Annotated in this window: 57 protein-coding genes and 2 pseudogenes (2 of these 59 cut by a window edge); 26 read left to right on the top strand and 33 right to left on the bottom strand. The window is 64.1% G+C overall.

The features are described from left to right. The 6 genes from LJ655_RS15210 to LJ655_RS15185 all read left to right on the top strand — a co-directional run. Positions 1 to 1,015: the final stretch of a DUF3141 domain-containing protein gene (locus LJ655_RS15210; protein WP_230562075.1), read on the top strand. Its footprint begins 1,322 nt before the window's first position; only the last 1,015 of its 2,337 coding nucleotides appear in the window; the start codon falls outside the window, past its left edge; its stop codon occupies positions 1,013 to 1,015. A gap of 61 nt (positions 1,016 to 1,076) precedes the next feature. After that, positions 1,077 to 2,054: a phosphate acetyltransferase gene (locus LJ655_RS15205; protein WP_268991502.1), complete on the top strand. Its 978-nt coding sequence runs from the start codon at positions 1,077 to 1,079 to the stop codon at positions 2,052 to 2,054. Between the two features lie 4 nt (positions 2,055 to 2,058). After that, complete coding sequence (locus LJ655_RS15200; protein ID WP_230562073.1) at positions 2,059 to 3,231, top strand: acetate/propionate family kinase; 1,173 nt, start codon at positions 2,059 to 2,061, stop codon at positions 3,229 to 3,231. A gap of 63 nt (positions 3,232 to 3,294) precedes the next feature. Next, on the top strand, positions 3,295 to 4,077 hold the full coding sequence (fabI, locus tag LJ655_RS15195; RefSeq protein WP_230562072.1) for an enoyl-ACP reductase FabI: 783 nt from the start codon (positions 3,295 to 3,297) through the stop codon (positions 4,075 to 4,077). 66 nt (positions 4,078 to 4,143) lie between these two features. Beyond that, positions 4,144 to 4,401, top strand: a complete 258-nt coding sequence (locus tag LJ655_RS15190; protein WP_230562071.1) for an RNA-binding protein — start codon at positions 4,144 to 4,146, stop codon at positions 4,399 to 4,401. 19 nt (positions 4,402 to 4,420) lie between these two features. After that, complete coding sequence (locus LJ655_RS15185; RefSeq protein WP_230562070.1) at positions 4,421 to 5,440, top strand: hypothetical protein; 1,020 nt, start codon at positions 4,421 to 4,423, stop codon at positions 5,438 to 5,440. Between the two features lie 31 nt (positions 5,441 to 5,471). Here LJ655_RS15185 and LJ655_RS15180 read toward each other — a convergent pair whose 3' ends face one another. Beyond that, on the bottom strand, positions 5,472 to 6,059 hold the full coding sequence (locus LJ655_RS15180) for a hypothetical protein (RefSeq protein WP_230562069.1): 588 nt from the start codon (positions 6,057 to 6,059) through the stop codon (positions 5,472 to 5,474). A gap of 43 nt (positions 6,060 to 6,102) precedes the next feature. After that, positions 6,103 to 6,576, bottom strand: a complete 474-nt coding sequence (locus tag LJ655_RS15175; RefSeq protein ID WP_230562068.1) for a glycine zipper family protein — start codon at positions 6,574 to 6,576, stop codon at positions 6,103 to 6,105. A gap of 349 nt (positions 6,577 to 6,925) precedes the next feature. On the opposite strand from LJ655_RS15175, the gene LJ655_RS15170 reads away from it, so the two are divergent. From LJ655_RS15170 to LJ655_RS15135, 8 genes are all read left to right on the top strand, one after another. After that, a complete protein-coding gene (locus tag LJ655_RS15170; protein WP_230562067.1) occupies positions 6,926 to 8,470 on the top strand; it encodes a DUF3300 domain-containing protein in 1,545 nt (514 codons plus the stop codon). 9 nt (positions 8,471 to 8,479) lie between these two features. Continuing rightward, complete coding sequence (locus tag LJ655_RS15165; protein ID WP_230562066.1) at positions 8,480 to 9,442, top strand: DUF2950 domain-containing protein; 963 nt, start codon at positions 8,480 to 8,482, stop codon at positions 9,440 to 9,442. A gap of 83 nt (positions 9,443 to 9,525) precedes the next feature. Beyond that, positions 9,526 to 11,277, top strand: a complete 1,752-nt coding sequence (locus LJ655_RS15160) for a SulP family inorganic anion transporter (RefSeq protein ID WP_230562065.1) — start codon at positions 9,526 to 9,528, stop codon at positions 11,275 to 11,277. Between the two features lie 16 nt (positions 11,278 to 11,293). Then, positions 11,294 to 11,689, top strand: a complete 396-nt coding sequence (locus tag LJ655_RS15155; RefSeq protein WP_230562064.1) for an RT0821/Lpp0805 family surface protein — start codon at positions 11,294 to 11,296, stop codon at positions 11,687 to 11,689. Positions 11,690 to 11,808: 119 nt separating this feature from the next. After that, a complete protein-coding gene (locus LJ655_RS15150) occupies positions 11,809 to 12,681 on the top strand; it encodes a VOC family protein (RefSeq protein ID WP_230562063.1) in 873 nt (290 codons plus the stop codon). A 297-nt stretch (positions 12,682 to 12,978) separates the two neighbouring features. Further along, on the top strand, positions 12,979 to 14,712 hold the full coding sequence (locus LJ655_RS15145) for a pyrroloquinoline quinone-dependent dehydrogenase (RefSeq protein WP_230562062.1): 1,734 nt from the start codon (positions 12,979 to 12,981) through the stop codon (positions 14,710 to 14,712). Then, on the top strand, positions 14,709 to 15,329 hold the full coding sequence (locus tag LJ655_RS15140) for a c-type cytochrome (RefSeq protein WP_230562061.1): 621 nt from the start codon (positions 14,709 to 14,711) through the stop codon (positions 15,327 to 15,329). Before LJ655_RS15145 ends, LJ655_RS15140 begins: the two co-directional genes overlap by 4 nt. 15 nt (positions 15,330 to 15,344) lie before the next feature. Further along, entirely contained in the window at positions 15,345 to 16,007 is a 663-nt protein-coding gene (locus tag LJ655_RS15135; RefSeq protein ID WP_230562060.1) for an ankyrin repeat domain-containing protein, read from the top strand. A gap of 74 nt (positions 16,008 to 16,081) precedes the next feature. On the opposite strand, the gene LJ655_RS15130 is transcribed toward LJ655_RS15135, so the two are convergent. Genes LJ655_RS15130 through LJ655_RS15120 form a run of 3 tightly spaced genes read right to left on the bottom strand, consistent with a single transcriptional unit; the run spans position 16,082 to position 18,055 of the window. Beyond that, complete coding sequence (locus tag LJ655_RS15130) at positions 16,082 to 16,504, bottom strand: ExbD/TolR family protein (RefSeq protein WP_230562059.1); 423 nt, start codon at positions 16,502 to 16,504, stop codon at positions 16,082 to 16,084. Further along, positions 16,495 to 17,265: a MotA/TolQ/ExbB proton channel family protein gene (locus LJ655_RS15125; protein ID WP_230562058.1), complete on the bottom strand. Its 771-nt coding sequence runs from the start codon at positions 17,263 to 17,265 to the stop codon at positions 16,495 to 16,497. Before LJ655_RS15125 ends, LJ655_RS15130 begins: the two co-directional genes overlap by 10 nt. Positions 17,266 to 17,308: 43 nt before the next feature. Next, a complete protein-coding gene (locus LJ655_RS15120) occupies positions 17,309 to 18,055 on the bottom strand; it encodes an energy transducer TonB (protein ID WP_425605810.1) in 747 nt (248 codons plus the stop codon). A 182-nt stretch (positions 18,056 to 18,237) separates the two neighbouring features. Between LJ655_RS15120 and LJ655_RS15115 the strand changes: the two genes are divergently transcribed. Continuing rightward, positions 18,238 to 19,341: a YVTN family beta-propeller repeat protein gene (locus tag LJ655_RS15115; RefSeq protein WP_425605809.1), complete on the top strand. Its 1,104-nt coding sequence runs from the start codon at positions 18,238 to 18,240 to the stop codon at positions 19,339 to 19,341. A 485-nt stretch (positions 19,342 to 19,826) separates the two neighbouring features. Here the strand turns inward: LJ655_RS15115 and LJ655_RS15110 are convergent, their stop codons facing one another. From LJ655_RS15110 to LJ655_RS15090, 5 genes and pseudogenes are all read right to left on the bottom strand, one after another. Further along, positions 19,827 to 20,543, bottom strand: coding sequence for an ATP-binding protein (locus tag LJ655_RS15110; protein ID WP_230562055.1), 717 nt, complete (start codon positions 20,541 to 20,543; stop codon positions 19,827 to 19,829). Then, positions 20,540 to 21,154, bottom strand: coding sequence for a hypothetical protein (locus LJ655_RS15105; RefSeq protein WP_230562054.1), 615 nt, complete (start codon positions 21,152 to 21,154; stop codon positions 20,540 to 20,542). The genes LJ655_RS15110 and LJ655_RS15105 overlap by 4 nt, the downstream gene beginning before the upstream one ends. Then, a complete protein-coding gene (locus LJ655_RS15100) occupies positions 21,151 to 21,651 on the bottom strand; it encodes a hypothetical protein (RefSeq protein WP_230562053.1) in 501 nt (166 codons plus the stop codon). Before LJ655_RS15100 ends, LJ655_RS15105 begins: the two co-directional genes overlap by 4 nt. Positions 21,652 to 22,046: 395 nt before the next feature. Continuing rightward, a pseudogene (locus tag LJ655_RS15095) lies at positions 22,047 to 22,297 on the bottom strand (TonB-dependent receptor); the annotation flags it as partial. A gap of 57 nt (positions 22,298 to 22,354) precedes the next feature. Continuing rightward, positions 22,355 to 22,825, bottom strand: a complete 471-nt coding sequence (locus tag LJ655_RS15090; RefSeq protein WP_230562052.1) for an OmpA family protein — start codon at positions 22,823 to 22,825, stop codon at positions 22,355 to 22,357. Positions 22,826 to 24,128: 1,303 nt separating this feature from the next. Between LJ655_RS15090 and LJ655_RS15085 the strand changes: the two are divergent. Then, positions 24,129 to 24,395: pseudogene (locus tag LJ655_RS15085) on the top strand (hypothetical protein); the annotation flags it as partial. A 518-nt stretch (positions 24,396 to 24,913) separates the two neighbouring features. Here the strand turns inward: LJ655_RS15085 and LJ655_RS15080 are convergent. The 4 genes from LJ655_RS15080 to LJ655_RS15065 form a co-directional block, all read right to left on the bottom strand. Then, a complete protein-coding gene (locus LJ655_RS15080; protein ID WP_230562051.1) occupies positions 24,914 to 25,354 on the bottom strand; it encodes a hypothetical protein in 441 nt (146 codons plus the stop codon). Next, positions 25,351 to 25,785 (bottom strand): M35 family metalloendopeptidase, encoded by a 435-nt coding sequence (locus tag LJ655_RS15075; RefSeq protein ID WP_230562237.1) that lies wholly within the window; start codon positions 25,783 to 25,785, stop codon positions 25,351 to 25,353. Before LJ655_RS15075 ends, LJ655_RS15080 begins: the two co-directional genes overlap by 4 nt. After that, a complete protein-coding gene (locus LJ655_RS15070; RefSeq protein ID WP_230562050.1) occupies positions 25,785 to 26,093 on the bottom strand; it encodes a M35 family metalloendopeptidase in 309 nt (102 codons plus the stop codon). Before LJ655_RS15070 ends, LJ655_RS15075 begins: the two co-directional genes overlap by 1 nt. Before the next feature lie 175 nt (positions 26,094 to 26,268). Beyond that, positions 26,269 to 26,694, bottom strand: coding sequence for a hypothetical protein (locus tag LJ655_RS15065; RefSeq protein ID WP_230562049.1), 426 nt, complete (start codon positions 26,692 to 26,694; stop codon positions 26,269 to 26,271). 754 nt (positions 26,695 to 27,448) lie between these two features. Between LJ655_RS15065 and LJ655_RS15060 the strand changes: the two genes are divergently transcribed. Continuing rightward, on the top strand, positions 27,449 to 28,180 hold the full coding sequence (locus tag LJ655_RS15060) for a hypothetical protein (protein WP_230562048.1): 732 nt from the start codon (positions 27,449 to 27,451) through the stop codon (positions 28,178 to 28,180). 166 nt (positions 28,181 to 28,346) lie between these two features. Here the strand turns inward: LJ655_RS15060 and LJ655_RS15055 are convergent, their stop codons facing one another. Then, the gene (locus LJ655_RS15055; protein WP_230562047.1) at positions 28,347 to 30,722 is read right to left on the bottom strand and encodes a TonB-dependent receptor; all 2,376 of its coding nucleotides are present in this window, start codon (positions 30,720 to 30,722) and stop codon (positions 28,347 to 28,349) included. Positions 30,723 to 30,902: 180 nt separating this feature from the next. On the opposite strand from LJ655_RS15055, the gene LJ655_RS15050 reads away from it, so the two are divergent. Beyond that, positions 30,903 to 31,901, top strand: a complete 999-nt coding sequence (locus LJ655_RS15050; RefSeq protein ID WP_230562046.1) for a histidine kinase — start codon at positions 30,903 to 30,905, stop codon at positions 31,899 to 31,901. Here the strand turns inward: LJ655_RS15050 and LJ655_RS15045 are convergent. From LJ655_RS15045 to LJ655_RS14990, 12 genes are all read right to left on the bottom strand, one after another. Further along, positions 31,871 to 32,533: a response regulator gene (locus tag LJ655_RS15045; protein ID WP_230562045.1), complete on the bottom strand. Its 663-nt coding sequence runs from the start codon at positions 32,531 to 32,533 to the stop codon at positions 31,871 to 31,873. The genes LJ655_RS15050 and LJ655_RS15045 overlap by 31 nt on opposite strands. Further along, positions 32,530 to 33,771, bottom strand: a complete 1,242-nt coding sequence (gene pqqE, locus LJ655_RS15040) for a pyrroloquinoline quinone biosynthesis protein PqqE (protein WP_230562044.1) — start codon at positions 33,769 to 33,771, stop codon at positions 32,530 to 32,532. Before pqqE ends, LJ655_RS15045 begins: the two co-directional genes overlap by 4 nt. Positions 33,772 to 33,775: 4 nt before the next feature. Next, a complete protein-coding gene (gene pqqD, locus LJ655_RS15035; protein ID WP_230562043.1) occupies positions 33,776 to 34,054 on the bottom strand; it encodes a pyrroloquinoline quinone biosynthesis peptide chaperone PqqD in 279 nt (92 codons plus the stop codon). Next, positions 34,051 to 34,809, bottom strand: coding sequence for a pyrroloquinoline-quinone synthase PqqC (gene pqqC, locus LJ655_RS15030; RefSeq protein ID WP_230562042.1), 759 nt, complete (start codon positions 34,807 to 34,809; stop codon positions 34,051 to 34,053). Before pqqC ends, pqqD begins: the two co-directional genes overlap by 4 nt. 62 nt (positions 34,810 to 34,871) lie before the next feature. Beyond that, positions 34,872 to 35,786 carry a pyrroloquinoline quinone biosynthesis protein PqqB gene (gene pqqB, locus LJ655_RS15025; protein ID WP_230562041.1) on the bottom strand — a complete coding sequence of 305 codons (915 nt, stop codon included), beginning with the start codon at positions 35,784 to 35,786 and terminating at the stop codon, positions 34,872 to 34,874. Then, positions 35,783 to 36,817, bottom strand: a complete 1,035-nt coding sequence (locus LJ655_RS15020) for an alpha/beta fold hydrolase (RefSeq protein ID WP_230562040.1) — start codon at positions 36,815 to 36,817, stop codon at positions 35,783 to 35,785. Before LJ655_RS15020 ends, pqqB begins: the two co-directional genes overlap by 4 nt. Continuing rightward, positions 36,814 to 37,398: a cytochrome b gene (locus LJ655_RS15015; RefSeq protein WP_230562039.1), complete on the bottom strand. Its 585-nt coding sequence runs from the start codon at positions 37,396 to 37,398 to the stop codon at positions 36,814 to 36,816. The genes LJ655_RS15020 and LJ655_RS15015 overlap by 4 nt, the downstream gene beginning before the upstream one ends. Next, positions 37,395 to 38,255 carry a formylmethanofuran dehydrogenase subunit C gene (locus LJ655_RS15010; RefSeq protein ID WP_230562038.1) on the bottom strand — a complete coding sequence of 287 codons (861 nt, stop codon included), beginning with the start codon at positions 38,253 to 38,255 and terminating at the stop codon, positions 37,395 to 37,397. The genes LJ655_RS15015 and LJ655_RS15010 overlap by 4 nt, the downstream gene beginning before the upstream one ends. Then, complete coding sequence (fhcD, locus tag LJ655_RS15005; RefSeq protein ID WP_230562037.1) at positions 38,252 to 39,223, bottom strand: formylmethanofuran--tetrahydromethanopterin N-formyltransferase; 972 nt, start codon at positions 39,221 to 39,223, stop codon at positions 38,252 to 38,254. The genes LJ655_RS15010 and fhcD overlap by 4 nt, the downstream gene beginning before the upstream one ends. A 10-nt stretch (positions 39,224 to 39,233) precedes the next feature. Beyond that, positions 39,234 to 40,928, bottom strand: coding sequence for a formylmethanofuran dehydrogenase subunit A (locus tag LJ655_RS15000; RefSeq protein ID WP_230562036.1), 1,695 nt, complete (start codon positions 40,926 to 40,928; stop codon positions 39,234 to 39,236). Continuing rightward, positions 40,925 to 42,295, bottom strand: coding sequence for a molybdopterin-binding domain-containing protein (locus LJ655_RS14995; RefSeq protein WP_230562035.1), 1,371 nt, complete (start codon positions 42,293 to 42,295; stop codon positions 40,925 to 40,927). Before LJ655_RS14995 ends, LJ655_RS15000 begins: the two co-directional genes overlap by 4 nt. Positions 42,296 to 42,518: 223 nt before the next feature. Then, entirely contained in the window at positions 42,519 to 43,280 is a 762-nt protein-coding gene (locus LJ655_RS14990; RefSeq protein ID WP_230562034.1) for a HisA/HisF-related TIM barrel protein, read from the bottom strand. A 14-nt stretch (positions 43,281 to 43,294) separates the two neighbouring features. On the opposite strand from LJ655_RS14990, the gene LJ655_RS14985 reads away from it, so the two are divergent. From LJ655_RS14985 to LJ655_RS14975, 3 genes are all read left to right on the top strand, one after another. After that, positions 43,295 to 44,338, top strand: coding sequence for an ATP-grasp domain-containing protein (locus tag LJ655_RS14985; RefSeq protein ID WP_230562033.1), 1,044 nt, complete (start codon positions 43,295 to 43,297; stop codon positions 44,336 to 44,338). Then, on the top strand, positions 44,335 to 45,390 hold the full coding sequence (locus tag LJ655_RS14980) for a hydantoinase/oxoprolinase family protein (RefSeq protein ID WP_230562032.1): 1,056 nt from the start codon (positions 44,335 to 44,337) through the stop codon (positions 45,388 to 45,390). Before LJ655_RS14985 ends, LJ655_RS14980 begins: the two co-directional genes overlap by 4 nt. 140 nt (positions 45,391 to 45,530) lie before the next feature. Then, on the top strand, positions 45,531 to 46,121 hold the full coding sequence (locus LJ655_RS14975; RefSeq protein ID WP_230562031.1) for an amino acid kinase family protein: 591 nt from the start codon (positions 45,531 to 45,533) through the stop codon (positions 46,119 to 46,121). Positions 46,122 to 46,128: 7 nt separating this feature from the next. On the opposite strand, the gene LJ655_RS14970 is transcribed toward LJ655_RS14975, so the two are convergent. The 3 genes from LJ655_RS14970 to pqqA all read right to left on the bottom strand — a co-directional run bounded on the left by LJ655_RS14970 (position 46,129) and on the right by pqqA (position 47,676). Beyond that, positions 46,129 to 46,872 carry a (5-formylfuran-3-yl)methyl phosphate synthase gene (locus LJ655_RS14970; protein WP_230562030.1) on the bottom strand — a complete coding sequence of 248 codons (744 nt, stop codon included), beginning with the start codon at positions 46,870 to 46,872 and terminating at the stop codon, positions 46,129 to 46,131. A 24-nt stretch (positions 46,873 to 46,896) separates the two neighbouring features. Continuing rightward, entirely contained in the window at positions 46,897 to 47,496 is a 600-nt protein-coding gene (locus LJ655_RS14965) for a DUF447 domain-containing protein (protein ID WP_230562029.1), read from the bottom strand. Positions 47,497 to 47,601: 105 nt separating this feature from the next. After that, a complete protein-coding gene (pqqA, locus tag LJ655_RS14960) occupies positions 47,602 to 47,676 on the bottom strand; it encodes a pyrroloquinoline quinone precursor peptide PqqA (protein ID WP_113062024.1) in 75 nt (24 codons plus the stop codon). Between the two features lie 476 nt (positions 47,677 to 48,152). On the opposite strand from pqqA, the gene LJ655_RS14955 reads away from it, so the two are divergent. The 5 genes from LJ655_RS14955 to LJ655_RS14935 all read left to right on the top strand — a co-directional run bounded on the left by LJ655_RS14955 (position 48,153) and on the right by LJ655_RS14935 (position 53,275). After that, the gene (locus LJ655_RS14955; protein ID WP_230562028.1) at positions 48,153 to 49,652 is read left to right on the top strand and encodes a form I ribulose bisphosphate carboxylase large subunit; all 1,500 of its coding nucleotides are present in this window, start codon (positions 48,153 to 48,155) and stop codon (positions 49,650 to 49,652) included. A 120-nt stretch (positions 49,653 to 49,772) separates the two neighbouring features. Next, positions 49,773 to 50,201 carry a ribulose bisphosphate carboxylase small subunit gene (locus LJ655_RS14950; protein ID WP_230562027.1) on the top strand — a complete coding sequence of 143 codons (429 nt, stop codon included), beginning with the start codon at positions 49,773 to 49,775 and terminating at the stop codon, positions 50,199 to 50,201. 19 nt (positions 50,202 to 50,220) lie between these two features. Beyond that, entirely contained in the window at positions 50,221 to 51,216 is a 996-nt protein-coding gene (gene cbbX / locus LJ655_RS14945; RefSeq protein WP_230562026.1) for a CbbX protein, read from the top strand. 27 nt (positions 51,217 to 51,243) lie between these two features. Further along, a complete protein-coding gene (locus LJ655_RS14940; RefSeq protein ID WP_230562025.1) occupies positions 51,244 to 52,347 on the top strand; it encodes a class 1 fructose-bisphosphatase in 1,104 nt (367 codons plus the stop codon). A 55-nt stretch (positions 52,348 to 52,402) separates the two neighbouring features. Beyond that, positions 52,403 to 53,275, top strand: a complete 873-nt coding sequence (locus LJ655_RS14935) for a phosphoribulokinase (RefSeq protein ID WP_230562024.1) — start codon at positions 52,403 to 52,405, stop codon at positions 53,273 to 53,275. A 58-nt stretch (positions 53,276 to 53,333) separates the two neighbouring features. Here the strand turns inward: LJ655_RS14935 and LJ655_RS14930 are convergent, their stop codons facing one another. The 3 genes in view from LJ655_RS14930 to LJ655_RS14920 are tightly spaced (each overlapping or abutting the next) and all read right to left on the bottom strand, a layout consistent with a single transcriptional unit that may run on beyond the window. Further along, a complete protein-coding gene (locus LJ655_RS14930; protein WP_230562023.1) occupies positions 53,334 to 54,716 on the bottom strand; it encodes a DUF6513 domain-containing protein in 1,383 nt (460 codons plus the stop codon). Further along, on the bottom strand, positions 54,695 to 55,318 hold the full coding sequence (locus LJ655_RS14925) for a flavoprotein (protein ID WP_230562022.1): 624 nt from the start codon (positions 55,316 to 55,318) through the stop codon (positions 54,695 to 54,697). Before LJ655_RS14925 ends, LJ655_RS14930 begins: the two co-directional genes overlap by 22 nt. Beyond that, positions 55,315 to 55,432 carry the final stretch of a sigma-54-dependent Fis family transcriptional regulator gene (locus tag LJ655_RS14920; protein ID WP_230562021.1) on the bottom strand. Its footprint extends 1,937 nt past the window's final position, so only the last 118 of its 2,055 coding nucleotides appear in the window; its start codon lies beyond the right edge, outside the window; it ends in the stop codon at positions 55,315 to 55,317. Before LJ655_RS14920 ends, LJ655_RS14925 begins: the two co-directional genes overlap by 4 nt.

Raw genomic sequence — 55,432 nt, 5'->3', positions numbered from 1 at the left:
CATCGAAACGTTTCCGCCGGGGCTCTACGGCATGACCATCGACGAGGTGCGGAACTCGGCCGGGGAGGTCGAGTATGTCGTGGAATTTCATGAACGGCGGCTCGAAGAGATATCCGCGCGTATCAACCGCTTTGGCCGCATCGACGAAAAGCCGTTCGAAGCGGTCGCCGAAGTATCCGCGTTGAATCAGCGCTTGTATGAACTGTTCGCGCAGCCGTTCGTGCAGGCGATGGCGAACGAAACGGGCGCCCGCATGCTGCGCCAGTTTCATCCGCTGCGCTGGCAGCGCTGGGCCTGTTCCGCGATGAATCCGTGGCTTGGCTGGCTGCCGGTGGCCGCGCAGTGGGTTCGCGACAATCGCCAGCGTGCCAGCCCGGATAACCCGTGGAGCAAGCTCGAACACAGCGGCTCGCAAATGATCAGCGCGTCGCTCGATTATTTCCGCGAGATGCGCGACGCGGCGGCCGAGGCCAGCTTCTTCAGCGTGTACGCGAACATGTACGCAACCTTCCTCGGCAAGGGGATCCCCGACGGCGCGCCCGCGCAAGCCGGCGCGATCAATCCCCGCGAGTTGCCGTTCGTGCGTGCGGCGTTGCAGGCGATCGGCGACGGCGGCTACACGGAGGCGCTCGCGCGAGCAGCCTTCCTGCTGTCGCGCAAGGGTGAGTCGTTTCCGCTCGCACGCTTCGAGCTGCGCAGGGAGATCGCCGAAACTTATGCGGAGTACTTCCCCGACATCAGTTTCGATCACTGGCGGCGCATTCGAGGCGAGCAGGAAATCATCGTCAGCTTCGAACCGGACGAGGCAATTGCCACGCTGCCGAAGCTGCTCTCCGACAGCGAGGATCGCGAGCGCTTTCTGCAACTGCTCGACAAAGTGACGTCCGACGAGCGCGTGTTGAACGCCCCGCTCGACGCCGCGCTAAAAACGGCGGTCGAACGTATCCGTGCGGTGCTGGGTCCGCGCGTAAGCCGCAAGCGCTCGGCGCGTCTGCCGGAAGGGACGCGCACGTGAGCGACCTGCACGCTGCGCGGCTGGAGGTAAGCACGACGCAGCCGTATACCCGGCGCGTCGCATGGCGCGAACCCGACGCGCCGTACACATGAGGAATACGCCGATGGAAAAGCACGAAAAGTATCAGCGTCTGATCGAATACTGCCGCACGCTGCCGGCATTACCGACCGCGGTTGCGCATCCGTGCGACGAGAGTTCGCTCAGGGGCGCGGTCGAAGCGGCCGCAATGGGACTGATCACGCCGCTGCTCGTCGGGCCGCGCGCGCGCATCGAAGCGATTGCCGCCGAACACGGCATCGACATCTCGGAGTTCACGATCGTCGATGCGCCGCATAGCCACGCCGGCGCCGCGCTGGCCGTGCAATTGGTGCGCGAAGGCAAGGCGGAGGCCCTGATGAAAGGCAGCCTGCACACCGACGAGCTGATGGCCGAGGTGATTCGCCGCGACACTGGCCTGCGCAGCGCGCGGCGCGTCAGCCATTGCTTCGTGATGGACGTGCCCGCGTACGACCAGCCGCTGATCATCACGGACGCCGCGATCAACATCGCGCCTACGCTCGAAGAGAAGGTCGACATCCTGCAGAACGCGATCGACCTTGGGCACGCGCTGAAGCTGGAAGAAGTGCGCGTGGCGATCCTGTCCGCGACCGAGAGCGTCAATCCGAAAATTCCATCGACGGTCGAGGCGGCGGCGCTGTGCAAGATGGTGGACCGCAGGCAGATTACCGGCGCCCTCGTGGACGGTCCGCTTGCGCTCGACAACGCGATCAACATTGAAGCCATGCGCATCAAGCACATCGAGTCGCAGGTGGCCGGACGCGCCAATGTCCTGATGGTGCCGGACCTCGAAGCCGGCAACATGCTGGCGAAAAGCCTGTCGTTTCTCGCTGGCGCGGACGCCGCGGGCATCGTGCTCGGCGCGCGCGTGCCGATCATCCTGACGAGTCGCGCGGATTCGGTCACGACGCGTCTCGCGTCGTGCGCGGTCGCCGCGATGGTGGCGAAGGCGCGGCGCGAAGCCGGCAAAGTGATCGGGTGATGCCATGGGGGATGTGATTCTCGTTCTGAACGCGGGTTCGTCGAGCCTCAAGTTCAGCGTCTTCGACGTGCAACCCGCGCAACTCGAACTGATTCTGCGCGGCCAGATCGAAGCCCTCTATACGAGCCCGCGCTTTCGCGCGACAGATCGCGAGGGCAATGTCAGCTCGTTCGAGTGGGGCGATGATTATCGCCTCGGGCATGAGGGCGCGATCGAATATCTGGGCGGCTTTCTGCGCGAGCAAGGCGGCGGACATCGGCTGATGGCGGTCGGGCATCGCGTCGTGCACGGCGGCCAGCGCTTTACCGGCCCCGTTGCCGTGACCTCCGCCGTGCTTGACGAACTGGACAGCCTGACCCCGCTCGCGCCGCTGCACCAGCCGCATAACCTGAAGCCGATCCGCATCCTCGCGCAAGTGCGTCCCGACCTGACTCAGGTCGCGTGCTTCGACACCACCTTTCATCGTACCCAAACCGAGGTCGCGCAGGCCTATGCGCTGCCTGCGTCGATTACCGAGCGCGGCGTGCGGCGTTACGGTTTTCATGGGCTCTCGTACGAATACATCGCGAGCGTGCTGCCGGACATCGCGCCGGCTGCGGCGGCGGGGCGTACCGTCGTCGCGCATCTGGGCAACGGCGCGAGCATGTGCGCGATGGTCGCGGGCAAGAGCGTGGCGAGCACGATGGGCTTCACGGCAGTGGAAGGGCTGCCGATGGGCACGCGTTGCGGCAGCCTCGATCCTGGCGTGATGCTCTATCTGCTCGACGAGCTGAAGATGGATTCACAGGCGATCGCGGACCTGATCTACAAGGGCTCGGGGCTGCTCGGCATGTCGGGCATCTCGGGCGACATGCGCGTGCTGCTCGACAGCGACGCCGCGCGCGCCGCCTTTGCCATCGACGTCTACACCTACCGTATCGGCCGCGAACTCGGCAGTCTCGCCGCGGCGATGCAGGGTCTCGACGCGCTGGTGTTGACGGCCGGCATTGGCGAGCACGCCGTCGCGATTCGCGAGCGGATCGTGCGCGATGCGGCGTGGCTCGGGGCCGAACTCGACGAGGCGGCCAATCGGGCGGGCGGCCCGCTGATCAGTCGCGCTTCGAGCAAGGTCCCGGTCTGGGTCGTACCCACCAATGAGGAACTGATGATCGCCCGCCATACGCGTGCGATTGCTTAGGGTCCGTTTGCATATGGAACGCACGTGCGTTCCATATGCAAACAGCCCTGAAGGAGTGTCGCTATGCCAATCGAGCAACCGCGTTTGATTCTGAAAGGAGCGAAGGCCCTCGTGACCGGCATCGCCAACGAGGATTCGATTGCATACGGCTGCGCGAAGGCGTTTCACGAACTCGGCGCGAGCGTAGCGATCACCTATGCCAACGACAAGGCCCGTCCTTATGTGGAATCGATTGCCAAAGCACTCGATGCCGAAATCTTCATGCCGCTCGACGTCACGGTCGAGGACCAGATGGAAGCCGTCTTCGATCAGGTCGAGAAGACCTGGGGGCGGCTGGACATACTCGTTCACGCCATTGCCTGGGCGCCCAAAGCGGATTTGCATGGCGGACTGCTGCAATCGTCGCGCGAAGGCTATCTGACCGCCATGGACATTTCCTGCCATTCGTTCGTGCGGATGGCGCGCCTTGCCGCGCCGCTGATGAAAGACGGCGGCACCATGCTGACGATGAGCTACTACGGCGCAAACAAGGTCGTGCCGAACTACAACGTGATGGGTCCCGTCAAGGCGGCGCTCGAAGCCTGCGCGCGCTACCTGGCGTTCGAGCTGGGACCGAAGGACATTCGCGTGCACGCGATTTCCCCCGGGCCGCTGAAGACCCGCGCCGCCATGGGCCTGAAGGATTTCGAGCTGCTGCTCAACGAAGCGGTAGCGCGCGCGCCGCTCGGCGAAGTGGTCGACATCATGGATATCGGTTATACCTGTGCGTTTCTGGCCACGCCGTATGCGCGGCGGCTTTCCGGCTCCACGTTGTATATCGACGGCGGACTGAACATCGTGGCTTAGAGTCTGCTTATCATATGGAACGCGCGTGCGTTCCATAGGAAAACAAACTCTGGAGGAGTAAGCATCATGGCTGAACTCTTTCTTGGAAACGTCGAGGAAAGCGTCTCGGACGAAGAAATCGGCGAGTTCCTGATACGGTATGGCTTTCCACGTTTCAGCTCGATCCGGCGGCTGCCCGGCACGGGTTCACGCCCCGGCGCGGTGGTCATTTTCGACGATGTGCCCACGGACGGACTGCGCATTCTGCAAACGCGCGTCCATAACCTGTTCTGGAAAAACCACACGATCGTCGCGCAACTGCTGCCGGAGCGCGACGAATCGTGACGGGCGACGGGAGCCGGGCATGGGCCTGCTGTCGAGGTGGCTGACGAAGCGCGCCGCGCCCGCGGAGAGCGACGATCCGCAGGCGAAGGCGATCGTCGAGCGGATCGTCGGGCTGTGTCCGTCGTTGCGGCTCGCGCGCAATTACGCGTCGCGCCTGCTGCCGCCCGTGCGACACACCACCGCCTATCTCGGCCGCCTCGTCGATGAAGTGCCGCCCGCGCGCGAAGCGAGCGCGGCGGCCTGGGCGACGGACCCATATATCCACGCCTTTTTCGCGACGGCCGACGACGTGTGCCGGCCCTTTGGCCACTCGGAAGCTCTGCATGTATTTTTCAACGATCATCCCGGCGCTGACGAAGCCTTTGCCGTGCTCGGCATGGCGCTCGACGAGCGGCATATTCTCGGCGTCGGGCAATTCGGCGAGGCGACGCATACCGACACCGCGCAGACGATCATCAACTTCAGCGATCATCAGGTGCGCGTGTGCGGCGAATCCGAAGCCGCCTTGCGGCAGCAAATCGTGTTGCGGATCGTCGATCAACTGGTGCTCGAAGGCATCGGGAAAATCGAGGCCGACACCGCGCGGCAGGATGAATTGCAGCGCGAACGGGCGATCCTGAATACGCGTCTGATGATTCTGGAGCGGCAGGGGGCGGGCGTGCGCTCGTTGCTCGGCAGCGACGCGTCGTCGAACTATGCGGAAGTGGCGAAGCTACAGGCGCTGATCGAGGAGAACGATCAGGCGATGGCGCAGTTGGGCCTGAAGACCGAAGCGCTGGAGCGGCATCTCGATGTGATTTGCGGCGTACTGGCGGCGCCGGATGCGCATTTCTACGTGATGAAGAGCACGTTCCGGCTCGACCGGATGAACGTGGTCGTGCAAGACGGGGACACGCGGCCCGCGCACGAAATAGAGGTTCGCATGGCGCGTCTGCCGGCGAGTCCCAATGTGATACGGGTCTTCTCCCCCGTGCGTTTCCGGCGCGCCGACTTTGCACCCCCCGCGAGCAATCTGGCGCAAGCGCACCGCCTGATCTGACGGCGCGCGCCGGGATGCGGACGTGCTCTCGCTATTTGCCGGCGAGCGGCTCCACGGAGATGGCCACCGCCTCGGTATAGACCACTTCCATCTGGTCGCCCTTTTTGATCCGTTTGAGCTGTTCGGGGTCACGCACGACTACGTCCACCGAATTGCCTTGCGGGCCTTTCAGCGTGACCACGCCGTTCTGGTGATTGACGGCGGTGACGTTCGCCATGATCGTGACTTCGCGCGAGGCCGAGCCGCCGGGCTTCGCGCCCGCCGGTGTGCGATCGAGCGCTTGCGTTTCGGTGGCGGACAGCGGCGCGTTGCCTTTTTTCAGCGTGATGGTCAGCGCCTGCGAATATTCGGCTTTGACCGTGTCGCCGACCCGGATCTGATCGAAGTTGCGGGCTTCCTCGCCGACCACGACCTGCACGACCTTGCCCTTCGGATCCCTGAGCCAGACGGTGCGCGTTTCCGGCTCGATGCCGACGACCGTCGAGGTCGTTTTGATCGTGTCCGACACGGTGACTTTGCCCGGCTCGCTCTTGACTGCGACCGGCGCATCCGTCTGAGCGAACCCCGTATTCGCGAGACACACGAGTGCCGCCGCGATGATGAGCTTGCCGTTCGTCATGCCTTTCTCCTCGTGCGGCGCGCATGGAGACCTGCTTGCGCGCTCATTGAACTGTGTAACCCCGGCCTGCCATGCACGCGGCGAATGCGCGATTGAACGTGTCCAGCGTGCCCTGCGTTTGCGCCTGCGACTGTGCCGCGGCCGCGCGCCGGTTCTGCCGCGCGCGCGATCCGCCGACCATCGTGCCGGTCGCCGCGCCGATCGCCGCGCCCTTGCCGGCATCGCCCGCGATCGCGCCGATGATGGCGCCGCCGGCCGCGCCGCGCGCGGCGCCTTGCACGCGTTCGCCGCCCCCCACCGCGGGGCCGGATGGCGGCGGCGGCGCGTTGGCGACCGCGGTCGGATCGATGCCGGTGTTGTTCTTTGCCCACGCATAGCACGCGCCTTCGTCCTGCTGCTGTTGCTGCGGGCTTTGACCTCTGGCCGGATAGGCGATAGGCCTCGATTGAGCCATGCCGTCCAGCGATAGCGACGCGGCTAACGCGGCGACAACGAAGTATTTCGTCGATTTATTCACGACAGCTCCTTGCGTGGGGACGCGTGGGTGTAAGTCGCCGGCTGCCTGTTCGCTCAGGCGTGAGGGCACGACCGGCACCCGTGGAGGGAAGTTCTGCTGGGACCGGTTGCCGCGCGGCGGTGGCGCGGCAATGGCAGGTTCGCTTTCATCCTGGCGTTGCGGGCCTGTCAAGCGCAATCGGACCAAGGTCGTATTTGCAACACCGCCCGTGGTTTCCAAACTGTAGTCATGCAACTGGTGCATGTGGTTTCCATTGCTTCGGACAACTGTCCGTCCAGGATGGCGCCCCAGAATTGCCGCGCCACATGGCAATCCAGGAGGCGTTGACGAAGCGCGAGGGGAAGCATCGATGGACCGCGAATCGCGTGCCCGTGCACGCATCATTCCGTTTGCAACGGCGGTCGACAGGCGGCGGCACATGCTCACGCTTTGCGACGGGACGAGGCGCGCGCATCGCGTCAGCCGTGCGCTGGGCGCCGCGCTTCTGGCGTGCTGCGGCGCGTTTTCCGCTTCGTTGTCGCTGGCGCAGGCGCCGGCCGCGAACGCCCCGGCGAACGCCGCCCCGAACGCCCCTCTTCCCGCGGCGACGCTCGACCAGCTCGTCGGGCCGATCGCGCTGTATCCGGACGACCTGGTCGCGATCATCCTCCCTGCCTCCACCTATCCCGTGGAGATCGTGCAGGCCGACCGCTTTCTCGATCAGCACAAGAACAACAAGTCCTTGAAGCTCAACGACGCGTGGCACGATCCGGTAAAAGCGCTGCTGAACTACCCCGACATCGTCAAGAAGATGAGCACCGATCTCGACTGGACCATCAGTCTCGGTGAAGCCGTCGTGACCGATCAGGGCGCGGTGCTCGAAGCGATTCAGCGCTTTCGGCGGCAAACGCAGTCGGCGGGGCATCTGAAATCCGACGACAAGCAGGTCGTGGTCGTCGAAAAGGAAGTGATCAAGATCCAGCCAGCCGATCCGCAGGTCATCTACGTGCCGCAGTACGACCCGCAGACCGTCGTCGTGGCCAGTGCGCCCGTGACCTATGCGTACGCGCCCACGCCGTATCCGGCCTATTACTATCCGTACGCGCCCGGCGCCGCGCTCGCGACAGGGCTGATCTGGGGCGCGGCCATCACCGCCGCCTGGAACGGCGGCCACTATGAAACGCATTACGGAGGCGGCGGCAACAACAACATCAATATCAACCGTGAAAGAAACGTCGAGCGTGGCGATAGGACCGTCGAGCGCGGCGATCGGACCGTCGAGCGTGGCGACAGGAACGTCGAGCGCGGCAACATCAACACGGGCAACCTCAACACGGGCGACACCAATCGCGGCGGCGGCCGCGGGCAGGGCGGGGGAACGTCCGCGTGGTCCCCGGACAAGAAGCCGGGCCAGGTCAGCGGCGTCGCGGACCGCTCGGCACGCGCGGAACGGGTCGGCGATCCGCCCTCGCGCGGGGGTGGCGCGGGCGCAGGCGGCGGCTTTGCGGGTGGAGACCGCGGCGGAGCGGCTGGCGGTGCGGGCGGCGGCAACTTCGGAGCGAGAGGCGCCGGCGGCGCGGGCGGCGCAGGTGGCGCGGGCGCTAACTTCGCGGGTGGCGCGGGCGCGCAAGGGCGGCCGCAAGCGTCCCAGCGTCCAACGGCCTCGGCGGGCAACCGGGAAGCGGGTCCGCGCGCGGCGCAGTCGCGCGGCGGCGGCGATGCGTTCAGCGGCTACGGCTCGGCGCGCGACGCGCAGGCCAACAGCGCGCGCGGCGCGGCGAGCCGTCAATCGGCGTCGGCGCGCGGCGGCGGTGGATTCTCCGGTGGCGGCGGATTTTCCGGCGGCGGCGGACGCGGCGGTGGCGGTTTCTCGGCACGGGCCGGCGGTGGCGGACGCGGCGGCGGACGGCGATAAGGAGCAACCATGAGCGGGCAGAGCATCACCGGAAAGCGCGCACGCGACGATTCGCGGTGGCGTGTCGCGGCATCGCGAATCGTCGCGTGCGCGATGGTGCTCGCGCTGTCGGTTCCGTTGACCGCGCTCGCCGAAGGGCAGCGAACGTTCGCCACACCGGAAGACGCGGTCGCGGCGCTGTCCAGCGCGCTGAAGACCGACGACGAAGCGTCGCTCGTCGCGATCTTCGGCGAAAAGCACAAGAGCCTGGTGGTATCGCCGGATCAGGCGGAGAACGAGGCGAACTGGGCCAAGGCGAGCAAGGAGCTCGAAGCCTATCACGTGCTCGACGACGGGGGACCGGACCGGCGGATTCTGCTGGTCGGCGACGAGGCATGGCCGATGCCGATACCGATCGTGAAAGAGGGCGGCAGCTGGCGCTTCGCCACGGAGCAGGGCGAAGAAGAACTGATCAATCGACGGATCGGCTCCAACGAGCGCGAAGCGATCAAGGTAATGCACGCTTACATCGACGCGCAGCGTCAATACGCCTCGCGCGACCGCAACCACGACGGTCTGCTCCAATACGCGCAGAAACTGGCCAGCACGCCGGGCAAGCAGGACGGCCTCTACTGGCACACCGACGAAAACAGCGGCGAGGAGGAGAGTCCGTTCGGTCCGCTCGTCGCCGCCAGTTCCGAATATCTGAAGGGTCACGCGGCGGGAGACTCCTACCGGGGCTATCACTTCCGCATTCTGACGCGGCAAGGCAAGAGCGCGCCGGGCGGGGCGTTCAGCTATGTGATCAACGGCCACATGATCGCGGGCTTCGCGATGGTCGCTTATCCGGCACAGTACGGCACGAGCGGTGTCATGACCTTCCTCGTCAACAACAACGGCGTGATCTACCAGAAGGACCGTGGCCCGCATGCGCCGCCCTTGACCGAGTTCAATCCGGATCACACATGGCAGCGCGTCGAGGAGCCGCTCTGAGCGGCTTCGGTGTTCCATGAAGCCATTGCCGCGCCGCGTACGCGTGCTTCCCTCAAGTCTGCTCCCGTAGCCGAGGCACTACGTTGAACAACCCTTCCAGCGTTACCGGCCTCGCAACGACCGCGCTGCCCGCGCGCGGCTGGCGTGCCGCTTTTCCTCCCGCGCAGTGGCTGCGCAGCTATCAACCGCGATGGCTCGTGAAGGACGCGGTCGCCGGTGTGACGCTCGCGGCCTACGGCATTCCGGTGTCGCTCGCGTATGCATCGCTCGCCGGCCTGCCGCCGCAATACGGCATCTACGGCTATCTGGTCGGCGGTCTTTGTTACGCGTTGTTCGGCTCGTCACGCCAGCTCGCCATCGGCCCGACCTCGGCGATCTCGATGCTCGTCGGGGTGACGGTCGCAACGATGGCCGGCGGCGACCCGGCGCGCTGGGCTTCGATCGCGGCGCTCACGGCCGTGTTGATCGCCGGCATGTGTGTGATCGGCTGGCTGCTGCGCTTGAGCTCGCTCGTCAGCTTCATCAGCGAGACGATCCTGCTCGGCTTCAAGGCGGGCGCCGCACTGACGATCGCGATGACCCAGCTGCCGAAGCTGTTCGGCGTGAAAGGCGGCGGCGAGTTTTTTTTCGAACGGATCGCCGTGCTGTGGGGGCAGATTCCGCTCACCAACGTCAGCGTGCTCGGGTTCGGCCTCGTTTGCATCGCGTTGCTGCTGCTCGGGGAAAAGTTTCTGCCGGGGCGTCCGGTGGCGCTCGGCGTCGTTGCTGCTTCGATCGTCGTGTTGTCGGTCACGCCGCTGGCGAGTCGCGGATTCACGCTCGTCGGCGCGCTGCCTCGGGGTTTGCCTCAATTCCACCTGCCGGGGCTGCGCCTGCGCGACGTCGACGGCATCGTCCCGCTCGCGTTCGCGTGCCTGTTGCTGGCCTATGTCGAAAGCGTCTCGGCCGCGCGCGCACTCGCGCAGGCACACGGCTACGAGATCGACGCTCGCCAGGAATTGCTGGGTCTCGGAGCGGCCAATCTGGCCGCGGGATTGTTCCAGGCCTTTCCGGTCGCAGGCGGGCTTTCGCAATCGACCGTGAACGACAAGGCCGGCGCTCGGAGCGCGCTTGCGCTGGCATTCGCGTCAGTCGCGATCGGCTTCTGTCTGATGTTCCTCACCGGGCTGCTCGCGAATCTGCCGAACGTCGTGCTGGCGGCGATCGTGCTCGTGGCCGTGAAGGGCCTCGTCGATGTCGGCGAATTGCGTCACGTGTGGCGCGTGAGCCGCTTCGAATTCGCGATTTCCATGGTGGCGTTCGCGGCGGTGCTGTTATTGGGTATCCTGAACGGCGTCATCGTCGCGGTGCTCGTGTCGATGCTGCTGATCATCCGTCGCGCCGCGCATCCGCATGTCGCGATGCTGGGGCGTATTCCCGGCACGCGCTATTTCTCGGATCTCGAACGTCATGCCGAGAACGAGACCATTGCGCAGGTGCTGGCCGTGCGTGTCGAAGCGTCGCTGCTGTACTTCAACGTCGAGCACGTGCGCGACACGATCCGGCGAATGATCTACGCCGCGCCCGAGCCGGTCCGGCTCGTGATCTGCGATCTGTCCGCGTCGCCGGTCGTCGATCTGGCGGGCGCGCGCATGCTCAAGGCGCTGCAGGGGACGCTTCAGGCAGCGGGCGTCACGATGAAGATCGTCGGCGCTCATGCGGAGGTGCGCGACATGCTGCGCGCCGAAGGACTGGAAATTCGTGTCGGCCATATCGGCCGGCGCAGTTCCGTGGCGGACCTCGTCGACGCGTTCCAGCAAATCGGCGATCACGCGGAAGGCGCGGAGCGCAGCTGATATCGAGGAGATACCCATGTCACGTCAATCTCATTCTGGCGCGCGCGCATTAACGCGGTGGCTCGCGGCGGCGCTGCTCGCGGGTCCCGTTCTGTGCCATGCCACGAACCTGAACTTCCTGAAAGACACGCCCATCACGTACATGCGTGCCGCGGACCGTAAAGCGCTCAACAATGCGGCGCAACAGGCCCTCGATACCAAACAGGATGGCGAATCGCTCGAATGGAGCAATGCGGGCACGGGCAACCCTGTTTCGATTACGGGCACGGTGACGCCGCAGAATACGACGAAGGACGGCGATCGGACCTGCCGGACCGCGACGCTCGTCGCGGTCGCGAAAGGACAGACTCAAAGCTGGACGCCCGTCGCCTGCAAGACGGGTAATGGGACGTGGAAGGTTCTCAAGAAATAGGGACGCGCGCATTACATGAATCAGCGCGTCAATCAGGTCCGTCCATCCGCGCGTAAATCGATTGCCCTGTTGATGCATAATTGGTTGAGCGTCTCGCGGCTCATCCATAAGGCAAACACATGGAATACTCCTACGCCAACGACGATACCGGCAATCTGGTTTTTCTCGAGCATGTCAACCTGAAGATTCCCAACCAGATTCTCGCGACCGCCTTCTACGTCACCGGCCTTGGGCTCACGCGCGATCCGTTCGTGATGACTGGTGTCGACAATATGTGGATCAACATCGGCCGCTCGCAGATTCACTTGCCGCACGGGGCGGCGCAACGTTTGCGCGGCACGGTCGGTCTCGTGGTCGGCGAACTCGAAGCGCTCGTGGCGCGCCTGCGCGCGGTCGAGCCACTGCTCGCCGGCACCGGGTTCGGTTGGACGGAGCGCGCCGGCAGCATCGAAGTGACCTGTCCGTGGGGCAACCGCTACGAGTGTCTCGACCCGTCCAGCCGATCCGCGTCGGCTCCCTGGTCAGAAATCGATCTCGGCATCGCGTTCGTGAAGATGGACGTACCCATCGGCAGCGCGTTGCCGATCGCGCGCTTTTACCGCGATATGTTCGACGCAAACGTCGATATCGAAGAGCAACATGGATTGCACCGCGCGGTGATCGACGTTGGCACGCATCAGCAACTGCTGTATGCGGAAACGACGGAGCCGATTCCTGAATACGACGGCCACCACATTGCCATTTACACCGCTGCTTTTTCGGGGCCGTACGAGCGCCTTGATGCAAAAGGCCTTGTATATGGAGAAGAACCACACCAATACCGGTTTGCCGACCTGCTCGATCTGTCCTCCGGAGAACGTTGCTTCAGGCTCGAGCACGAAGTGCGAAGCCTGCATCATCCGCTCTACGCACGAGCTCTCGTGAACCGGAATCCGCAACAGACCAACCGGAACTATCTGAAAGGTGCCGATTCGCGGGGCGGCCGTTTCTGATCAGCGCGATGCGCGGGGGGAGTGCGGCGTGAGCCCACTCCTGAAAGATTTAATCTAGAAAATCCACATCGCATCGCCTACCCTTAATCGAGCCGGTTTTCCGCGGAACCGTGCATCACTTCTCTCCGCTCTGCGAAGCCGACCCGTCCTGACAAAGCTGACAACGATTCGAAGTCGTACGCTATTGCCGTCTGCGAGGGTTGCGCCATCGTGCTTTTTCACGCTGTCGTCCGCGTGGATCAATGCCGCACTCCTGCGCTGCAATTCATAGGAACAATAAAAGGCAAGGAGACGCTCATGTCATTCAACCGTATTCAAGGAATTGTGGGCCTGCCACTGCTCGCCATCGCCTTCGGCTTGCCGGTGGCGCACGCTGCCGACGAAGTGCAGAACAGCTCCACCACCACCGCTGCGCCGGTGCCCTCGAGGCTTCAGCCCGTAAGCCAGGATGAGCTCGATCGTGCCGGCGGCACGACCAACGCCTGGCTGCTTCCGAACGGGTCGTACGCACAGACTCGCTTTTATCCCGGCACGCAAATCAACCGGACGAACGTCGCGAAGCTCAAACCGGCGTTCATCTTCCAGACTGCCGTCAACGAGTCGATGGAAACGGCGCCGATCGTGAAGGACGGCGTGATGTTCCTCACCACGTCGTTCAATCATGTGTACGCGATCGACGCGACGACCGGCAAGGAGTTCTGGCATTACAAGCACAAGATGGGTCCGGTCACGACCTTCTGTTGCGGGCCCAACAATCGCGGCGTCGCGATCTCGGGCGACCGGCTCTATATGGGCACGCTCGACTCCAAGCTCGTCGCGCTCGACGCGAAGACCGGCAACGTGCTGTGGCAAAGCCAGATCGCCAATCCCGACGAGGGCTACTCGGAAACGATGGCGCCGGCGGTCGTCGACGGCAAGGTGCTGATCGGCACGAATGGCGGCGAGTACGGCATTCGAGGTTTCGTGAAGGCGTACGACGCGAATTCCGGCCAGTTGCTGTGGACCTTCTACACGATTCCGGATAGCGGCCAGGAAGGCGTGTGGGCCACGAAAGACGCGACCGGCCGCGACGAGAAGCGCGACATCGACGCGGAGAAGAAGCAGCTGGCCGACAAGGGCGGCGACTTCTACAAGACGCTCGGCGGCGGCGTCTGGATGACTCCCGCGGTCGACCGGAAGACGAATACGGTGTACTTCGTGGTCGGCAATCCGTCACCGGACCTGTACGGCGCGATCCGGCCGGGAGACAACCTCTATACGGACTCGCTCGTCGCGATCGATCTCGACACCGGCAAGTACAAGTGGCACTACCAGTACGTGCCGCACGACGTCTGGGACCTCGACGCGGTGAGCCCGCCGGTCCTGATCGACGTGCGCGACAACGACGGCAAGATGATCCCCGGCATCGTTCATGCGGGCAAGACCGGTCACGTCTATGTGCATGATCGCGCGACCGGCCGTCTGATCCGCTTGTCGCAGGCGATGATTCCGCAGGAAAACATGTGGACCTTGCCGACCGCGGCCGGCGCGCGCATGTTGCCGGGCGCGAACGGCGGCGTCGAGTGGTCGCCGGTCGCGTTCGATCCGCAAACGCGCCTCGTCTATGCGGCCAACCTGCATCAGCCGATGACGTATCAGGTCGAGGAAGCCGCCTATCCGGGCGGCAGCAAGCTGTGGCTCGGCGGCGCGTTCAAGGTGATTCCGTCCGAGCAGCAATGGGGCAAGCTCTCGGCCGTGAACGTCGACACCGGCAAGATCGCGTGGGACTACAAGACCGAGCAGCCGCTGATCGGCGGCGTGCTCGCGACGGCGGGCGGCCTCGTGTTCAACGGCGAAGGCAACGGGCTGTTCCGCGCGTTCGATGCCGCCACCGGCAAGAAGCTGTGGGAGTTCCAGTGCGGCGCGGGGGTCAACGCACCAGCCGTGTCGTACACGGTGAACGGCAAGCAGTACATCGCGGTCGCGGCGGGCGGCAACACCCAGCTCGATTTCAAGCGCGGTAACAGCGTCATCGTGTTCGCGGTGCCATGAGACGGCCGGCGCTGCGGGGAGCGCCGGGGTTGACGCGCGCTGCATGGGCGGCGCTGCTGTGCGGCGGTTTGTTCGCCGCATCGCTGCCGCCGGTTGCGCGCGCCGACGCCGAGGCGGGCAAGGCGAAAGCGCAGGTATGCGTGGCCTGTCATGGTCCGATGGGCAATTCGACCAATCCGGACTATCCGATTCTGGCCGGGCAGACCGCGCGCTACATATACCTTGAGCTGAAGGACTTCAAGCAGGGACGGCGCACCGATCCGCGCATGTCGCCGATGGCGGCGAACCTGTCGAGCGAGGACATGCAGGACCTCGCCGACTATTTCGCCGCGCAGAAGCCCGTGCCGGTGCGGTTCAACGCGGATGGCGCGAGCATCGAGGCGGGCAGCAAGAAGGCCGCCGAGGTGCTGTGCACGATGTGTCACCTGGGCGGATTTTCCGGGCAGAACGAGATTCCGCGCGTCGCGGGTCAGCAGTATCAGTACATCGTCAAGCAGTTGCAGGACTTTCGCTCGCACACGCGTACCAACGATGCGGGCAACATGACCAGCGTGACGCGCAATCTGACCGACGACGACATTCATCATCTGGCCGCCTATATCAACAATCTGCAGTAGCACGGGGACGACACCATGAGAGATATGTTCATTCGGCCGCTTGCGAGCGCCGTTCTGTTTGCCGCCGTATCCGGTGCCAGCTTGCCGGTGCTTGCTCAGGACCAGGGGGACATCAACCGCCAACTGCTCGCGGCAGCGAAGGACGACGATCAGCCGTCGGTCGTCGCGGCGTTGCAGCGCGGCGCGTCGGTCGATGCGATGAACCGGATCGGCGACACCGCGCTCCTCACCGCGTGCAAGAAGGGCGATACGGCGATGGCGCGCACGCTGATCGAGCACGGCGCGAACGTGCAGCATGCGAACGCGCCGGGCGATACGCCGTTGATGGCCGCCGCCTACGGCGGCTTCGACGAAATCGTCGCGCTGCTGCTCGCGCATGGCGCCGATCCGCTCGCGACGGATCGCGTCGGCAAGACCGCGATGGAGTACGCGGCGGGGCAGGGGCAAACGAAGGTCGTCGCTCAGTTGCTCGATGCCGGCATCGACGTGAACCGCACCTACAAGAACGATCTGACCGCGCTGATGTGGGCGGCCGGATACGATCGCGCGGAGACCGTGCAGTTGTTGCTCGCGCGCGGCGCGAACCGGTCGTTGAAGGATAACCGGGGGATGACGGCGAAAGATATCGCGGTGCAGACGAAGTCGGAGCGCGTGGCGGGCTTGCTGTCGGCGAGTTAGGCGCTCGCGCCGGCGTTCTCGATGGCATGTTTTTGCCAGCGGCCCAGCGCCGCCAGCAGTCCCGCCGCGCCGCGTCATTTGCCCAACTGCGGATCGGTCACGAAGCCCATCCTGGTCAGTCCGCCGCGCTGCGCCGCCGACATCACGATCGCGACCCGCTCATACGGCACCTTGCGATCGGCGCGCAAATGCAGTTCCGGCTGCGGCGTCGCGAGAGCAGCCTGGGCGATGCGTGCGCGCAAGCCGTCGTCGCTCACGGCTTGGCCGTCCCACAGGACCGTGCCGTCCGCCTGCACCGCGACGTCCACGTGCGCGGGCTTGACCGCTTCGGGCTGACTGCTCGCATGCGGCAGATCGATCCTGACGGCGTGCTGCAGCGCCGGAATGGTGACGAGAAAAATGATCAGCAGGACCAGCATCACGTCGACGAGCGGCGTCATGTTGATCTCGTTCATCAGACCTTGATCGTCGTCGTCGGAGAAAGGGCTCATTGCCATTCGAGGTCTCCGTCATGGGTCGGGTTCGTCGCGCTGGCGCCGCGCGGCACCACGCGCATCTGCGGCCCGGCGCTCGACGGCAATTGCGCGCCGGTCACGAAGTACGCATGCAGGCCGTGCGCGAAACGCTTCAGGCGCGCGACGAGCGAGCGGTTCGCGCGCGTCAGTCCGTTGTAGCCGAGCACGGCGGGAATCGCGACGAAAAGGCCGAACGCCGTCATGATCAGCGATTCGCCGACCGGCCCGGCGACATGATCGATCGAGGTCTGACCGGTTTCGCCGATCACGATCAACGCATGGTAGATGCCCCACACGGTGCCGAACAGCCCGACGAAGGGCGCGGTGCTGCCGATCGACGCGAGGATCGCGAGGCCGCTTTGCAGCCGCGCGATCGTCTCGTCCATCGTGTCTTGCAGACGCCGGGTGATCCAGTCCGACACGTCGATGCGATCGTGCAGATGCTGCTGCGTCTGCCGGTGGTGCGTCGCCGCTTCATGGCCCGCCAGCGCGAGCGCGAGCAGCGGGTTGTCATGCGCGCTCGATTCCGGGTGGCCGAGAGCGTGCAGCCCGTCGTCGAAGCGGTCCGCGCTCCAGAAGCGCGCGTCGCTCCGGCTGGTCACGCGCCTGAGGCGCAGCAGTTGCCACAGCTTCACGATGATGACCGTCCACGACAGGACCGACATGATCACGAGCACGCTCAGAATGCCGCGCGTGACGATATCGCCCGAAGCCCAGACGTTTGCGAGTCCGTAATGTTGCATGGCGATTTCCTTCGTTGGTTGTCCTGGTCCGTTTGCGCTTCGGTCACTCGGTCAGTCCGAATACGAACGACTGCGAGTACGCGGCGCGCACCGGCGTGCCGTTTTCGGTGTACGGCTGGCAGCCGCCCGCATGCACGGCGGCGAGCGCCGCGTCGTCGAGCCTCGGGTAGCCGCTGCTCGTTTGCAGTTGCGCCGTTTCGATGCGCCCGGTGAGCCCGACGACGAAGCGCACGATCGCTGTGCCATGCTCGCCGCGCCGCTTCGCAATGTCCGGATAGTCGGGCTTCGGAATCGAGCAGTCGACGTGTGGCACGTTGCGCGGCTCGGTCGATGCGGGCACCGCCGGATGGGCGGCGGGGGCCGTCGGAGTCGCGGGCTCGGCCGCTTGCGGTTCGGCCGATGGCGTGACGGGCTGCGTGGCGCTTTCGGGTGAGGGGGACGGTGTCGGCGCTGGCGCTTCCACGCTGCGCGGCACCTGCGCGCGCGGCTGGGGTGCGGGTTTGACGCGCACGGCGGGGCGCGTGACGGGCGGAGCCGGCGGGACGACGGCGGCGGGCGGCGGCGGCGCGGGAGGCGCCACAACGGGAGCGGGAGGCTCGGGGCTCAACAGCAACGCGGTGATGGTCCTCGGCTCGACCGGACGCTCGACGATCCGGTGACGCGCGTTCAACGCGATGGCGAGCAGCGCCAGATGCGCGACGATCACGGCGCCCAGCACGATTGCCGCGCGCCGGTAGCCCGCGGCGGCATGCGTGGGACTTGCAGGATTGACCATGGCAACTTGCAGCATCAGCGCCACCTCCGGGCTCATTGTCCTACGGTGCCCCCGCTTTTAGAACCCGCGAAGGCCGGCGCCCCGCAATTCGGGAAAATCTCCCGCCCGCTCCGCGTTGTCAAACAATCGCCGGGTGGGCTACCTTGAAACAATGGCGCGAACCATCGCGACGCCGCGATTTCAACCGGAGTAAAACGATGCCGGAGACACGGATTTCCCCCCGCCCGCCACGCCGTTCCCTCATGCTGGCTTGCGCGCTCTTGCTGACCGCGAGCGCGGCGTATGCCGCAGCCGCGCCGCTCGCCTACGTGACGAGCGAGAAGGCTGGCGTCGGCGTGATCGATCTCGATCAGATGACGCTCGCGCAGACCTTTCCGGTGGGCGCAGACGGCCCGCGCGGCCTGAGCCTGAATGCCGACGGCACGCGTTTGCTGGTCGCCAATAAAAACACGGGCGACCTCGCGGTGATCGACACCGCTACCGGCAAGGTCGTCAAGCGCGTGAAGATCGGCAAAAACCCGGAATTCGTGCGCGTGCGCAACGGCTACGCGTATGTGACCTACGAGCCCGGCGACGTCAGCGGTCCGCCGGCAGACAAACCGGAAGGCAAACCGGATTCGAACGCGGGCGGCAAGTCCGGCGCGGACGACGACGACGCGAACAAGCCGCCGGCCGAAATCGCGATCATCGATATGAAAAACTGGCAAATGATCCACTCGGTCACGAGCGGCCACGAAACGGAAGGCATCGAATTTTCGCGCGACGGCCAGATGATGCTGGTCGCCAATGAAGGCGACGATACGGTGTCGATCTATCACGCGCGCACCGGCGCGCCGATCCGGACCGTGAAGCTCGCGCCGGGCGGACGGCCTCGCGGCATCCGGCTGTCGCCGGACGGCAAGCACTACGTGGTCACGCTGGAGTCGCTCAGCAAGTTCGTCGTGATCGACGCACACACGTTCGATGTGCTCAAGACCGTCGATACCAAGCTCGGGCCCTATGGTGTCGCGTATGGCCCGAATGGTCAGCGGCTTTTCGTGGCCGCCGCGCGCGACCAGACGGTGCAAGTGTTCGACGGCCACACCTACGAACATATCGCCGATGTGCCAGTCGGCCAGCGCTGCTGGCATTTCAGCTTCACGCCGGACGGCTCGAAGCTGATGGTCGCGTGCGGGCGTTCCGGTGCGGTCTACGTGGTCGACGCGCAGAGCTATCAGCCGGTCAAGGAGATCGGAGATCTGCCGCTTGCATGGGGCATCGTCACGTTTCCGCGCAGCGATGGGTCGATCGAATCGAATTGATTGCCGTGCGACTACTGCCTACCCGGGTACCGCAAAAGCCCCGCAGAAGCGGGGCTGAATATCACCGTTTGGTCATCCACTGATCCTGCTCGATGGCCGCTGGAGCCTGCACGACCTGCGCCGCACCAGAGCCACCTACATGCAGGCGCTCGGCGTAATGCCAATCATGATCGAGCGGCGCCTGAACCGTGTGTCATCGCTCGACCAATTCTAGAAGCAGCTCAACCGCCAGCTCATGCGGCACTATCATCAGTACCGTTGCGAGCGGGAATTGCGCGCCGCGTGGCAGGAACTGGGGGCATTCCTTGAGAAGACCGCCAAGCCTCGCCGGCGGAATCAGGAGTCGGACACCAGCAGTTCCATGAAGCTGGCTGAAAGGCTCAGGCTGTACAGGAAGTCGGGCGACGACGAGTGAAGTCTGCGCATCCTCATTCGGATCGTCAGCAGACCTGGTGCGCAGCAGAACGCGGCGCACCAGGAATGCACTATGGCGCGCTCTGGCGTAATTCGTCTTGCCGTGAAAACTTGAACGGATTTTCCGGGCTGGCGAAGAAAAGACGAATTTCCTTGTTAGTCTGTTTGAACTGTCCGCGCTCAAACGTAAAGTACGAGACGAGCAGACCTATACGTGCGTTTTGTGCTTCATCGAACAGATAGCTGTTCTTCGGGAATGCAAGTTGACCGCCTTCCATTTCGACTATCGCTCGGCACGAAGAGAGCAAGGCAGGTAGATGAAGAAAGGTTGGCTTACGGCCGAACGGATCTACCAGAAGGAAAATCTGCTGATATCGATCGGCCTCGCCGGACCCGCTGCCGTGTCCTTCTACGCAGAGAACGGGGCGACGATTATCCGCTTGCTTCGCCATAAAAACATTGGCGGTATCAGGATAAATATTCCCTATTGGCTCGTGTGGAAACTTTGTCGCTCTTGTGAAACGGTAGGTTCTGTCATTGACGGTTATGTGATCTGGTGCGACTTGAATCCGTATCACTCTCCCCGAGAAAGTCGTATGCAGTTCGATATGCGCGCCTTCGTCGCCAGGTTGGGAATAAACAACGCCAGCCTCTTGCTTGATAGGTTCGCTGAACATTGCGCCAGCTTGGACGGTATAGAACGCGTCGTAACTATCGTAAGTCCCGGCTGCATATGCACCAATTGATGCAGTGGCCAGAGCCGCCGCCAGCATCGCAGTTATTTTCATCGGTAAGCCTTCCCCCCGGTTGCGTTCAGGTAGTCCGGATTGTGAATCCAGAAAATCGTGCTGCCATGAGCGGCGGTCGAAACCCACACACAATCGTAGCGACCACGCTCAGCACCATCAACAATTTGTCCCGTTTTTCGGTTCTTTACCTGCCAACGCACAATGACATTTCGCCGGTTTTCCGGCACGTTGAAAATGTTGTGCGACGGGTCCCCCCATCTGAACCCATCGCGGACCTTTGGATGATTCGCGTAGTTCGTCTTGAAGTCTAAACCGTCCCACCAGAAGCCACCGTTTGACGGGTCTGGCCCGCCATTGACCAAGGCTCTTTCTGCCCAATCTACCGCCAATTTCATCCCCGAGTTTCGCTCGATTTCCGCATCCGATGTTCGCATCAGTTTATTAAATCTCGCATTGGAACCATCCCACGCATATGAATAGTTCTGATCTGCAGCGCGTAGCTCCGGGACCGTTTTATTACCCCATGCGCGGCATCTATTAGCTACTGCGAAAGCTATACCACCGATTTCCTGAGGATCGTTCGCGGGTGAGGCTTCACCATATGCGACTGCTGCAAGCAGATGTACATGTTGACTAATAACGCCATTCATCGTACATCCCCATTCCGCCATGCAATGAATGAGAGATTTGGATAGATTTTCTTTGAGAGTGGCATTGTTTTACCTGCTACGAGCGATTCATTATCGACCAGCGAAACACCGTCGTCGCTTAGCAATTTGTAAGTCATCCCTTCGATTGGGGTATAGGTCGTCGCATCCACTATCTCGAAGTAATGCTCCAGTTCGTCGTTGTCGGCAGGCGAAGAGCTCGGACCGCCGAGCCGGTGGCGCCCATAACCCGCGAGGGCCTGCGAGCGCCCGCGACAATTGCAGGCTGACGCATAGCCCAGGGCCTCGGCCATTTGGTACCCAGTTGGATACGACCGAAGCCTGTCAAACGGAAACCATGCGCCGGTTTCGACGTTCAGAGCCATTGCGTGCGGCATCGGTGGAAATTTGGAATATATTGAGTAGGTCACGCGGCAGCACAGACATTCTTCCTCGCCCGTCATAAGCTCCCCGGTGCCTTCCTGTCCTTGCTGTTCCATTCGACCTTCTCTGATTTGAGGAACGCCCGACAAAGTGATCATCCAAACGGGTCACGGTCAACCGCCTTAACTTGAGATAGGCCGTTTTGACAAACATTGACTCGTGTGGGGCCGACAGCGACCTGATGAGCCGTATTGAAGACCCCCGGCCGATGTTGGAGCGATGGGCGGAGGATGTGTGCGGCGTGGTGGACTGATTTCCGGGGCAGCCTCTGGCAGAGCAGTGGAGTGCATCTCGAATACGAACAGGGACATAGGTATGTCGTCGATCTATTTAAACTCGCTGCCGGAGTTGACAGCGTTCAGATCATTACGTGCGACACGTTGTCTGTACATGGGCGATGGCCCAAAATCTTCACTGCCTTGGAGACGGAATGCCATCACGCCAAACGTCGCTACTTCCACGCATACCTCACCCCCAGCCAAGAGCTCCGCGGCGCACCGGTCCGACGAACTGCTCGTTCACCGGGTTCGCGCCGTTGAACGTGCCGCCCGGTCCGGTAAAGAGGTTCTCCCCGAGCGCACCGAAGCTCGCATAGCGCCTGTCGAGCAGGTTCGACACCGACGCAAACACCTGCAACTGCTTCGTCACCTGATATGCGGTATCCATATCGATCAGGAGGTCGCCGGAGATCTTGCCGTTCACGTAATCGCGGGGTGTGATTTCTGTTCGTTAGAGGTTCTGCCGAAGCGGAGCGAAATCTCACTTAATAGCCTTGGTTGTCGGCGTGACACGCGGATCGTCGCAGAGTCGTTCGCAGCCGCCTTTGCAAAGCGGCATAAGGCCAACGCTTAGCTGTAGGTATCCATTGAATCCGCTGTTGTCTTGCGGATAGGGCGACTCTTCCAGATGAGTGTCGACATATATATATTGCGACTTCACTCCAAGTTGAACTAAAAATTGTTTCAATTGCTGACCTCTCGACTTCGCCAGCTCTTCCGCGTTCTTTTCGCCGACGTAAGCGTTTGCGACGATTTGGGCTTGAATTTCGACATCGGGCCACCGGCGAGCATTTGATACTAAATCCACCATTTTAAGGCGATAGGAATTAGGAATTCCTTGGTAATTAAGTGGAACACTTTCAGTCAAGTCTTCCGAAATGGTACATGCGGCTACCTGCTGAGAAGTGCTGAACCAAAAAGCGAAAATGATAACGAAGGCGAATTTCTTCATGGGATTACCATATTTTCTTTTGATTTAACTCGGTTTGTGTATCGAAGTGCGCGACGTAGCATGCGATGCTGTCTGCATTCCGGCTAGCCCCTTCAGGATCGTTTTGAGCCCAGTAACCCACGCCAGTACCAAAACCATACATCACATCATCCGAATTGAATGTATCGATATAGTGCGTGCACCCATGGATTATCACCTTCAATTGGCAATTTGTTGAGACTGCAATGGGTGGCAGAGTGCAGAAAAGGGATGAATTGCAAGGGCTCCGCCGAAACGGGGCGTGTCTCTGCGACGTCTCTATCAGCCATCGCGGAGCAGGAAGATTAGTTTCGCGGAATTGCGACCGACGCTCGTTTCAACGCCCCTAAATCGTCTCGATACCAAACATCGAGACGATCGCGCCCCCAGCGAAGTCTTTCAACGTCCGGTTGAGTGTACGAAGTCGCAAGGTGCAGTGTTGCCACAGGCTCCCTGCCTGTAAAGAGTCTAAAAACCTGGAGCGGGTTAGACGCCACACTGACAACCAGACGGCGCTTGATGTCAATCGCGTCTTGCGCGACTAACTCATGCCCGTCAACCTTGTTTGGCGGACTGAAGAACATATCGTTGCGGCAGCCAGTACCACAAGGGAAGCGCATCATTGCGATGTCGCCGTACCATTGAATTCCCGGTCGGACTGATGTCTTGATAATTGTCTGAGTCTTTTTGCCGCTTTTTAACACGGAGACAACACAATCATCGGGCGCTCCATTGTGCTTGCATTTCACGGCTATCGCCCATCCACCGGGACCTCGATACAGATCATTGACAGGCTCGTCTGGACCATATGCTGTCAAGGGGAGAGCGTAGCTGACCGTGGTCGAACACGACAAAACTATGCTAGCGAACGTTCTTGTAAAACTTGAAGTCATGTTCGGAAATCCAGGTGGCTCAATGCACGGAGAACGTGTGTGGTGTGGCGGACTGAGTTCGGGGACGGCCTCTGGCAGAGCAGCGAAATACATTTCGAATACGGAGAGCGCATAGGTATGTTGTCGATCTGGTAAAACTCGCCGCCAGAGTTGACAGCGATCAGACGATTACCGTGCGATACATTGGCCGTCCACGTGCAATGGCCCAAAATCGCCAACGCCGCTACTCCCACACATATCTCATCTCTACTCGGAAGCTCTTCGGCGTCCTCGGTCCGACGAACTGCTCGTTCACCGGATTCACGCCATTGAATGTGCCGCCTTGTATCTCGGCCTCGCCGTCCGGGATTGTCCGTGCCGTTTTTGGTCGCAAGCGCAGCGCGCCGCCGAGCTTCGTGCCCGCCATGCGTGACAAGACGGTGGAAGTGTTCGACGGCCACATCTACGAACATATTGCCGATGCGCCGGTCGGCCAGCGCTGCTGGCATTTCAGCTTCACGCCGGACGGCTCGAAGCTGATGGTCGCGTGCGAGCATTCTGTTGCGGTCAAGGTGCTCGCCGCGAAGAGCTATCAGCCAGTCAAGCAGATCGGCGATCTGCCGCTCACGTGGGGCATCGTCACGTATCCGAGCAGCCACGGGTCAATCGAATCGAATTGATTATCGTGCGACGTCTGCCTACCCGCGTACCGCAAAAGAAAGCCCAGAAAAAGCGGCGCTGAATCTCACCATTTGGTCATTGTCAGAACATTCTCCAGAAAATTATTCTGTGCCTTTCGAGCATCTTAAATGCACTGCTCATATATGGCGGGATACATTGAACCATCATGTCTTGCACTCCATGAATTACCCGAATCGCGTGGTAACTCGCAATATCTAACGATATTTTCCTGAGATTTCATGTACTCGTCGAGCAGCTTTGCATGACTATTGTTAGCTGGGATGGTCGCTTTAATATTTTTATAAAGTCGCTCATTCGATGCTGCAACATCCGCGCTTAGGCCATGGTAACACTCTGCATCTCCATAACCGCCACCAAGATGCTTCAGGCATCCAGGATCTGTTTTCCCTACGGCCACACTCGGCAAGACGGCCAGTGACATCGAATAGGCAAGACATTTAGTGAGAAGCATCATATATTCCCGATCTAAAAAGGCGTGACTGGAAGCGGTAATCTGTTAATTTCCTTCGCAACAATTGTTTCGGCAACCCGGAGTGAGCTGTAGCGTCACAGTTCTCTCTGCTTCGGTATAACTGGATGGATTTCCGAAACTACCGACATTGGTCTTAATCTCGATTGGGGCTTTTACCAGACCGTTATCCAAAGCAGCCTTAACAACATCTACTGCGCGAGCCATTGCTAGATCATCCGGTCTATCTTCGTCGGGTTGTGCCTGCGCACTCACCTGCAGCCAGGTTTGAACTGCATAGTTGGCATTTAGCGATCTTGCCCATTTCTCTAATTTTTTTAACTGGACATTTTCAAGTGCGCTAGAATTTTTTTCGAAAGCAAGAGATAGTTGATGGCTGGGTAAATTGACCGAGCCCTCGCATTTGGCGAAACAACTGCACGGCAATAGGGCCAATGAGGCTGCTATCGTCAAGTAATTTAATTTCATGGATAGGTGTTATCAGGTTTGTCGTCTGTTTCAAATCTGGGTTCTGCATAAACAACGTAACCAGCTAGACTGTCTGCATTTTTCAATGCCATACCCGAATTGTTTCTCCCCCACATAGCTAGTGGCGTGGAGATTGAATACATCGGATCACCACTGGCAAATGTATCCGCGAAATGTGTGCATTCGTGGATGATTGTTGAAACTCTCGAATCGCCGTATCTGTTCTGATCGTGAAGTCCGCTGCAGAAAAGTTTGCCAATGGCAATGTATCGCATAGCGGTATTAGGCCCGCATACATGTGCAGCCTCTAGTTTCAAGTTTTTCAGGGTAGGCAGACAACCCAGGGACATATCGAGGTTTGACATTGACCTTATAAAGCTCCCTGCTGTTAAATTGCTTAAGACGTTGCGAACTTTTTGGAATCCACTCATTAAATACTGACGCGTTTGCTCATCGCTTTTCCAAACCAAAATTCCATCCTTATTTTTGCGGTGGCATCGTATCTGGCAATGTCTGCTATGCGACAATCCACATATGATACACACCATGGAAGCATGCGCCGGATCATCACTCTAAATTCCGCATCTGTCATATTTTCGCAGATTGGAGTAGTGTCAATTGTCACGTGAACCATTGAGCCTGGGTTCGTGTTTGTTACTGCACCGGAATGCACCTCAAACCATTCTTCATTTTCACTTGCCTTGAAACCGTACTTGCTCTTTCCATCAAGATCATTCATTCCAGACTGCTCCTGTAACGTAAAGTCTCAAAGCCGATGCAGTATCCGTCTTGATGCGCTCGGCTTTTGCATCTTGAAATGCAAGTTTTTTTCCCGCTGTCGTCAATGTTTGCCTTTACCACCAGAACTCTTCCGTCTGTGGCGGTGGGGCCGCCGAATTTGACCGGAATGCGCATCAGGTGCCCCCGCCAATTTCGAGTGTCAGTCGGCGTGAGTCCTCAGTCGTGATTCGCTGAGTTCGCCCCTGGGAATCAGTTACACCTTGCGCGAGGACGCGCAAACCAACACGCACGCGGTAGCGCACCGCCGCCCGTGGCTTGCCTGCGCGGTCTTTCAACGTGAACTGTTCGCCGTAGCGCTTAGGGGTGCGCTCGCGACAATCGCAAGCCCATGCATAGCCCAGGGCCTCGGCCATTTGGTACCCGGACGAATACGACCGAAGCCTGTCAAATGGAAACCATTCGCCGGTTTCGACGTTCGGAGCCATTGCGGACGGCATCGACGGGAAAGTGGAATATATTGAGTAGGTCACGCGGCAGCACAGACATTCTTCCTCGTCCGGCATAAGTTCCCGGGTGCCTTCCTGTCCTTGCTGTTCCATTCGACCTCTTCTGATTTGAGAAACGCCCGACAAAGTGACCGTCCGAACGGCTCACGGTCAACGGCCTCAATTTGGGATAGAACCGTTTTGACAAACATTGACTCGTGTAGGGCCGACAGCGATCTGATGAGGCGTATTGAAGACCCCCGGCCGATGGCGGAGCCGTGGGCGGAACGTGTATACGCCGTAGGGGGATGATTTCGGGAGCGGCCTCTGGCAGAACAGCGGAGCGCATCTCAAACAAGGACAAAGACATGGCGTGTCGACGGTCTATCTGAAGTCGCTGCCGGAATTGACAGCAACGAGATAATTACCGTGCGACCCGTTGTCCGTACATGGGCGATGGCCCAAAATCGCCAACGCCGCTACTTCCGCGTATACCTCCTCCTCACCCAGAAGCTCCTCGGCGCCCTTGGCCCGACGAACTGCTCGTTCGCCGGGTTCGCGCCATTGAACGTGCCGCCCGATCCGGTAAAAGAGTTCGCCCCGAGCGCGCCGAAGCAAACTCTGCGCGCTTCGGGCTTATTTGCAATTGGATAACGCTAATTGTCAATGTTTGTCAAAACGGATCTATCTTAAATTAAAACTGTTGACCGTGACTTCTTCGGATGGTTAATTCGTCGGACGTTGTATGCAAAATCAGAAGAGGTCAATTGGAACAACAGAAACAAAACGGCGCACGGAGCGAGGATGAATGCTGCTTTGCAGTATCACATATTCAACCTACTCAGACTTTCCGCCAAGGCCGTCCGCAATGGCACTGAACGCCAAAACCGGCGAATGGCTTCCGTTCGATAGGCTGAGGTCGTATTCAAACGGTTACGCCATGGCTGAAGCTCTGGGTTACGCATGGGCGTGCGACTTTCGCGGACGCTCACGGAATCGCTTCGATCAGCGGTTCACGCTAACGGATGCAGGAGATAATGTACTCCCTGATATATATTACACCGCCCGACTTCAATTGGGCGCACTTGTTCACGGCATTACCAATTCGCAGAAGCACGACTTTTTGGAACAGGAAATTATGATGCTCGACATGGCAGGGGTATCGAAATTGAATAAATTCTGGAGGTGCTTCGTGCTAATCATGGCGCTTTGTAACTTTCGGTCAACATATGCCGACGAGGTAATCAACGATTCAAATTGCATGCAGTACCTGGGCGGTGGCGGATTCGGAGATTTTGATTGCTATGAGCATCATGCAAGATTCCTTGAAATCGACAACAATAAACTGGCGAATTCAATCAGATCCGCACGCGGCATCAAAGGCGCGAGCAAGGCTGAACTTGACCGGTACATGCGCGCACAAGATGAATCGGCAAAGGCTTGCGATCTAGCCCCTAAACTGGCATATGATTGGAATATTGAAGAACCGCCAAAAACACATGTGGATATGTACGATGTCATGGGGGCGCGTTGCCATTATTCAATTCGCAAGCAGCAAAACGAATTCCTGCGAGACCTCTATTCGATCAAAACGGGTTGACGGTCATAGCTGTCCGCACACCAATCGCGTTTGATGCCTAATGGCTTCGTGCTCGCGGGTTGGAGTTCATGGGTGACGTGGCCTATGCGCAGTCGTGGTGGTGCCCCGCCGAAGTGGAGCATCGTCGGAAAGAGCGAAGCCATGCGACCAGTCACGCCAAACACCCCTACTTCCACGCATACCTCATCCCCACCCAAAAGCTCCTCGGCGCCCCCGGTCCGACGAACTGCTCGTTCACCGGGTTCGCGCCGTTGAACGTGCCGCCCGGTCCGGTAAAGAAGTTCGCCCCGAGCGCGCCGAAGCTCGCATAGCGCTTGTCGAGCAGGTTCGACACCGACGCAAACACCTGCAACTGCTTGGTCACTTGATAAGCGGTGTCCATATCAATCAGCAGATAACCCGAGATCTTGCCGTTTACGTCCTGGTTGTTTTCGTCGCCCTGCGCATAGACGCTGCCGCGCCACGTCAGGTTCGTGCCGATCCGCCATTTCGCGGTGGCCGCGTAGTCGAGCCGCAGCTTGACGGTCGTCGCCGGAATGCTCGGGATGTGATCGCCGGGCCGCACCGTGATGTTGCCGTTCGCGTCCGCGCTCGAGTTGCGGGGGCTGTTTTCGACCCACGTCGACTGGTAGGTCGCGTCGACGTAGCTATAGCTCCCGGTCACGGTGAGCCCATCGTACTTCGTTTGTCCGGCCAGTTCGACGCCTTGCCGGCGCGTGCGGCCGACGTTCTGGAAAAAGCCCTGCGAACTGCCCGCGCCGTTGCTGCTGACGAACTGGATATCGTTGTCGAGCGTCGTGCTGTAGGCGGCGGCGCTCCATGTCGTCGACGCGCCGATCCTGCCGCGTGCGCCGACTTCATAGGTCTTCGATATCACCGGCTGCAACGACGGATCGGAGATGAAGTCGTTCGGCAGCGAACACGGCGCGTTCGGATCGGCGCAAGCCAATTCGATCGCGGTGGGCGAGCGCATGCCCTCGTTGTAAGTCGCGTAGGCGGTGAGCGCGGGCGTCGGATTCCAGTTGATGCCGATTGCCGGGTTGAAGCGCGAGAACGTATGGTGACCGTCGAGCTGCGGTTGCTTGCCGGACTCGTCGCCGATCGTCGCATCGGCCCAGTTGTAGCGGCCTGACAGGGTCAGCGCCCACTGCTGCGTCAGCGACAGCGTGTCCGTCAGGTAGATGCCGTAGTTGGTGTTGTGCGTGTTTGCGTCGGTCTGCTGCTCGAAATTGCCGATGCCCACCGTCGCGCGCGAAGCGGTGAACGCCGCGTCCTGCGACGACTGCGTGAAGCGTGAATCGGCGGCATCCACGGCCATGCCCGCGATGAACTGGTTCTTCATGCCGCCGAGCTTGCCGAGCAGCGTCAGTTGGAGGCTCGCGCCGTAGCTGTCGGTCGTCACGGTCGACTGTACGTTGGTCGCCTGCAAGGTGTCGACGGTGCCGTCGGCGTTGAGCGTGCCGTAGTCGTTGTTGACGTTGCTGCTGCTGTTGGCATTGCGAAAATGCCGGTAGTACGCGTTGCCGCTCAGCTCGACGTTGTCGTTGAAGTAATGATCGCCCGAGAGCGTCAGGTAGCCGGCGCTGTTCTGATTCTGGTCGGGATACGTGTACGGTTGCGCGGGGTTGTCGAGAAACGAGCGTGGAATCGTTTGCGTGCCGTGCAGATCATTGTCCGCGCCCCCGGCAGACAACGACAGCGTGGTATCGGCGTCGGTATAGCGCAGCTTGCCGAACACCTGGCGGATGCGGCTTTCGTTCTGCTGGGCCCAGCCGTTGTCGTTCGCGGCGTTGGCGGTGAAGTAGTAGTCGAGGTTCTGGCCGATCGTGCCGCCCTGTTCGATCTGCGCGGCCTTGCGCCCCCACGAGCCGCCCTGTATTTCGGCCTCGCCGACCGGGTTGTCCTTGCCGTTTTTCGTCGTGATCGCCAGCGCGCCGCCGAGCGTGTTGAAGCCGAAGGCCGGATTGGAGCCGGGAATCAGCTGCATCGTGTCGATCGCCTGTTGGGGCAGCAGGTCCCAGTTCACGACGTCGCCGAACGGTTCGTTCACGCGCACGCCGTCGACGAACACCGACAAACCCTGCGGCGTGCCCAGCAGCGGCGAGGCGGTGAAGCCGCGATAGAACAGGTTCATCTGATACGGGTTGCCCTGCGCGTCGGAGATGGTGACGCTCGGCAGATTCGCCGCGAGGTAGTCGCTGAGCGTCTGGCGGTTCTGCTGTTGGATGTCCGCCGCATGGACCGTCTGCACGTTGGCCGGCACCAGCGTGAGCGGCGTGCCGATGCCAAGCAACGGCGTGGTGCCGACGATGACGATCGGCGCGAGGGTCGTGGTGGGTGCCGTGTTGCTGTTGGCGTCGTTCCCGGGTGCGGCGGACGGCGCGGAGGCCGACGCCGGCGCCGACGCCGACGCGGCGACTGGCGGCCCCGCCTGCGCCCAAACGGTCGTGGAGAGACTGGCGAGCGCACCGCCGACACAGAAGGCGATACCGGCTCGCCGCTGAAGGCGGCGTTTGCGGCGTGCTCGTGCTCGCATGCTCATCGTTGTCGTCTCCTGCCCGCTGGTTCGATGCGCGTGTCGCGCGTTCTTTGACGTTGGTGTAAAGCTTCGCATACGCGTCTGTAAGCGGCGCGGGAGCTTTTCCCGATCTGTCAGGGAAGCGTTCCCAAAACCCCGCAAAATGCCGCTGTGAATGTCGGCGCTGAGTAGAATGCAAACGTCATGTCAAGCGAACCGATCCCTACATCTCCCGCGGGCCGTGCGCCGCCAGCGTCGACGATATGGCGCGATCTCCTGTGGGTCGTCGCCGTGACCGTGCTCGCGGCGGTGCTCGGCGCCGCGTTCGATCTCAGCGAAAAGGCCTACCGCTTCACGCGCGGCATGGAGCGCTTCCAGCTCGACGAATTGCCGGGCACGCTGCTCGCGCTGTCGATCGCGATGGCGTGGTTTGCATGGCGCCGCTATCGCGATGCGCGCCGCGAAGCGCGCCATCGCCGCATGCTCGAGGAACAGGCCGAGGGCCTCCTCGCCGACAACCGCCGCCTCGCCACTCGAGCGCTACAGGCGCAGGAACTGGAGCGCCGCCATCTGGCGCGCGAGCTGCACGACGAACTCGGTCAATACCTGAACGCGATTTCGCTCGACGCCGCGCGCATTCGCGATCTATCGGGCGAGCGCGAGCCCGAGATTCATCGCATCGCGCTTGGCCTGATGCAGAGCGCGACGCATGTGTACCGCGAGATCGGCGACATGATCCGCCGCCTGCGGCCGATCGGTCTCGACGAATTCGGCTTGCCGAGCGCGCTCGAACATTGCGTCGATGGCTGGCGTCAGCGCTTGCCCGAGGCGTCGTTCTCGGTGACGATCGAAGGGGATTTCAGCGGCCTCAGCGATGCGTTGACGATCACGCTGTACCGGCTCGTGCAGGAAGGACTGACGAACGTGTCGAAGTTCGCGCGCCGCTCGCGCGTCGAACTGTTCATGGTGCGCGCGCCTCGTGCAGACAACGGCATGCAGATCGACGAGATCGTCGTCACGATGGCCGACGACGGCCCCGGCACCGATCTGACGCAGCCGCGCACCGGGCTCGGACTGATCGGCATGCGCGAGCGCGTCGAGGCGCTCGGCGGCGAGTTTCATGTCGCGAGCGAGCCGCAGGGCGGTTTTCTGTTCTGCGCGCGCGTGCCCGCTCACGCGGGACTGGCCGAGCCCGTGAACTGAAGGCCGAGGCGGTTCGCCATCTGCGCGAGCTGCACGCCGTTGTCGGCGCCGAACTTCTGGCGGATCACCGATTGATGGTTGGCCACCGTCTTCTGACTCAACCCGAGCTTCTCGGCGATGCTCGGCAATGTATAGCCCTGCACGAGCAACCGCAGCACCTCGAACTCGCGCGCCGACAACTGGCGCCCCGGCGGCCCTTCGTTGAACGCGGTGCGCATCGCGAGCGCCTGCGAGACGTCCGGACTGAGATAGCCGGCGCGCCGGGCAATGCTGCGCACCGCTTCGACCAGCACGTCCGGAGCGCTCGCCTTGGTTACGTAGCCGAGCGCGCCCGCATCGAGCGCGCGGCGCACGAAGATCGATTCCTCATGCACGCTGAAGATCAGCACGCGCGCGTCCGGCTCGCGCGCGAGCATGCGCCGCATTGCTTCGATGCCGCTCGCCCCCGGCAGCGAGACGTCCATCACGACCACGTTGGGACGCAGCGCGCAGAAACGCTGATAGGCCTGGGCCGCGTCGCCGGCCTCACCGCACACCTCGACGTCGGCGCTCAGCTCGAGCAGACGCCGGTAGCCTTCGCGCACGACCGCATGGTCGTCGACGAGCAGAACGGAGATGGTTTCGGCACTCATGGTTGTGCTCCGGGAGATGCCCGGTCGTCGCCGCCGGCGACGCCGGATTCGCGGGCAGCCGCCGCGAGCTTGCGCGAGTTGGCGTCGTTGCGGAACAGGATCGGCTGTTCGCGGGCGGCTGTTGTCGGCTCGGGTAGCGCCGCCGCGCGTTGCACGATCTTGACCACGGTGTCGTGAAACGGCGACTTGTCGCACACGGGGTCGGCGTTGGCTGCGTCGCCGGTGAGCAGGTACGCCTGGCAGCGGCAACCGCCGAGGTCGCGTTCCCTTTCGTCGCAGCTGCGGCACGGCTCCTTCATCCAGTGCAGACCGCGAAAACGGTTGAACGCGTCGCTTTCGTACCAGATCTCGCGCAACGGCATGTCCTTCACGTTCGGCAGCGTGAGGCCGGGCAGGCCGCGCGCCGCGTGACACGGCAGCGCGGCGCCGTCGGGCGCCACGCCGAGAAACACCGCGCCCCAGCCATTCATGCAGCGCTTCGGGCGGCGCTCGAAGTAGTCGGGCACGACGAAGAAGATCTTGCAGCGCTCGCCATGCGTGCGGCGATAGCGCGCGACCACCGCCTCGGCTTCTTCGAGCTGCTCGCGCGTGGGCATCAGTTGCGCCTGGTTCTCACGCGCCCAGCCGTAGTACTGAGTGTTCGCGAGCTCCAGATATTCGGCGCCGAGAGCCAGCGCCATCTCGATGATCTTGTCGACGTGCGGCAGGTTGTAGCGATGCAGCACGCAGTTCATCACCATCGGAAAACCGTGACGTTTGAGCGCGGCGGCGACACGCTGCTTCAGGTCGAACGTGCGCGTGCTGCTCAGGAAGTCGTTCAACTGCTGCGTCGAATCCTGGAACGACAGCTGGATATGATCGAGTCCGGCGGACTTCAGGTCCCCAAGCCGCTGATCGGTGAGACCGACGCCCGACGTGATCAGGTTCGTGTAGAAGCCGAGTCTGTGCGCTTCTTCGACGAGCACTTCGACGTCGTCGCGCACCAGCGGCTCGCCGCCGGAAAAGCCGAGCTGTACCGCGCCGAGCGCGCGCGCCTCGCGCAACACGTCGAGCCATTGTTCGGTGGTCAGCTCGCGGCTGTGATCGGTGTAGTCGAGCGGGTTGTAGCAGAACGCGCAATGCAGCGGGCAGCGATAGGTCAGCTCCGCGAGCAGCCACAGCGGTGGCGGCACCGCGGCGGCCATGCTGCCGCCTTGCAGCACGCCGGGTTGAGAGCCTGGTTGAGAAAGATCAGTCATCGCACTACTCCAGCCAGCCGCGTCCATGCGCGTCGACGATGAAGGCCCGCACCTCGCTGCCGATGCCGGTCGTGTTGAACGCCTGTTCCAGCTCGGCGATGAGCGTATCGACGTCGCGCGTGCCGTCGCAGCGCTTGAGGATTTCTCCCGCGCTTTGATTGAGCTTCACCATGCCCTCGGGGTACAGCAGCACGTGCGCGTTCTGCACGGGCTCCCATTGCAGGCGGAATGGCTTCGCGATCGCGAGTGGAGTGGCGGGTTCGCCGCGTGTCGAGCCGTTCATTGCGGAAACGCCTTCTCGATCGAGTCGAGCATGGCCCACAGAATGTCGAGCTTGAACTGGAGGATGTCGAGCGCCCGTTCCTGCTGATCGCGTCGCGTGAAATGCGCGAGCGTGACTTCGAGTCCGTGCTGCACGTCGCGCTGCGCGAGCGAAATGCGCGAGCGGAAATACGCGAGGCCCTCGGCATCGATCCACGGATAGTGCTCGGGCCAGCTCGCGAGCCGGTCGCGATGCACCTGCGGCGCGAACATCTCGGTCAACGATGAGCATACCGCTTCCTGCCACGGCGCGCGGCGCGCGAAATTCACGTACGCATCGACGGCGAAGCGCACGCCCGGCGTGACGTGTTCGAGCGACCATAGTTCGTCGCGCGTGAGGCCGACCGCATCCGCGAGACGCGCCCAGGTTTCGATGCCGCCTTCCGCGTCGCCGTAACCGTCGTGATCGAGAATGCGCTGCACCCAACGGCGGCGCGTCTCGCGGTCCGGGCAGTTCGACAGCACCGCCGCATCCTTCAGCGGAATGTTGATCTGATAGTAGAAACGGTTCGCGACCCAGCCGCGAATCTGCTCGCGCGAGCATCCGCCGCCATTCATCTTCACGTTGAACGGGTGGTGGATGTGATAGCCGGTGCCCTTCGCGCGCAACTGCGCCTCGAATTCTTCACGGCTCCAGGCGGGTTTGTCGGTGCCTTGTGTTTGGGCGGGACTCGCGTCGCGCGTTGGTGTCGTGTCGTGAGTGTCTTTCGCGTTCATGCCGTCTCCGTTTTATCGTCGTGTACAGCCGCGCCTCGTCACTGCATCTGTCACTGCGCACTTCAAAGCTCCAAGCTCATTCCGTCGTAGGCGACCTCGATCCCATGCTCGCCCAGCATGCGCCGCTCGGGGCCGTCTTCGATCAGGATCGGATTCGTATTGTTGATATGGATCAGCACTTTGCGTTTCGCGCCGAGCGAATCGAGCGTTTCGATCATGCCGCCCGCGCCGCTTTGCGGCAGATGGCCCATATCCGCGCCGGTCTTCTTCGACAGGCCGAGGCGGATCATTTCGTCGCCAGTCCACAACGTGCCGTCGACGAGCAGCAGATCGGCCTCGCGCATCGCCGCGAGCACGTGCGGCTCGATCGCGCCGAGCCCCGGCGCGTAGAACACGCGCTGGCCCGACTGCAGGTTCGTCAGCACGAGCCCGATGTTGTCGCCGCGCTCGGGCGCATCGCGATGCGGCGAGTACGGCGGCGCCTTGCTCGATAGCGGCAGCGCCTCGATACGGATGCCGGGCAACGCATCGACGGCGAGCGGCGCGCCGTCGAGCGCGATGCGCCGATGCTCGACACCGCAGTAGTGCGAGAGGATCGGTGCGACCGGAAAGCCGGAGCGCAGGTCCTGCCAGACTGCGTCTGTCGCGTAGAGCGGCAGTGGCGTGTCGCGCTCTCGGAGCATCAGCAGGCCGGTCACGTGGTCGATCTGCGCGTCGATCACGAGCACCGCGGCAATGCCGCTGTCGCGCGTGCGCCGTGCCGGCTGCAACTCGGGATGCGCGGCGATCTGCGCGAGCAGATCCGGCGATGCATTGACGAGCAGCCAGTCCTCGCCGTTCGCGCTGACCGCGATCGACGATTGCGTGCGGCGCGTCGCCTTCAGCGTGCCGCGGCGCACGCCGTCGCAATTGCGGCAATTGCAGTTCCACTGCGGAAAACCGCCGCCCGCCGACGAGCCGAGTACCTTGATTATCATGCCGCGCGACGCATGCCGCTGCGTCCCTCGTCGACGGTGGGAATGAACATCGCGGCGAGTGCATGCGCGACGCGCGCGTGCAGCGCGGGGTCGCTCGCCAGATGACCCGCCGCGCTCACCAACTCGATGCGCGCAGCGGGAACCGCGCGCGAAAGGCGCCGCAGATTGGCGCGCGGACACACCGGATCGCGCGCGCCGTGCACGGCGGCGATCGGCACGCCGGCCGCCGCCGCGCCGCGCGCGAGCGACAGCAGCCGCGTTTGTCCGAGCCAGCAGCGATGCGCGAGGTAGTGCGCCTGAATCCGGTATTTGCCGATCAGCTTGCGGGCGTGGCGTTGGACGCCGCGCGCGTTTCGCTGGGCTGCGCGTCGTTGGGCGCAGCCGCGCGGCGTTGCACTCGCCAGCACCGCGTTTTCATAGCCGCGCCAGGCTAGCGCGAGCGCGCGTTGGCGCGCTTCGTTCGCCCCGTATTGCAGGGTGGCGCCGCACCGCGCGGCCAGCGCCGCGGGTTGCGTGCAGCGAGCAGCGGCACGCAGTGCTGACCACGCACGCGGCGCGCGCTTGCGTGAGGTGATGAACAATCCGCGTACTTCGCGCGCGGAGGTCAGAAACAGGCCGCGCAGCACGACGCCCGTCACCGATTGCGGACATTGCCCCGCATACGCAAGCGCGAGCGACGCGCCCCACGATCCGCCAAGCACGCCCCAGCGCGCGAAGCCGAGCCGCGCGCGAATCGCTTCGAGATCGGCGATCAGATGGTCGGTGCGGTTGTGTCGCACGCTGCCGTGCGGCGTCGATGCGCCGGTGCCGCGCTGGTCGATCAGCACGACGCGAAAGCGCTGCAGATCGAAGAGCCGCAGCGTGCCCGGCTGACTGCCGCTGCCCGGACCGCCGTGCAGTACCGCCACCGGCACGCCGTCGCGCGCGCCGGCGAGCGCGTACCACACGCGATGACCGTCGCGCGTGCGCAGCGAATGCGTTTCGAGCGAAGCGGGTGCTTGCGCGTGATGCGGTGAGCGGCGCATCGTCATGGCAGCATCCTCGCGAGCAGGTTGTCGCGATCGATCCACTGATGCTTGAACGCACCCGCCACATGCAGCACGATCAAAACGATCAGCGCGAAGCCGATGGCATGGTGAAGACTGAAGAACAGGTCGCGCAGATGCGCGTCGTCCCAGCCCCACTTCGGCAGCGGTATGCCCCAGAAGCGCGTGCCGTAGGTGTTGAACGACGAGCCGAGATACCCGGCAAGCGGCATCGCCACCATGCCGACATATAAAAGACCCTGCGTAGTGCGCGCGGCGGCGCGTTGCCACGGTGGCATCGGCGGCAGGGCAGGCCGGTGAAGGACCGCCCGCGCGACGATGCGCAATAGCACCAGCAGGAAAACCGTCAGTCCGAGCGACTTGTGCAGATTGATCAACGTCGCTTTGACAGGCAAGCCCTTCGGCAATCCGACCATATAGAGGCCGAGCGCGAGCAGTCCGACGATGCCGAGCGCGATCAGCCAGTGCAGCGCGATCAGCAGGCTCGCGTAGCGCGGACCGCCCGCGCTCGCGCGTGCGGTGACATCGGCAACAGACTTCGCGTTTGGAGAATTCGCTGTGGTCATGCGGTGTCTCCATCCAACTCATTAGAGGCGATCAGTATTTCGCCGCGACCGTCGACCGCGAGGTCGCCCGTAAAACGGACCGGTAAGCGATCCGCGCGCCACTGCGAAAAAGGCGCGATTTCGGTCGCGAGACTGCGTATGAGCAATGACCAGAATACGTCGAAACCGTGCCCGCCGCCGGTGAATGTCGGGGGCGGCAGAGGCGCGGGCCGTCGCGCGAGCAGCAGCGTGCCGCGCCTCATGCCATAGGCGTAATGCGCACCTGGTTGCCCCGCCACGCCCACGGTGCCCGCCACCAGCCGCGACGCGGCAAAGTCGCCCGCATTGCCGCCCACCAGCACGAGGCCGCGGCGCATCCGGTCGGCCAGCCGCGCGCCTGCATTGCCGTGGATGGTCAGCGTGCCGCCGCTCATGCCTTCCATGTCGCCCGTCAGCGCACCGCCGGCGAAATCGCCGCTGGCGCCGCGCACCGTCAGGCGCCCGCCGCGCATTTCGCAGCCCGTGAAGTGCCCTGCGTCTCCGTCGATATCCACTAAGCCGCCGCTCATCCTGAAGCCGCTGTAGTCGCCGACCGGGCCGCGCGCGATGAGCCGTCCACCCTCCATCCGCGCGCCGAGGCGATCGAGCCACGGCGCGGCGCCGTCGATCACCAGCGCGGCCACGTCATCGCCGGGCGCGGACGCGCCGGTGCGCGAAACGTCGAAGACGTCGCCGACCGCGCAGCGCTCATTGCCGGCCGGCAGCACGATGTGCTCGATCTCGGCCACGCTCAGGCTCGCCAGCGCCACAGGTAACAGCGCGGCCGCGTCGACGCGAAAGCCGGGCGGCGTCCTCACGCGCAACGTGGTCGTGCTCATGCGCGCCCCCCGCCGAGTCCGGCCGCCAGCTCGTGCAGATGAAAGTGGTACGGCCCGAGCTTGCCGCCGTAGTTGCCCGCCGAGATGCGCAGCACGCCGGCCGCGCGGCCGAGCCCGGTGGCCGCGCTGATGCCGGCCGTCATCGCCGCACCGACATCGGCGTCGGTCAGACCGTCGATGACGATCTCCAGCACACAGCCCACGTCCGCGCTCAATTGGCTGCGCGGCGCGAGGCCGATCAGGCTCGGACAGAACGCGTCGTTGGTCGACGCGGTCGCGCCCGCATACTTCGAGCCGATCTTCGAGCCCGACCGCACGATGCCGCCGGGAAACGGCATGATCACGTTCGGCAAGCGGCGCATCGCCGCGACGGCGGCTTCGGCGGCCGCGAGCGCGGCGTCGAGGTCGCGTGCGAGCAGCAGCAGGTTGCCGCCGCCGACGGCCTTGACCGTCGCCGCCGTGTCTTCGCAGACGAATTCGCCGTCCATCACCGGCACGCGCCAGTAGCGCGTGGGTCCGTTCCCCGCGTCGATCATCTTCGCGATCTGCCAGCCGTCGCCGAAAAAGCGCAGCCCGCTGCCAAGCGGCGCCGGGTCCGACAGCGGCGCGCGGTTCGTGGCAGCGTCGATGCCGCCGTAGACCGCCGTGCTCGGGCAGGTGAGCACGCACTGTCCGACGCGCCGGCCGATCTGCTTGGCGAGTTCTTTCGAGGACACCGCGAACAGCAGCACCGCGACGCCGGGCCGGCCGTCCGGCGTGAGGCCGGGTGCGAGCGTGCGCTCGACGCCCGCCTCGCAGCCGCAGCCGATCACCGAGGTCGCGAAGCCTGCCAGCGAGTTCGCCGCGTGCATCGCCCACGTCGGGTTATGCGCCGTGATCACGAGCCGGGTTGCCTTCATCGGAAACGCTTCCGCGAAGGTCGCGTCGATCGCGGTGCCGTTGATTTCGAGCGGGGCGGGGGCGTTCATCGTGGACGCGTCAGGTTAGACATTCGACGGGCAACAGCCGTCCGCCGCGGCAGCAGCGGCAGGCTTCGTCGTCGCTGATCGCGGCGTGCGCGAAGTTGCTCGCGAGGTTCGCGTCGCTATATGCGCGCAGCGTCTTCTCGATGGCGCGATCGAACTGCGGCGCGACGAAATGGATGCCGCCCGTCGGCGTCGCGACGAGCGTGCCGTCGCGCGCGACCAGCTCGCCGTCCTTGAACACATACGCGGGCGACGTGAACATCCGCTCGCGGTCCGGCTCGTCGCGATAGACCGCGATGTCCGCCGCCGCGCCCGCGCCGAGATGGCCTCGGTCGCGCAGGCCGAGCAGCCGCGCGGGACCGGCGCGCGTGATGATCGCGATTTCGTACAGCGAGAATTCGCGCTTGAGCTCCGGCAGCGCACTGGCGACCTGCGCTTCGGGATGCAGCTTCGCGAGCTGCTCATCGCGAAACGGCTTGTCCATCAGCAGGCGGATCAGATGCGGGTAGCTCGTGAACGGGCCGCCGTTCGGATGATCGGTGGTCATCGCGACGCGCCACGGGTCATCGACGAGCAGGAAAATTTCGAGGCCGATGATCCATTGCAGTGCGTTCACGTAGCTCTGCTCGCGATAGCGGAACGGCACGACGCCGCAGCCCGCGTCGCACTCGATGTCGCCCGCGACCCACTTGTGCGGGCGCGCCAGCGGCGCGTTGCGGAACTGCATCATCGTGTCACCCGAGGCCGTGACGGTCTGTCCGAAGATGATCTGGCCGACGTCGATCGACACGTTCGGCCTCGCGTTTACGGCTTCGGCAATCTGCCGCGCGCCCGATGAAAACTTGCGCGACCCCTCGGTGCCATAGCTGTGAAACTGGATGTGCGTCAGATGGATCGGCAGGCCGTCGGCGGCGTCCATCGTCGCGATGGTGGAGGCGAGGTTGCCAGGCACGCCGAGGTTGCTCGTGTGCACATGCAGCGGATGCGGCACGCGCAGCTCGGTCAGCGCGCGCGTGAGCGTGCGCAGCACGTCGCGCGGCGTGATGCCGTAATGCGCGTGCGGCTCGTCGACGTCGAGCGAGCGCTGGTTGAACTTGAACGCCGAGATGCCGCCGGGGTTCACCACCTTCACGCCGAGCGCCTTGCTCGCGTCGATCGTCCAGCCAACGTAATCGCGCAGACGTTCGAAGTCGTCGCGCCCGGCCAGCATGCGCAGGAACAGCTCGTCGTTGCCGAGCATCACGTACGCGCCGTGGTCGATGATCGGTGTGTCGCCCATTTCGAGGTGCGTGTGGCGCGCGTTGGACGGCATCATCGCCGGTTCGAACGCGGCCGTGTAGCCCATTTCGGCATAGCGGTAACCGGTCGCGAGCGTGCCCGGCGCACAGACGCCGCACGACGGTAAACGCAGATAGCGGCCATTGTCGTCCTGCACCGCTTCGTAAGCGGGGTCGCCCGGTACATCGTTGCGATGGTCCTCGGGCAGCAACAGGCGCGACAGATTGGTCTTGCCGCCGCCGATATGCGAATGCAGATCGATGCCGCCCGCCATCACGATCATGCCGGTCGCGTCGTACTCGCGGTCGGCGGGCGTCGCGCTCGGCACGTCGACGATGCGGCCGTCGCGGAAGGTCAGGTCGCGGCGCTCGCCGTTGACGTTGCGGGCCGGGTCGAACAGCGTGCCGCCCTTGAGCCGGACGAGGGTCATGGCAGGTCCTCGCGCGTACCCGGCCGCGCGCTCACCTGTTCGCTCAACCGCGCGGCAATCGACGCCACCGGCTCCAGCGCAACACCACGCGCGGCGGTGAGCGGCATCACGACCGAAGCGTCGACGCGAAACAGATGCCCGCCACAATCGATGCCCGGCGTCGCGACGGGCACGAACACGGTATTCGCGCCGCGTGCCTTCGCGGCATCGGCGAGCGCCGGATGGCCGAGCACGATCAACGCCGTCGCGGGATCGAGCGACGCGGGCCAGGCATGCGGCGCGAAGCTCGCGATCCACAGCAGCGCATCCACTTCTCCATTGGCGACGAGCCTCGCCGTGCGATAGCGGTACGGATCGTGATCCAGTGGAGCGGCGCCCGCGGCGCGCGCCGGCATCGACACGCGCGTGCGCAGCGGCAAGCCGGATAGCCACGTGACCGTCTGATTGACCGTCAACGCGCCGTCGTCGCCGCCAAGCGGGAGACAGGCCGCGCGCGTCGTGCGATTCACGGCTTTCACGATCCGGTTCAGCGCTTCGATCAGCAGCGCGGCGTGTGGAGCGGGCAGTGCGGCCGGTTCATAGACGACCACCGTGTAGCGCGCGCTGGCGATGCGGGCCTGCAATGACGCGAGCGCGTCACCGTCGCTGTGATCGCCGTGGCGCAGCGTGGCCGCGTCGTGTCCTTCGGCGAGCGCGGACCACAGCGCGAGCGTGTCGTAGGGATCGGCGTTCGCGAGCAGCGTGTCGATGCGCGCTGGCGCGAGACCGGCCGCCGCCGGGTCGGCCTCGCAGCCGACGAAGACCAGCTCGCGCGCGAGTCCGGTCCCCGCCAGCGCGCGCGTGAAAAAGCGCGGATAGCGTAGCGACGGCTGACAGCCGAAGAACACCAGCAGGTCGGCGCGCGCGCGCACTTCGGAGAGCGTCGTGAAAAACGAGCCGCGGTCCTGCAACGCGAGGGTCGCGGGCGTCAATGCATCGCCATGCAGATGATCGAGGATCGCACCGCAGCCGGCGGCGAGCGGATACAGCGCGCGAGTGCCCGCGACATCGGTGGCGAGGCCGCCGAACAATGGGCGGCGCGCGTTCGCCAGCAACCGCGCGGCGCGCGCCAGCGCCGTATCGGTGTCCACTTCGTTGCCGTCGGCCACACAGGCGCATTGCGCGTCCGTCGCGCCGTAATGCGCGAGTGCTCGAGTGAGCCGCGAACATTCCGTGTCGGGCACCGCGAGCGTGCCGTCGTCGCGGGAAACGGCGACCAGGTCGTCGCACAGCAATGGGCAGAACGGGCAGATCCAGTCGCGTGTGAGTGCCGCGGCGCGTGCCGCGCTCGGGGTGGGGGGCGATGGATCAGTGGACGAGATGTGCATGGGGCACGTTTAGCAAGCTCCATGCCGATTTATTGGACGACGCGTCGGCGGCGCGTGCGCCAAGCGCAAGTGATCGAGCCTCAGTCGGCCTATTCCAGGGCCTGTTGCGCCATACAAGTTGTGTGCCGTTCTGGAGCAGAGTGTCACACGCGAGCTGTCCAGCTTGTGTTCAGTTTACATACAGCGCCGCCGGATCGCGTGGCATGGAAATTGTATGGAAGGCCTACGCGGAATCGGATGGCGCGCAGTCGATCCGTCGATCGTGCAGCGCGGACGCGACCAGCCATGCGGTTGCTCCGGTGCGGGCCGCTGCCGCCAGATCGTCGCGATTGCGGATGCCGCCCGCGCCGATCAGCGTGGTATGCGCGGGAGCTTGTGCGCGCAGGCGTTGGAACGTCGCGAGATCGGGGCCGGTGTAGCTGCCGACCTGATCGAGCGTCATCGCGATCACGCGCGACGGCCACCAGGCCGATGAGCCGTCGTGCGCGGTCGCGGCGAGCAGTTCGCCCGCGCGATGATCGAGCGACAGGATCGGTGTGTAGCCGTCGCGCCGAGCCGCGTGCAGTGCGTGGATGTCGCGCAGCGACTCGGTGCCGAAGACCGGCACGAGGGTCGCGAGTTGGGAGCCGGCAGCATCGCAGTCGTGCTGGCTGTTGCGTTGAGCGAGCGCGTCGTCGATGCGCTCGAACAGCGCGCGCATCGATGCGTAGTCGGCGAAACCGGCGTCGAGCCACAGCTCGACGCGGGGCAGGGCGGCGCGCAACGCTGCGAGCGTCGCTGCATGCGCGCCGTGCCGCAGGATGGCGCCGAGATCGGCGATATAGAGCGTGGGCGCGCCGCTGGCTTCGATGAGCGCGCGCGCGACGGCGAGCGGGTCGCTCGTTGGAGCGAGGCGGGACTGGATGGGCCGATAGGCGCTCCGCTCGCCGCGCACGGCGCGCACGACGTGGCCGTCGAGCAGATCGAGAACAGGTATCACCTGCATAGGGGCGCTTTCCTTTGACCAAGATCTTTGTCTACGAGTATCTCACCGGCGGCGGCATCGACCCCGAGCTCGCCGCCCCGGGCGGTCTCGCCGATTTGAGCGCGCTGATCGTCGAAGGGCGCGTGATGCGCGACGCGCTGGTCGCCGGTCTGCGCGAACTCGACGGCGTGCGCGTCACGTTCGCGACCTCGCGCTTCGAGACCCCAGGCGCGGGCGAGGCTCATTGTATGGCCGCGCCCGGCGAATCGATGACGGCCTTCGTCGCGCGCGTGGCGCGTCAGCACGATTATGCGTGGGTCGTCGCGCCGGAGTGCGATGGCTTGCTGCTGCGCTTTCACGATGCGGTCGGCGCGGCCCGCTGGCTCGGCTGCGCGAAGGAAGCGATCCGCGTCGCGTCGAGCAAGAGTGCGACCGCGGCATGTCTCGCCGCGCACGGCATCGTCACGACGCCTGCGCTCGAACCCGGCCATACCGCCGCGCAGCACGACGGCCGCTGGGTCGTCAAACCGGACGACGGCGCGGGCGGCCTCGACACGATCGTGTACGAGCGCTTCGCCGATGCCTGCGCGGAATACGAGGCGCGCGCGGCCGCGGCGCGCAATCCGGTGCTGCAGGCGTGGATCGACGGCGAGCCGTTGAGCCTGTCGCTGATCTGCCGCGGCGACGCCACCAAGCTCCTCAGCATCAACCGTCAGCAGATCGGCCTGAGCGGCGGCGGCGCGTCGGGCGGTGCCGCGCGGATCGTCGAATTCGACGGCGTGCTCGTGGATCAGATCGACCAGTACAGCGAGATGGGCCGCGTGCTGGAGACGCTCGCGCAACGCGTCGCGCGGGCCATCCCGGGTTTGCGCGGCTTCGTCGGCATCGACGTCGTGTGGCATCCGCAACGCGGGCCAGTCGTGATCGAAGTGAATCCGCGTCTGACGGTCGCTTATGCAGGGCTGTCGGCGGCGCGCGGCGGCGGCCTGACACGCGCGCTGCTGGCCGCGCATGGCGTGCGCGTCGGGCGCTGCGGCGCGCCGCGCGCGGATGCGCCGACCTTCGAGGTGCGTCCTTGAGCCCCGCCCGTACCATCCCGACCGCGCGATTCGGCTGGGACGTCGGCGGCGCGCATGTGAAGGTGTCGCTCGTCGACGCCGGCGGCACCGTGCTCGACGTCGCGCAATGGGCGTGTCCGCTATGGCAGGGACTCGACCATCTGCATCGCACGATCGACCTCGTTTGCGAGCGCTGGCCGCAGGCCCGCATGGCGTGCGCACACCATGCGGTGACGATGACGGGCGAGATGGTCGACCTGTTCGCGGATCGCGCGGCGGGCGTGCGCGCAATCGTCGCCACGCTCGCGCAGCGGCTCGGTTCACCGCTGCGGTTTTACGCCGGCGAGGTCGGCTGGTTGGCTGCCGCAGACTGCGCGGCCGGCTGGCGTCACGTCGCGTCGGCGAACTGGCTCGCGACCGCGAGCTGGATCGCGACACGCATGACGAACGCGCTCCTCGTCGATATCGGCAGCACCACGACCGACATCATTCCGATCGTCGACGGCCGCGTCGCCGCGCTGGCCGCGACCGATGCGGGCCGGCTTGCGAGCGGCGAACTCGTGTATCACGGCGTCGTGCGCACGCCGTTGTGCGGTGTCGCGCACCGGATCGAATTCGGCGGCGCCACGCTCAACGTGATGAACGAATGGTTCGCGACGACCGCCGACGTCTACCGGCTGACGGGCGAACTGGACCCGCTGCACGACGTGCAGCCGAGCGCCGACCAGGGGCCGAAGACGCCGGCGGCGAGCCGTGCGCGGCTCGCGCGCATGATCGGGCGCGACGCGCACGAAGCATCGGAGCTCGAATGGCTGCGGTTTGCGCAGCGTTGGCGAGCGCTGCAGTTGCGCGAAATCGGCGCGAATCTGCTGCGCGTGGTCGCCGCACATCCGGCGCTCGCGGCCGCGCCGCTGGTGGGCGCCGGCTGCGGCCGCTTTCTGGTCGCCGCGCTGGCGCGCGAGGAGGCGCGCGGTTATATCGACTTCGGCGCGTTGGCGGGCGTGCCGCAGGAATGCGCGGCGTGGGCGGCGACGTGCGCGCCAAGCGTCGCGGTCGCGTTGCTCGCGGCCTGAAGTGAAACGCACGGGTGGTGCAAGCAGGGGCAAGGGGGCGATCGAGGGAGCGGGACAAGTTCGGTGATGAACGCGGTTGCGAGACGAAACCACGCGACGCGACCGGGCCGGGCACTCAACTGGACACGAGGGTAACAGTCATGTGGGTGGTCAAGATCGGAGGCAGCCTGAGTCACGACCCCGCGCTGCGCCACTGGCTCAGCGAGCTATGCGAAGTCGGCGGCGGACGCGTCGTCATCGTGCCCGGCGGCGGCGATTTCGCGGACAAGGTGCGCCAGTACCAGGGCGAATGGCAGTTCGACGATCTGGCCGCGCACAACATGTGTCTGCTCGCGATGACGCAATACGCGCTGCTGATGCAGGGCGTCTCGCCCGAACTGGTGATTGCTTCGAGCGAGGCGAAGATTCGCCGCACGCTGCGCGACGGCCATGTCGCCGTATGGGTACCGACCGCGCTGATGCGCGACACCCCCGACGCGATGAGCAATTGGGATACGACCTCGGACAGCCTCGCCGCCTGGCTTTCGACGATGCTCAACGCGGAGCGGCTCGTGGTCGTCAAATCGTGCCCCATCGCCGCCGGCGATCCGCTCGAAACGCTGGCCGCGGCGGGGGTGGTCGACCGCAAGTTCGTCGACTACGTGACCGACGCGAACTATGTGGTCGAGCTGTTCGACAAGAGCAACGTCGCGCTGATGCGCGACCGCTTGCTCAACATTCCGGTGATCTGACCGAAGGCTACGGCTGCGGCGCGTTCCTCGCGCCCGGCGACGGTGCGGCGCTATCGAGGGGCAGTTCCCCCGCCGGCCGGTGCAACGCGCTCGCCCATTGCGCGACGCGCTCGGGATCGAGCCGCGAGCGGCGCCCGTCGGCGCACAACGCCGTGCGAAAACCGGCCACGTCCGGCGCGAGCGCGCGGATCTGCGGCAGTTGCGCCCAGCCGAGCGCGCCCGCGATGCCCACCATCGCGCCGCGCTGGCGCGCGAGCCGCATCCAGCGCGCGAGCGTGTCGACGTCGACGTGATCGAACAGCGTGCTGCCGTCCTTGCTTGCGGTATCGAACATCAGGCCGGCGAAGCCGAGCGCCGCGGTCTGGCTGACCAGCTCGTCGTCCATGCCGCCGTCGCACAGCAACACCGGCACGACGGTGGCAGGCAGATTCGCCAGCTGCTCGATGCAGCGCAACGCGGCTGGTCCGCGCGCAACGCCGACCTTCACGTAATCGACGCCCGCGTCGCTGATGTCGATCACGCGCGTGGCGATCTCGTCGAACGCGTCGGCCGGCACATCGCCGATCGCCGCGCTGAGCGGCTTGACCGGGTAGCGCGCCCGCAACTGCCGCGCGATGTGGGTGATGGCGGCAATCGACAGGCCACCGAGCGCGCCCTCGTTCGGCTCCTTCAGGTCGATCAGCTCGGCGCCGGCGCGTGCGGCGTCGAAAGCTTCGTCATCCGAGCGGACGCTCGCGAGCAAGGCGGTCATCGGTGTTCTCCGCGAGAAACGGGTTCAGTGATGGATGGAGGTAGCGGCGTGCTTGGCCGCCCCTTCGAGATTCGCGCGGTGGCGCGCGATCGCGGCGACGAGCCAGGCCCATGCGGTGCGCTCGTTCTCGCCGGCGGTTTTGTCGATCGCGATCTGCAGATACGCCATTTCCCGATCGACCTTGTCGGCCGGCAGCATGAAGAGCCGGCTCACCAGAATCGCGCCTTCCACGACCGCCGACTGCGCCCGATTGAAGCCCGCGAACGGCGCGTGGTTTTCGCGGTGCACGCATTTCATCACCAGCACGGGGCGCTCGTCGTCGTCGCGCAGTTCGTCGAGTTCGAGTTCGGCGTGCGCGAGCGATTCGGCGAGGCGCACGCTCGCGACGCGGCTCGCCTGCACGGTCGGCCAGTCGGTCGCGCAATGCGTGACGCAGCCCGCAAAAATACGCACATCGGTGGTGAAGTTGAGCACCGCCGCGCGCGTCGCGACGATATTGTCGAGCGTGACCGACGGACGGAAAGGCGCAAGGATGATGCGCTCATCCTCGGAGCGCGCGCCCATCGGCGCGATATGAGGACGGCCATCGCACGCTGCCGTGGTGACGATCGTTTCGTGGATCATGGCTGGGAACGTGTGCCCCGACAGCGCCGGAAGGCCGGCCGTCAACAGAAGTCAAACACAGACACGAACCGCGAGGGGGCCGCGGCCTGCGGCCCGATCGCGGGCTCAACGCGTAGCGACATACATCACGATTTCAAAACCGAGGCGTACGTCGGTATAGCTCGGGGTCGTCCATTGCATACGTGCTTCCTCCATGAGTTGAAACAGCGTTGCGCCGCCGGCCCGGCTTGATGCCCCCCGATGCCGACGGCAGCCGGCACCACGCAAGCTCCATGCCCGCATGTATGCCGACCGGCCAGGCGGGCATGCGTTCGCGAGCTAATACAGCGCCCGGCGAATTACGCCGCGCCGCGGCGTCCGCGCGGCATGCCAGACGCCGGCCGCCGCGTGGTGTGGCGAAAACGAAGCAAAGTGTTCCATCGCGGTTCGCTGATCCGATTGCGCTGTCACGCCGCGCCCGCCTCGCACACCGGACCATTCTGCTCTCATTCGCGTTTCATGGCGTGAAAAAGAAACTAACGATGTGATAGCGATAACCGATCCGTTAAGTCTGCCAAATAAAATCGTGAATTCCGCTTGGGCGTGTCCGTGCCTACAGTGCAACTCATGCGCTTCGTTCTTCCGGCAGTGCGCTTGCCACCCTTCGAGGACACGTCATGAACGATTTCAGTCAACCGCCGATCCGGCCCGAAGCTCACGCGCGCGATCCGCGCAATCCGCGCGAACGGTACGCGGCAGGCGTGATGAAATACCGCGAGATGGGTTACTGGCAACCGGACTACCAACCGAAAGAGACCGACGTGATCGCGCTCTTTCGCATCACGCCGCAACCCGGCGTCGACCCGGAAGAGGCGGCGGCCGCGGTGGCCGGCGAATCGTCGACCGCGACATGGACCGTGGTGTGGACCGACCGGCTCACCGCCTGCGACATGTATCGCGCGAAGGCGTATCGCGTCGAACCGGTGCCGGTTTCGCGCGCCGACGAGCCGCAATACTTCGCCTATATCGCCTATGAACTCGATCTGTTCGAAGAAGGATCGGTCGCGAACCTGACCGCGTCGATCATCGGCAACGTGTTCGGCTTCAAGCCGCTCAAAGCGCTGCGGCTCGAAGACATGCGCATCCCCGTCGCGTACCTGAAGACGTTTCAGGGGCCGCCGACCGGCATCGTCGTCGAGCGCGAACGGCTCGACAAATACGGACGGCCGCTGCTCGGCGCAACGGTCAAGCCGAAGCTCGGTCTTTCGGGCAAGAACTATGGCCGTGTGGTCTATGAAGGCCTGCGCGGTGGCCTCGATTTTCTGAAGGACGACGAGAACATCAACTCGCAGGCGTTCATGCATTGGCGCGACCGCTTCCTGTTCGCGATGGATGCGGTGAACCGCGCCCAGGCGGAAACCGGCGAGATCAAAGGGCACTACCTGAACGTGACCGCCGGCACGATGGAGGACATGTACGAGCGCGCCGAATTCGCGAAGCAGCTCGGCTCGTGCATCGTCATGATCGACCTCGTGATCGGCTGGACCGCGATCCAGTCGATGTCGCGCTGGGCCCGCAGGAACGACATGATCCTGCATCTGCATCGCGCGGGGCATAGCACGTACACGCGGCAACGCAGCCACGGCATCTCGTTTCGCGTCATCGCCAAATGGCTGCGCATGGCGGGCGTCGATCATGCGCATGCGGGCACCGCGGTCGGCAAGCTCGAAGGCGATCCGCTCGCGGTGCAGGGCTACTACAACGTGTGCCGCGACGCGTACAACGCGGTGGACCTGTCGCGCGGCATCTTCTTCGATCAACCGTGGGCGGGCTTGCGCAAGGTGATGCCGGTCGCCTCGGGCGGGATTCACGCGGGGCAGATGCATCAGCTGCTCGACCTGTTCGGCGACGACGCGATCCTGCAGTTCGGCGGCGGCACGATCGGTCATCCGGCCGGTATCCAGGCCGGTGCGACCGCGAACCGCGTCGCGCTCGAAGCGATGGTGAAAGCGCGCAACGAGGGCCGCGACATCCTGCGGGAAGGGCCCGACGTGCTCGAAGCCGCCGCGCGCTGGTGCACGCCGCTCAAGCAGGCGCTCGATACATGGCGCGATGTGACCTTCAACTACGCATCCACCGATACACCAGATTTCGCCGTCACGCCGACGGCGGCTTAGGCGAGTCGAGCCGGGCTTATCGCGCCAGCGCTTCAGGCGCACTCGCCATGCGGTGCAACGTCAGCGCGCGCGGCACTGATGACGCAATGGCAAACGCGACATCCATCAACGAGGTCCGTCATGCGTATTACTCAAGGAACGTTTTCTTTTCTGCCCGACCTGACCGACGAGGAAATCACCCTGCAGATCGACTACGCGCTGCGCCAGGGCTGGGCCTGCTCGGTCGAATACACCGACGACCCGCATCCGCGCAACACCTACTGGGAAATGTGGGGGCTGCCGATGTTCGATCTGCACGACGCGGCCGGTGTGTTGCAGGAGGTCAGGGCTTGCCGCGCGGCGCGGCCGCAGCACTACATCAAGGTCAACGCCTTCGATTCGGTGCGCACCTTCGAGACGATGCGCCTGTCGTTCATCGTCAACCGGCCGGAAGTGGAGCCGGGCTTTCGCCTGTTGCGTCAGGACGCGCAGGGGCGCACGCAGCGCTACAGCATGGCGGGCTATGCGGGCGACCGGCCGGCGGGCGAGCGTTACGGCGCGGCGGGTTGACCCGCCGCAAGGAGGAGCCATGACAGACGCCGCCATCGCGGACGCGCTGCTCGCGTCCACCGCGCACCGCGACGCCGCTGCGCCCTACATCGACCTGGCGGCGCTGTACCGCGACTCGGGCATCGGCGCGGTGCTCGGTGAACTCGATCGCGATCTGGTCGGGCTCGCGCCCGTGAAGACGCGCATTCGCGAGGTCGCCGCGCATCTGCTGGTCGAACGCGCGCGTGCTTCGCTGGGACTCGCGGGCGGCGCGCCGACCTTGCATATGTGCTTCTCCGGCAATCCCGGCACCGGCAAGACGACGGTCGCGCTGCGCATGGCCGAGGTGCTGCACCGGCTCGGCTACATTCGCCGCAATCATCTGGTCTCGGTGACGCGCGATGACCTCGTCGGCCAGTACATCGGCCATACCGCGCCGAAAACGCGCGACGTGCTCAAGCGCGCGATGGGCGGCGTGCTGTTCATCGACGAAGCGTATTACCTGTACCGCCCGGAGAACGAGCGCGACTACGGGCAGGAAGCAATCGAAATCCTCTTGCAGACGATGGAGAACCAGCGCAGCGACCTGGTCGTGATTCTGGCCGGCTACGCGTCGCGGATGGAAGTGTTCTTCGCGAGCAATCCGGGTTTCCGCTCGCGCATCGCGCATCACATCACGTTTCCCGACTACACGGAAACGGAACTGCTCGAAATCGCCGAGCGGATGCTCGGCACCCTGCATTACCGCTTCGATCCCGCGTCGCGCCGCGCATTCGCCGACTATCTGGCGCGCCGCCTCCGCCAGCCGAACTTCGCCAACGCGCGCTCGGTGCGCAATGCGCTCGACCGCGCGCGTCTGCGCCAGGCCAACCGCCTGTTCGCGACCGCGTTGCAGGGCGGCGAGCCGATCGACGCTGCCACGCTGACGCTGATCGACGCCGCCGACGTGCGCGCGAGCCGCGTGTTCGACGAGCCGCCGCAACCGTCCTCGCCATCGCCATCCACCGCGCGCGCCCTCACCGCGCCGCCGGGCTGAATCACGACACTCTCCAGGGAGAACGCCATGCAGGACGGACGCACGACACTTGCGAAGTTCCTGATCGACACGCTCGATCGCCCGCCGTGTACGGAGAACACGCGGGACAGGGCAGGACTCTCCGCGCTGTTGATCGACGTGGCGGCCGCCATCAAGTCGATCTCGGCCATGCTGACCCGGGGCGCGCTCGGCGGCAACTACGGTTCGGCGCAGACCCTCAACACGCACGGCGAGGAACAGAAGAAGCTCGACATTTCGAGCAACGACATCTTCGTGCAGCAATGCGAGTGGGACGGCCTGCTGGCGGCGATGGTGTCCGAGGAAATGGAGCAGGTGTACGCGATTCCGCCGGAGTATCCGCGCGGCGAGTATCTGCTCGCGTTCGATCCGCTCGACGGTTCGTCGAACATCGACATCAACGGCGTGGTCGGCTCGATCTTCTCGGTGCTGCGCACGCGCGACCCGGCCGAGAATGCGGCGAGCGAAGCCGCCTTCCTGCGGCCGGGCTGCGAGCAGGTCGCGGCCGGCTACGCGGTGTATGGACCCTCGACGATGCTGGTGCTGTCGGTCGGCAACGGCACGCACGGCTTCACGCTGGAGCGCGACATCGGCAACTTCGTGCTCACGCATTCGAACATCAGCATTCCGGACGAGACCGGCGAGTTTGCGATCAACGCGTCGAACGAGCGCTTCTGGGAGCCGCCCGTGCGCCGCTACGTGCAGGAGTGCAAGGACGGCCGCAGCGGCTGCCGTGAGCGCGACTTCAACATGCGCTGGATCGCGTCGATGGTGGCGGAAGTGCATCGCATCCTGATGCGCGGCGGTGTGTTCATGTATCCGCGCGACTCGAAAACGCCGGCGATGGAAGGGCGCCTGCGCCTGCTCTACGAAGCGAACCCGATGAGCTTTCTGGTCGAGCAGGCCGGCGGTCTCGCGATCACCGGCCGCGAGCGCATTCTCGATGTGCAGCCGCGCGCGCTGCATGGCCGCGTGCCGGTGATTCTCGGCTCGAAAAACGAGGTCGAGCGCATTGCGCGCTATCACGGCGAATACGACCGTGGCGAGGACAAGCCCTTCACGTCGCCACTGTTCGGCACGCGCTCACTGTTCCTGCCGGATTTCACGGCGTGACGGACTGTTGACCGCACGCACGGCATACAGAACCCAGTCATCGGGAGACAAGCGCATGTCAGTCAAACATCCGATCATCGCGGTGACCGGCTCGAGCGGCGCGGGCACCACCACCGTCATGAAGAGCTTCACACATATCTTCAGGCGCGAGCACATCAATGCGCAGATCGTCGAAGGCGATGCGTTCCATCGCTATGACCGCAACGGCATGCGCGCGGCGATGATGGAGCGCGAACGCGACGGTGTGCGGGATTTCAGCCACTTCGGCCCGGAGGCGAACCTGCTCGAAGAACTCGAAATGCTGTTCACGCGTTACGGCGAAACCGGCAGCGGGCAGTTTCGCCACTACGTGCACGACGAGGCTGAAGCGCAACTGTACAAGCAGGACGGCGGCACCTTCACGCCGTGGGAGGACGTCTCACCCGGCACCGACCTGATGTTCTACGAAGGGCTGCATGGCGCGGCCGTGACCGATAAGGTCGACATCGCGCGGCATGCGGATCTGCTGATCGGGGTCGTGCCGATCATCAACCTCGAATGGATCCAGAAGCTGCACCGCGATCAGACGATGCGCGGCTATACGCACGAAGCCGTGGTCGACACGATCCTGCGGCGCATGCCCGACTATGTGAACTACATTTGCCCGCAGTTCTCGCGCACGCACGTGAACTTCCAGCGCGTGCCGACCGTGGACACGTCGAATCCCTTTACCGCCCGCGAGATTCCGCAGCCCGACGAGAGCTTCGTGGTGATCCGCTTCGCGCGGCCGAAGGGCATCGATTTCCAGTATCTGCTGACGATGCTGCACGACTCGTTCATGTCGCGCCCGAACGTGATCGTGGTGCCGGGCGGCAAGATGGGACTCGCGATGCAACTGATCTTCACGCCGATGATCCTGCAGCTGATCGACCGTCGCTCGCGCGCCTGAGCCGATTTCATTGCAAGTTTAGCCGCGAGCCGGCCGCCGTGCATGGGGGCGCCGCTTTTCAGCGCTTCTTCATCGTCTCGCCCGGCGCGCACCAGGCGCTCAAATCTTCTTCGGGCCGGTCGAGCGCGCAGCCCCAATCGAGCGGCTGGTCCTGGTCGAAGCGCTTGCCGAGCCGCCACGCGATTTCCGCGCGCGCAAGCTGCACGCCCATATAGAACGCGTGGCCGCCGTCTTTCTCGAGATTCAGTTGCGGATACAGCACGAATGGATCGTCGCCGCGCCGGTGGCCGTCGCGGTTATATACGTGGATGCCGTCGGTGCTGACCTGCACGCGGAAATTCGGATCGCGCACGCCGCGTGCGAATTCGTCGATTTCATCGGCGCTGTACGGAAACGGGCGTTTCGCGTGGACGGTCGCGAGTTCGGTGCTGATACCCTTGGGCAGCACCTGTGCATCGCGCGCGGCATGCATCACACGGCGCGCGACATCGGCTTCGCGCAGCGCGCGCCGCGCATGCAGACTCACCGAGGTGGTCAATACCGCACTGATGCGCAATTCGGCCGCCATGCCGAGCAGCATCGCGTTGATGCCGCTCGTGTCGGCCTCGGTCAGCTCGGTCACGTTGCCAATGCCCATCATGATCGCGATGTCGGGATAGCGTTCGCGCAAGCGCACATAGCGCGCGATCGACGCGGCCAGGCCGAATGGAATCGGGTCGAGAATCGGATCGGCGAGAAACGCGCGGCCGCGCGCGGATAGCGCGTCGATCGCGGCGTCGAGCGAGGCCGCGTCGCCGGGTTCTCGTGAGACGAGAATCGGCGTGGATGGCACTTCGTCGGCGATCCACAAACTGTCGATGTTCAGGCTCATCAGGTAGTCGGTGCCCGCGCGGCCGCCGCGCAACAGTTCGTCGTGGCGCATCGAATCGACGCTCACGCGGTAGCCTTCGGCCTTGAGCCGCCGCACCGCGTCTTCGAGATGCGGAAACGGCGTGTCCGGCAGACAGCCGATGTCGATCACATCCGCCCCTTGGCTCCTGTATTCGCGCGCCCGCGCGGCGATGCCGTCGAGGTCGAGGCGCGGCGCGTCGACGATCTCCGCGAAAATCTCGGTGTCGTAGCGGCTCAGGTCGAACGGCTTCGCCTTGTGGCCGAAATACTCGGGCAAGTCTTTCACTTCCTCGGGGCCGCGTTCGAACGGCACGCCATAGTGCGCGCTCAACGCGTCGAGATCGCCGCGGCAGCGGCCCGGCACGATCACGCGCTGCGCGGCGAGCGGCGCGCTCACGCGGCGCTGAATCATCTCGGCGGTCATCAGCGCGGCGACCTGCAGGCCGATTTCGCGCACCTCCCAACTGAACGGCGTCGGCGCCATGCCGTTGAGCACGCGCAGCAGGCTCGGCTCGGCGAGCCGTCCGGTCAGGAAGAGGATGTGGTCCATGCGAGGTCGAGGGTCGCGAGGCGTTGCGCGAGCGCCGTTTCGAGTTGGTCGAGCGAGCGCGCGAGCGTCGTGTATTCGAAGCGCGCCAGACGCTCGACGTTGTCGAGTTCGATCGCCCGTGGCCGCAGTTCGACCCATTCGTCCGGGCTATGCGTGATGACGCTCGGTTCGGTGTCGCATGCAAAGACGATGCCGGGAATGCATTGCTTGCCGGCCTGTGCGTACATGTTGGTCGGCAGCGTATCCGAGATGCCGTACGCGCATTTGGCGACCGTGTTGCTGGTGGCGGGCGCGATCACGACCGTGTGATAAACGCCGTGATACAGCATGCCGACCGGCACGCCGCTCGCGCTGTTGTCGCGCAGCACGCGGAAAGTTTCGCGCAGCTTGTCGAGCGTCCAGCCGTAGAGCGGCAGCACTTCCTCGGCCGCCGCGGACAGAAAGAGATCGACGCGCGGCAGGCGCCGCGCGAGCGCGATCGATTCTTCGAGCATGTGACCGGAGCCGGTCACGCACCACGCGAAGCGCGCGTCCGGCTTGAAGTCGGCGAGCTCGCGCGCGGCCTTGGGTGCTGACTCGCTGGGGGGCGACGACTCGGTCATGCGTCGAGATCGAGCGGCAGACCGTCGGGCGGCGAGCCTTCGTGCGACAGCCTGATGTGCAGCCGGCGCATCTTCCGGTACAGCGTATTGCGGCTGATGCCGAGCGCCTTCGCG

The sequence above is a fragment of the Paraburkholderia translucens genome, assembly GCF_020881035.1.
Lineage (GTDB): Bacteria > Pseudomonadota > Gammaproteobacteria > Burkholderiales > Burkholderiaceae > Paraburkholderia > Paraburkholderia translucens.
This window is presented reverse-complemented; position numbering and strand designations above follow the sequence as displayed.

Coding starts and splice junctions, on each gene's coding strand:
- LJ655_RS15130 (WP_230562059.1), bottom strand. CDS start 16,504: ATGGCAATGAGCCCTTTCTCCGACGACGACGATCAAGGTCTGATGAAC.
- LJ655_RS15190 (WP_230562071.1), top strand. CDS start 4,144: ATGGCTGAACTCTTTCTTGGAAACGTCGAGGAAAGCGTCTCGGACGAA.
- LJ655_RS15010 (WP_230562038.1), bottom strand. CDS start 38,255: ATGAGCACGACCACGTTGCGCGTGAGGACGCCGCCCGGCTTTCGCGTC.
- LJ655_RS15105 (WP_230562054.1), bottom strand. CDS start 21,154: ATGAATGGCGTTATTAGTCAACATGTACATCTGCTTGCAGCAGTCGCA.
- pqqD (WP_230562043.1), bottom strand. CDS start 34,054: ATGAACGGCTCGACACGCGGCGAACCCGCCACTCCACTCGCGATCGCG.
- LJ655_RS15140 (WP_230562061.1), top strand. CDS start 14,709: ATGAGACGGCCGGCGCTGCGGGGAGCGCCGGGGTTGACGCGCGCTGCA.
- pqqB (WP_230562041.1), bottom strand. CDS start 35,786: ATGATAATCAAGGTACTCGGCTCGTCGGCGGGCGGCGGTTTTCCGCAG.
- LJ655_RS14950 (WP_230562027.1), top strand. CDS start 49,773: ATGCGTATTACTCAAGGAACGTTTTCTTTTCTGCCCGACCTGACCGAC.
- LJ655_RS15070 (WP_230562050.1), bottom strand. CDS start 26,093: ATGAATGATCTTGATGGAAAGAGCAAGTACGGTTTCAAGGCAAGTGAA.
- LJ655_RS14995 (WP_230562035.1), bottom strand. CDS start 42,295: ATGCACATCTCGTCCACTGATCCATCGCCCCCCACCCCGAGCGCGGCA.
- LJ655_RS15000 (WP_230562036.1), bottom strand. CDS start 40,928: ATGACCCTCGTCCGGCTCAAGGGCGGCACGCTGTTCGACCCGGCCCGC.
- LJ655_RS15150 (WP_230562063.1), top strand. CDS start 11,809: ATGGAATACTCCTACGCCAACGACGATACCGGCAATCTGGTTTTTCTC.
- LJ655_RS15205 (WP_268991502.1), top strand. CDS start 1,077: ATGGCGCGAACCCGACGCGCCGTACACATGAGGAATACGCCGATGGAA.
- LJ655_RS14965 (WP_230562029.1), bottom strand. CDS start 47,496: ATGATCCACGAAACGATCGTCACCACGGCAGCGTGCGATGGCCGTCCT.
- LJ655_RS14940 (WP_230562025.1), top strand. CDS start 51,244: ATGCAGGACGGACGCACGACACTTGCGAAGTTCCTGATCGACACGCTC.
- LJ655_RS14970 (WP_230562030.1), bottom strand. CDS start 46,872: ATGACCGCCTTGCTCGCGAGCGTCCGCTCGGATGACGAAGCTTTCGAC.
- LJ655_RS15200 (WP_230562073.1), top strand. CDS start 2,059: ATGGGGGATGTGATTCTCGTTCTGAACGCGGGTTCGTCGAGCCTCAAG.
- LJ655_RS15155 (WP_230562064.1), top strand. CDS start 11,294: ATGTCACGTCAATCTCATTCTGGCGCGCGCGCATTAACGCGGTGGCTC.
- LJ655_RS15110 (WP_230562055.1), bottom strand. CDS start 20,543: ATGAAAATAACTGCGATGCTGGCGGCGGCTCTGGCCACTGCATCAATT.
- LJ655_RS15165 (WP_230562066.1), top strand. CDS start 8,480: ATGAGCGGGCAGAGCATCACCGGAAAGCGCGCACGCGACGATTCGCGG.
- LJ655_RS15020 (WP_230562040.1), bottom strand. CDS start 36,817: ATGACGATGCGCCGCTCACCGCATCACGCGCAAGCACCCGCTTCGCTC.
- pqqC (WP_230562042.1), bottom strand. CDS start 34,809: ATGAACGCGAAAGACACTCACGACACGACACCAACGCGCGACGCGAGT.
- LJ655_RS15120 (WP_425605810.1), bottom strand. CDS start 18,055: ATGCTGCAAGTTGCCATGGTCAATCCTGCAAGTCCCACGCATGCCGCC.
- pqqE (WP_230562044.1), bottom strand. CDS start 33,771: ATGACTGATCTTTCTCAACCAGGCTCTCAACCCGGCGTGCTGCAAGGC.
- LJ655_RS15125 (WP_230562058.1), bottom strand. CDS start 17,265: ATGCAACATTACGGACTCGCAAACGTCTGGGCTTCGGGCGATATCGTC.
- LJ655_RS15185 (WP_230562070.1), top strand. CDS start 4,421: ATGGGCCTGCTGTCGAGGTGGCTGACGAAGCGCGCCGCGCCCGCGGAG.
- LJ655_RS14975 (WP_230562031.1), top strand. CDS start 45,531: ATGTGGGTGGTCAAGATCGGAGGCAGCCTGAGTCACGACCCCGCGCTG.
- LJ655_RS15180 (WP_230562069.1), bottom strand. CDS start 6,059: ATGACGAACGGCAAGCTCATCATCGCGGCGGCACTCGTGTGTCTCGCG.
- LJ655_RS15015 (WP_230562039.1), bottom strand. CDS start 37,398: ATGACCACAGCGAATTCTCCAAACGCGAAGTCTGTTGCCGATGTCACC.
- LJ655_RS15170 (WP_230562067.1), top strand. CDS start 6,926: ATGGACCGCGAATCGCGTGCCCGTGCACGCATCATTCCGTTTGCAACG.
- LJ655_RS15080 (WP_230562051.1), bottom strand. CDS start 25,354: ATGAAATTAAATTACTTGACGATAGCAGCCTCATTGGCCCTATTGCCG.
- LJ655_RS15060 (WP_230562048.1), top strand. CDS start 27,449: ATGGCACTGAACGCCAAAACCGGCGAATGGCTTCCGTTCGATAGGCTG.
- LJ655_RS15090 (WP_230562052.1), bottom strand. CDS start 22,825: ATGAAGAAATTCGCCTTCGTTATCATTTTCGCTTTTTGGTTCAGCACT.
- LJ655_RS15075 (WP_230562237.1), bottom strand. CDS start 25,785: ATGAGTGGATTCCAAAAAGTTCGCAACGTCTTAAGCAATTTAACAGCA.
- LJ655_RS15135 (WP_230562060.1), top strand. CDS start 15,345: ATGAGAGATATGTTCATTCGGCCGCTTGCGAGCGCCGTTCTGTTTGCC.
- LJ655_RS15050 (WP_230562046.1), top strand. CDS start 30,903: ATGTCAAGCGAACCGATCCCTACATCTCCCGCGGGCCGTGCGCCGCCA.
- LJ655_RS14935 (WP_230562024.1), top strand. CDS start 52,403: ATGTCAGTCAAACATCCGATCATCGCGGTGACCGGCTCGAGCGGCGCG.
- fhcD (WP_230562037.1), bottom strand. CDS start 39,223: ATGAACGCCCCCGCCCCGCTCGAAATCAACGGCACCGCGATCGACGCG.
- LJ655_RS14930 (WP_230562023.1), bottom strand. CDS start 54,716: ATGGACCACATCCTCTTCCTGACCGGACGGCTCGCCGAGCCGAGCCTG.
- LJ655_RS14925 (WP_230562022.1), bottom strand. CDS start 55,318: ATGACCGAGTCGTCGCCCCCCAGCGAGTCAGCACCCAAGGCCGCGCGC.
- LJ655_RS14990 (WP_230562034.1), bottom strand. CDS start 43,280: ATGCAGGTGATACCTGTTCTCGATCTGCTCGACGGCCACGTCGTGCGC.
- LJ655_RS15100 (WP_230562053.1), bottom strand. CDS start 21,651: ATGGAACAGCAAGGACAGGAAGGCACCGGGGAGCTTATGACGGGCGAG.
- LJ655_RS15055 (WP_230562047.1), bottom strand. CDS start 30,722: ATGAGCATGCGAGCACGAGCACGCCGCAAACGCCGCCTTCAGCGGCGA.
- LJ655_RS14955 (WP_230562028.1), top strand. CDS start 48,153: ATGAACGATTTCAGTCAACCGCCGATCCGGCCCGAAGCTCACGCGCGC.
- LJ655_RS15115 (WP_425605809.1), top strand. CDS start 18,238: ATGCCGGAGACACGGATTTCCCCCCGCCCGCCACGCCGTTCCCTCATG.
- fabI (WP_230562072.1), top strand. CDS start 3,295: ATGCCAATCGAGCAACCGCGTTTGATTCTGAAAGGAGCGAAGGCCCTC.
- LJ655_RS15045 (WP_230562045.1), bottom strand. CDS start 32,533: ATGAGTGCCGAAACCATCTCCGTTCTGCTCGTCGACGACCATGCGGTC.
- LJ655_RS15065 (WP_230562049.1), bottom strand. CDS start 26,694: ATGGAACAGCAAGGACAGGAAGGCACCCGGGAACTTATGCCGGACGAG.
- cbbX (WP_230562026.1), top strand. CDS start 50,221: ATGACAGACGCCGCCATCGCGGACGCGCTGCTCGCGTCCACCGCGCAC.
- LJ655_RS15145 (WP_230562062.1), top strand. CDS start 12,979: ATGTCATTCAACCGTATTCAAGGAATTGTGGGCCTGCCACTGCTCGCC.